Raw genomic sequence first — 47,591 nt, 5'->3', positions numbered from 1 at the left:
AATCGGGCGAGCGCATCTGCTTTTCTAGCCAGAAATCACATAATTTTTAGCCTTACCTCACGACAAAAAACTTTAAATGGGGCGCGCCTTTATTGAGAGACACCCATAAAGTACCGAACACCCTCCTCCTGAAAACCAGATAATGAAAAGCTAGCCGACCGAAATCGATATACCATTTATTTCCGGCTAAAAATCATTACCCCTGAAAATAACCGTCTTATTAAAATATAATATTCCTTATAAAATAATATTATTTATTAATACTAGTTCACCCTCACAAAAATAACTATCAAACTTAATACGAAGTTGTCGTGATTTGGTACTGTATGCAGAATGACATTCCTCAATACTGGGTGCTAATTATTAGCGCGCCGAGTCATACGATGACGAAATAACTGTCTATTTAAAATTACTACCAATTTATCTCTATCACGATAAGTAACTATCGCTCTGAAAATACGTTAACGCGCCGCTGTATCTTACCGGCACGGCTAACTCATCCTGATTTTTCACCTAGTATTCCATCAGCTCAGAACAAGAGGCCCCTGTGGCCGCGTAATTTATCTCTGATTTCAGCGCCGCCAATACTTGTTCCGGTATGCCGACAACATCTTTGGCAAATTCATGGTTTCGCAACATCAATTCGCTACCAGGCTATTACTATCCATTCGGATTATTCGAACTTTTCTATTCTCATAATCAATTTGTTTACAGCGCCACGCCTAGATCTCGTTGTAAAATGGCGCTATTGCCTAGCGATTGATAATCCCGCTTCATAGCGAGTACGTTACTACGATGCCGTGAGCAAACGAATCTGGGCAGCTAAGTATTCACGCTTCATTCGCGCGACAAGATCGCTAGTCGGTACCAACCCCTTGACCGCGCTGATACCCTGCCCACAGCCCCAGACATCCCGCCAAGCCTTCGCATCCGTTTTTTCTGCGACGCCGAAATCCATTTTTGATGGATCGCTTTCAGGTAGGTTATCGGGATCCAAACCACCTGCCTCAATGGAAGAGCGTAGATAGTTGCCATGCACGCCAGTGAACAAATTGCTATAAACAATATCCTCGGAAGCGCTACTAACAATAGCTTTCTTGTATTCCGGGGAGGCGTTGGCTTCCTCCGTTGCAATAAAGGGTGAACCAACGTAGGCCAAATCAGCTCCCATAGCTTGGGCCGCCAATACGGCGTCGCCTGTGGCGATACTGCCGGACAATAGTAGTGGCCCATCGAACCATTCCCGGATTTCCTGAACTAACGCGAAAGGAGATGTGATACCGGCGTGACCACCCGCCCCCGCTGCAACAGCGATCAGGCCGTCGACGCCTTTTTCTACGGCCTTTCTAGCAAATTTGTTATTGACCACATCATGAAAGACTAGCCCGCCATAAGCATGTATTGCGTCGATGACGAACTCCTTGCACCCGAGCGAGGTAATAACGATTGGCACCTTGAATTTCACGCACAGATCTAGGTCGTGCTGGAGCCGCACATTGGAGCTATGCACAATCTGGTTAACGGCAAAAGGAGGGGCTTGCCGACTCGGGTTGGCTACGTTGTAGCCTTCCAACTCGCTGGTAATCTGTTGTAGCCAATCCTCCAGCATCTCAGCAGGACGCGCGTTCAGCGCGGGAAATGAACCCACAATCCCAGCTTTGCATTGAGCAAGGACAAGGTTAGGGTTGGATACGATAAACATCGGCGCTGCCATCATAGGCAAGGACAGGCTACTCGCCAGAAAATTTGGTAATGCCATAGGGGTATCTCCGCTATCTAAAATTATTGACTGCTATCAGGCTTTTTATTCTAGAGTTAGGGACGGTAATGATGGCCGGACGGACCGTCGTCTTATTTTCTTCCATCCCATCAGTCCTCAGCTCGGTAGACCTTCAGGAGTATGTTATTCCAGCCCGCCCAAATTAAAAGCCAACCAAAGTTGGTTTTTTACCAAACGGGTTTTTACTTGTATATCAGTTAGGGAGTGACTAGCGCCACAGCCCCCAAGTCAAGGTCGTATACCCATGATATGGGTGTGATAACGCCCCACAGAGACTCGACCAAATAACCGACAGCATTGATGCCAAAGAACCAGACGCCGGTACCTGCCACGAGTGCAAGATAGTGATTGTCAAACACGATACCAATAGCATCCAATAGTATGTGGGCAAGACAAGCCTTGGCCCTGGCTATTTGATGATCGGCCGAAAAATGGCTGCAATTTTTCTAGGCATCAGGTTGCAACTCATTTACTACCTAGGAATGACAGAAGAAAGGTTGAACGATCTCACCTTGAGCTAAACTTAAGGTGCTTCATTCCCTTCCTATTAAGACATCAACAAATTTATACTTGTATAAAATTATTCTGACACACTTACTTCGCTATACCCGCCCAAGTCTCGACAGCGCTGTATGCGTTAAATATTTCCTATATACAGAGTTGTCATTGACAGAACTCTTATGACCACCCTTCAGCTCCTTAACGTGCTCTACACGCGTTAGACGCCCAGTTTGAAATTCGTAGGCATGAAAATATGCCCACGACCAATAAGGGTGACTACCGTCCATCACCTTATAACCATCTTTTTCGAACATGCAGTAACAACCATCAAAGGATCTAAACGGCTTACCTGCCCTGTCATAGGTGACCATGGCAATTGGCATCTGGTTTCGAACATCAAACCACACACGCTTCTTGCTAATCGGCGCTCTTTTAAAACCAGTCGGCTCAGCCTCGCAAACGATCACTTCTGGAATCATTTCAACTACGCTGTCAAAAAAACTTTCGCCTTTTGGCCCGCCATGAACGCCGTGTTCCCAATTTTGATGGTGTGGATTCCAGCCATCAGACACGCCCGCAAGCATGGTTTGCCGCCCGACCACTTTATAATTCCCCCACGTATGCAGGGGATCGCCAGCCGCCCAGGCATCAGAAAGATAAAGCGCTGAACCTGGCACTAAGGGCTCAAAGCGTTGATTCGTTGGAAACTGTCTTATTCTCCGAAAATACGGCACGTAACCATATAATTCAGGAAGTTTATTCTGGTCGTAGTTCCAGACACTAAGATACGACGAACCGCGCTCACTATCTGGCGAGGTATATACCACCGTATTGAAACGTAGCTTATCCATATGCCTCGTCCAATAGGGTTTCGGATCCAGCACCGTTCTCCCAACGGGTGACATTTCGGCCCAAACCAAATCATAATTATAATCAATTACCCCACCTGAATTTAGATCATACTCTTTCATTGCGTAGACATTTGCGTCGTGTCGCCCCCATGAAAGCGTTAAGCCTGCAAATAATTCCAGTGCAGTTTGACCATATGGGAACGGGTGGCCGCCGATCCATGGCTTGCCATCTTGATTGACAACATTTCCCCGTTTATCAAACCTTGCCTTCCCTTGATTTGAAAGCGTTGCCTCTTGATACTCCCAAGGGCCCATTTTCATCCAATCTGTTGTCGTTGGCACAACCTTAAGTTTCCTGCCAAGCTCGACTACTTGCTTATATTTTGCGGGATCCAATAAGTCCTTAACCAAGGACACATTGTCCACCGTAATATAATCGCCTTCCTTAATTTTCCCTCGGGTATAAGCCTCTATAGACAACAGCTCATCTGGATACGCCTTGGTCACCTCGCCCGTAGACCCAATGGTCGGCCACAGTGAAGAAAGCACTCCGGCACCTGCAAATTTCCCACCATAACGCAGGAAATCTCTGCGTTTCATCCTAGAAGACCACTGCTGCAGGTACATGAATCACCTTATACATTAGCGACCGTGAGTTAACACTAATACTCAACAGCCGCTGTAACGGAAATTACGCAAGATAAACGTTAGAACTGATACGTTAATCGGAGCGAAAGTTCATCTGCAAAGTCTAAAGATGAAAGCAAATTGCTATTGGGCGTATCGCCCCACATATCACCATCTATGTGACTGTAGAATGCTTCAACAGTCAGTCCGTGACCTGGGTTCCAACGGATGCCGGGCTGGACTAATAGACCGCCATCCATATCCAATAGCGATACCATTTCGATCTCAAATATTTTATTTGCTAACGGTTGCGTAAAGCCGAATACCATATAATTTGCATTACCGGTTTTATTGTATTTTATGCCGGTAGTTGCACCTGCTTCTAGCTCATCTCTACCGACCGCACCATAACCACTTAAATGCCGACCAACCAAATCACTTTTATTTTTAGTAAGCGCCTGAAACACAATATAAGTGCCGGGAATTTCGTCGAAAAACCGGTGCCATTTATCAACCACTAGCGCTACGGTATATTCGTCTTCTCTTATCTCTTTTTGTGAGAGCGATGGCGATGTGAATCCTCGATTATGCGCATATTGCACCTCCACATTGAAAATAAGTTGATTTAAAAAATTATTCTCACTTTCATTTACGTAACTCGCACCTAAGGCAAAGATGTTTTCACGATGATACCGGCGCTCAATATGCCCACTCATACTACCGCCAGCGGCCGTAAAGAAGGTATTTAACTGGGCTTCGGCCTCACCTACATTTGCCGCAGGCGAAGCATAAATATCTGTTGACCCATCAAATTCGGTTATAGCCGAGTTTAAGCCAGCTACTGCATCGAGTCTGGCAGACGCGGCATAATGAAACCATTCATCCGCGGAATATACACCACCTGGATTCACTGAGAATGGCGAATTTGCAAGCGCTTCCCCACTATCTCCAAACTTACGACAAAGAATTGGATCGTATACCGCACAGTTGGAGAGCTTCGCGTTATACGCGGTGTTAACAACGTCACCGAGCAGTCCCGTAAGCGGTTTACTAACGCCTGACTTTGTCCACGCAAATGTGCCCTCTGTACCGTATTTAGTGACAAATGAAGCCTGCCAGCCAAACTGACCGTAATCACCTTTAAGACGAAATCCGCCGGATAACTTTTCGTCATAATCACCTGACCCATACGTATCACGCACGGTAAACTGAGTAGGAATAATATTGTAAGGCGTGTTTGGGTTGCCATATACGGTTGGCTGAAATCTCCCAACATAGGCATCGGCAAGAATGTTATTGGTCACCTGGTACGTAGCTCTTAGCGACAACATTGGAACTCGCTTGTCAGAGAATTCTTCTAAGCCCCTGTCAAGCAACGAATGACGGCGCAAGTCTAAGCCGTTAGGAACATCAAATATCCGAAAAAAGACCGCTTGTCCCCACGCTATCTGCTGGTTTCCCGCACGAATACTTAAATCCCCCGAAGCGTACTCAAACAAAAATGTCGGAAAGTAAAGCTGATAATTATTGCTTGTCCACTCTAATGAATTAGGGTTTTTACCAGTATCATCAATGTAATCGAAATAACTCGGCTTACCTTCATATAACCCCGCATCAGTATGTGGACCAGCATCCCGCCCATTTTGAAAGCTAGACAAATCATTTGCATCAAATGCATCATACACTTCGGGATCGAACAAGCCGCGCAATCTTGCGATAAATCGCCACTCATAATTAAGCTGGAAATTTAGCTCTATTTCTGTCCGTACCAGTGCGTAGTTAAAATCATTGTCGGTAGATTTAACAAAATCTCCACGTCGAACAGTATTCCCAAATGGTAAGGGGGTTGTCCCCCACGCGCCAACGCCACCGCCGCCGCCAAGACCAAGTAAGCCAGTAACAGGATTCACTACGGTTAATGGGTTCAAGGCTGGTGGCAGGAAGGTGTCTCGCTGGACGGTTTTGTCATTAAAAACATTACCGCCCTGATTGTTCGGGTTCTCCTCGCCGCTGTTTGAGCCAGCAACCTCCGCGCGAATAAAACCACTGATTGACACACTTGAATTTTCAAACCAGCCATCTCCAGCATGAGTAGCCGTACTAGTAATAACACCACTCAGTAAAACTAAAGCGGCCTTATGCGTGGCCTTCAAATTACAAATTTTCATAAATAAATCCTTAAATTATCTAAATCACACTCGCCTCTCTATTGCAATCAGACGAGCATAATTTGAAAAACACTTTTTTTATTTAATAGTCAAAATATTAGCGTTATTACCAAAAACAAAGGTGGCAGAGTGTTTTTTAGAGATCACAGCAGCGCTATACCAGCCACTTTGTATATCCAAACCCCGCACAGCGTTCCAGCTTTCGCCATCATCACGGCTGAACAAAATCGTTCTCATCCCTGGGGCAATCACCAGTCCATCGGCGGTCGAGGTCACCCCGAGTAGATTTTGGTGCGAGCTAGCTTTAAGTTCTCGCCAGCGCGCATCGTCCGCGTCACGCTTTAGTACAAACCCTTCTTGACCGACTGCGTAAGCAACTCCGTCATCCCGAACGCTAATCGCAGACAATGTGGAAGAGATTTCAGCTTCTGAGCTGCCGCCCGCATTTTCTACCGACCATGTTTCACCCTGATCTGTCGATTTCAGCACGAGCGCAAGCTCACCCACTACCCATGCCTCACCGCTCTCGCTCACAAAAGCGCCATACAAATTGGGTTCAAATAGCCCCCCAAGGCGCATATCAGGATCAAAGAAAATACCATCCCAGTTTTGATTAACTTTTTTCCAGGTCTCCCCGCCGTTTACTGATCTAAGAAAAGTACCAAATGACCCGCTGGCAACAGCAAAGCCATGGCTATTTATATCCACTGAAAATAGTCGCTCTTTGGTACCTGACTCAACGGGCCTCCATTCACCCGATGAATCACGTATCAAAACGGTGCCCATTAGACCAACCGCAATAGCTCTTTCACCATTAAAACTGACGCTTAATAGCGCAAGCGAAAGTGGATTTACGTCCGGTGCCCACGTCGCCCCACCATCTTCAGTCCGGAGAATTTTCCCCTTTGCTCCGACGGCATAGCCAATATCACCAACAAGGTCCGCATCGAATAATGCGTCGTGCGACGTACCTTGTTCGATATATTCAGCGTCGCTTTCAGCATGTAATCCAATGGAGAACATGACCGACAGACATAAAACACTAAGCCATATCAAACTCGACGATCGTCCATTTCTAATTGCACTATTGCAGTTCATAGGATCCCCTAGACTTGGCCCAAACGCTGCAGCGCTTGTTGTGTAAAGTAACGACTGTAAGCCTTATCATTATCTAACTGGAAGCCAGACTTGTACCCACCACCATTTTCCTTCTGGTGTGCAATTCGGCTCATTCGGCCAGTCTGCACATCAAATGAGTGAACATTCATCCACGACCATGCTGGCGATTTCCCATCTGGCCCAAGAACAACCTCATCACCTCGTTTATACTGGCCAAAGTTTGTTTCGAAATTCACCCACGGCTTGTTCTGGCGGTCATAACGAATAGAACCGCAATACATATTATTACGCACATCAATGTAAGCTACGCGCTTACCTGCAGGCGCTCGCGGGTATCCAACAGGTTTAGATTCAAGAACAACAACTTCTGGCGCCAACTCATAATCCGTTTCGAAGAAGGTCTCACCGGATGGCCCGCCGTGAGTTCCTGGACGCCAATTTGCCTCATTACCATGCCAATCCACATTGAAGCCGCCAAGCATCGGCTTCCTAGCAACTATCTTATAGTCACCCCATGTATTCATTGGGTCACCGGCCGCCCACGGATCACTCAAGAACCAGGTTACACCAGGAATTAGTGGCTCAAAGCGCTGATTCGTTGGGAACTGACGTACACGTCGAAATTGCGGAAGGTAGCCGTACAACTCAGGGAATTTATTTTGATCGTAGTACCACGTAGACAAAAATGAACTACCCGCAACATCCTGAGTAGAGGTAAAGAAAACCGTTTGAAAGCGCAGTAGGTCTTTCATATTACGAAAAACTTTGCCATCCATGCGAGCCTGTACCTGCAGCTCAGCCCAGATAAACTCATAGTCGTAGGCTTTTGAGCCATCTGGATTAAATACGACATCATTAATAGCGTATTGGTTATAATCTGCTCGACCCCAGCTCATCGCCAAATTCGCCTGAACTTCACGCCCCGTTCTGGGATTAGGAAATGGCAGGCCACCACCCCAGTTTGATCCATCCTTCATCTTAACGTTATTATCCTTATCGAAGTGGGCCGTTACTCCGCCTCGGATATTTTCTAGCGTTTTATCATGAAACTCTTTGGGAAACATCACACTGAAATCAGTGGTGGTCGGACGAATTCGGATTCTTCTCCCCATGGTTTTTATCTGATGAAAAACAATCGGGTCCAGTAGATCCTCTACGATATCAACATTATCTGCTGTCAGGTAATCGCCAGGGCTGATCTTCCCCTTGGTATACATTTCAATAGACATCAGTTCATCTGGGTACGCTTTCCCAATATCACCTGAAGCGGCAAACAACTTTTCCAGCGGCATTAACACTCCAGCCGCAGCACCTACTGCCATGTTTTTCATTAGCTGGCGACGACCGTAATCATGGTCATACTTTTTAATAATCATAAGTTACTCTCCGTTATAAATTTTATTTACGAGTGAAAAATATTCACCTTACCCAGCGCTTAATACTGACTTAGGCTTAACAGGTATTACTTTAGACGAAGCAGACGACTCTGCGACCACAAACAAACTTAAGTCGACACTTTCCCCTACCATAAGGTCATCTCGTGTAACGAACTTAGGTTTTATAAGCCAGATAATTAACGGCAAAACGACGAGAGAAAGAATCATATTTATTAGCATGATAGCGACGAGCAGAAGTCCCATATCAGCCATAAATTTAAGATCTGATAGTAAATACCACGGAAGTATTCCGATCAGCATGATGGATGCAGTGAACATTATTGCCTTGCCGGTTGTAGTTAGCGATTTAGTAATAGCACTCGCCCAGCCCACATCATCATTGTATTCTTCACATATTCGAGACATAAGATATATCCCGTAATCTATTCCGACCCCAACCCCAAGCACCGCCACCATTACAGAGTTAATATCCAACCCAATACCCAAAATATGCATAGTTGCAGAAAGCATAAAGTTAGATATATTTACTGGAATTAGTACAAGAATCGACGCGACAAATGATTTATATGCGAAAGCTACCACAAAAAATACGGCGATATTAAGGAGGCCAAGTATTAGCCAATGATATCTGCTTACAACAGAGTTCATTGCTTCCTGGAGCGCTATCGTTCCTGACCCCATTCTGATGGTGAATTCAGGGTGATCTCGACCGACAATATCTACCGCTCGAGTCGCACTAGCCAAGGCGTGATCAATCGTTTCCTGCTTATTATCTGGGTACCAAAGTGAGATTGTAGAGTTCTGAAATTCGTAATCAGTAATATGCGAAAAGTTAACGGGATTAGTACCAAACGCCACCGCCGTACCTGCAGCACGTATCGCCTTTGGCGTAGGATCTAGCGGCAACCATCTTGGATCTCCCCCTGAAAACAAGCGGTTGGCTTCCATCATATAGTCAGCAAAAGACAACGTCGCTCGAGGAGCCAGTATCTCATCGTCCTCCATTATTGACTGAATCCGCAATGCAGACTCAACCACACCCGGGGTACGAGCGACGCGGTTGTTAACGTCTCGATTTTTTGCTTCTAGAATAATCTCTAGCGTATTGACGCCGGGAAAGTTGCTATTAATCGCCCTTGTAGCAACATTAAACTCCGAGTCCTTCCACAGGAGACCCGAACCCTCTACGGGGTTGCCGACTTTTATCTGCATCGCCACAAAGATCGCGGCAACTGAAAGTACCACGGTCACCGCGGTGGTCGCGTAGGCACGCTTCCCGTGAGTTAGGCTGGCGATAATACGTAGTGCGGACAGCTGCGCGCGCTGGAAAAAACCGCCTTCATTGTCTGAAGTAAGCTCTTCGATATTTCCTGGCGTTGGCAAGTAAGAAAGGACTATAGAAATAAGGAAAACACCCGTCGGTATAATACAAATCGCCCAAAACCCGCAAAAGAGCGCAAATCGTTCCATTGCGGGTATGGGTGCCAGAGCAATAAAGACAATACCCAGGGCGTCCGTAATAACCCCAAGAATAGACGGCGCCATCATGACACCCATTGCTACTTCAGCAGATTTCCTTTTGTCTTTGAGGTGCGCAAATATTTCATAATATCGTTCACTAAACTGTACGCAATGGGAAAAGGATCGGGCCACTAATAGCAAAGGCACAATCATCAACAAAGGCTCAATAGGCGCCGAAATCCAGCCAACCAACCCGAACCCCCAGACTGCGGCAACGCTACTGCAAATAATTGGCGTTAACGTTCCTGCAACATTCCGCATATAAAGCGCGAGTGCGATAATTAAAGCGGATAATGTTATTCCGAAAATCTGATAGGTTTGATCTTGAAGCTTGTAAACCCAACCCGTCAGTACCGGCTGTCCTACAATGTAGATTTCATGATTACTATCGCTGTATTTGTCCTTTAACTCTTGAACAGCTTTAAATACAACATCGTAATCTAGCAGGTTTTCCAAAAATGCTGCGGTTATTACGGTTGCGGACTCGTCGCCCGACACATAAAACTTTTTGACATTTGGACTTTGTTCTACCCTTCTTCGAAAATCATCTAACTCCTCAGCATTTTGCGGAACCTTGTCCTCCATCAATGGCCGAAGATCCACGCCGTAGGGCGTCGCTTCTGCATACCTTGCTTTTTCGGTGGCAATAGAGATTAGTGAGTCATGGTTTATCCCCGGAACAAGGTCAATCGCTCTAGTAAAATCCCAGACTTTTTGCAGCGTGTCGCTATTATAAATATCGCCGTCTAGGCGCTTAATCATGACCACCACTGTCAACGGATTCCCGAAATTCGGATGATCTTTATATATTTGAACGTAGGGATCATCTTTCGGAAGCAAATCTGAGAACACGGTCTTTATGGTTAGACCTTTTATTCCATAGGCGAAAAATACCGTCAACACGACAAACAGAATTGCCATATAAAATCGGTTTTTCATCACCCAGGCCGCAAGCCTAAATCGATAGTTGTCCATTGTTATTCCTATATCAGGGCACGTCACATCGTGCCTCGACTAATATTATTATTTGAGAATACTCGCCAAAAGTAATCTCACCACCAAACAACCACTTCAACATTTACCCCTTCGAATGGCAGGTAAATCCTAATATCAATTACACTCTACTTTGTCGTTAACTTAGACTAAGATCTATTTATTATCTTCGGTTTTCGTCTCCGCATAATTTATCGGCATAAACGCCAAACCTTTATGTATCGCTGGCTTTTTAGACGTTATCTCGTCGTACTTGAGGTGCCAAAGCTTCATGTAGTTGTAAAAAGGCGCCATCGGGTAGAGATGATGAATCAGATGGTAGTTCTGAAATACAAACAGGGGAGTCAGGAGCCACTCCAAACCTAGCCGGATCGTTGTGGCCTGATATTCATTTTCCTGCGCAGTTACCTCGGCAGGATGATGAGGGAGGAACACGAATACGAGGGCGACCAAGAACAACCCGACGCGTGACGCTAGAACCCACAGGAAAAGCACCTCCATGCCGTAGCCAAGCCAAGCCAAGATTGTAACTGCGGTACCGAAAACTACTGCCTGTATAGTCAAGGCGCGCATGTGTCGTTTCTTCTGATCACCACCATTGCGTAGAAAAGAATACAAGTAATACAGATCAAAATTTGACCATCGTAAAATAAAGTCCCACCACTTGGCGTTGTGGATAAATCTATCCGGGTCCGCGTCACCGCTGGTAAACCGGTGGTGCTGGAAATGGGCCCAACGCGCGATCTCAAGTGGCGCTGCCGGAATCAGCAGTAACAGCGAGATGCGACCGAACATGTCGTTGACGCGGTTATTAGTAGACACCGTGCGGTGCAGGGATTCATGCATAGTAGTGAATAGTAAATAGAGTCCGATCCCGTTTGCCAGCGTGGCACTCCAATAAGGCATAGCGCCGGAAATAGCCATTCCAGAGGCACCACCTATGACCGCTAGGCCAAGCAAGAACAAGCACAGCGCTGGCCAAGACATGGCCGGGGTCTTCTTCAACTCGCGAAAATACTGCTCTTTACTGGGTAAACTGAATACTTTTTCTACATCTGTCATGCTCGTTTCCTCCAGGCGTAGGCGGCTAATTATTGATATTCCGGTTCCAACGCTAGTACGCTTGCCGGCGAGGGCCTACCGCCAATCTATGATTCTTAAGAAATATACTGATCTAACTGCCGCAAGTTAGGTACCAACTAAAGTTGGTTTTAGGGTTGGTTATACGCCGAACCGACCATCATTTCGTTGATATCGAAAGAGACACATTTGACCTAGGTGAAAACAAAGGCCCACTCTCAGATATAGACAAATACTAGAATCGTCAGATAACTTTGTTCTGATTAAATTAACGAGGCACCTTAATAAGAGGCACTGCCTGCCAATTAGTGGCGCATCATTAATGGACAGAAACACAGCTACAAGAACTGCAGTGGAAAAACCGCGATTTCTGAAAATAAATATTTCAATATCAGCAGGGCTTATTAGAGGAGTTAACGAGGTATTTGGTTTTTCTCTGGCTTCATTTTCTAACGCGTCTACTGCAAGGAAACCGAGTATTAAATCTGCTATTTATAATTATAAAGTTACTCATTAAGTTCGCTTTTATGCCAGAAACCAAAAATTACTGTTCGTGCAAAGGTCTCGTTATGTATTACAATCTATTGCGATTTTACTCATCGAGTAATAATCTATTGCCGGTACAGCATGAGAAATTAGAAAGTTAGCGTATCCGGCTTTACTGACCAGAGCACTTGCCTTTAACTAAAATATCAAGAATTGAACACAGCGAGATTATCTCGCTGTGTTCGCGCGAAGGCAGCTACGCCATACGCACGACAGGCTTGATGCATTTTCCACTCTCTTGCGCTTTAACCGCTTCGTTTAGCTCTTCGAATGGGAAAAAATCGATGAGACGATCAAAAGGGAAACGCCCCTCAGCGTAATACTCGATAAGTTGTGGAATAAATATTTTTGGTTCGGCGCTTCCTTCCACTATGCCGACGATCTTTCTACCTGGAATAAGTAACTCCATAATATTTAGGCTAACTTCAGCACCAATGGGTGCTGCGCCGACCAATGCGCAGGTTCCCAGCGGGTTTAGAATGTCCACGCATTGCCTGACGACGTGAGGTATGCCCGTCATCTCAAGACTGAAATCCACACCACCTATCAGCTTTTGAATTTCCTCGACCACATTATCTACGCAGAACGGATCAATGACATGATCGGCGCCAAGCTCTACCGCTAAAGCTCTTCTGCTCATATTAGGCTCGACCACCACAACGGGCGCTGCACCGATTATCTTGGCTGCCATTAGCGCGCTAAGGCCAACGGCACCGCCGCCAAATATAGCGACCGAGCTACCTTCAGCTACGGGTAATGAGTTGAAGACTGTGCCTGCACCGGTCTGTATGCCACAACCTAAAGGAGCGAGGATTTCGAGAGGCAGGTCTTTCCTCACCTTCACTGTATTACGAACGTTCGCAATAGCCATTGTTGCGAAAGAGGATTGGCCGAAGAAATTGGCATTCACCGCTTCGCCATCTTGCTGCATGGTGCCCGAACCATCGCCGCGGCAGCCACTGAAGTTATTCTGCATGAAGTTGTAGCAATAGGCCGGCAATTCGCTTGCGCAGGATGGGCAGTCACCACAGGAATTAAACGACAGCACCACATGATCACCGGGGGACAGGTCTTGCACTGCGCTGCCAATTTCTACAACGATGCCTGCGCCTTCGTGCCCCAACACGATCGGAAGGGGTACCGGTAATTCTTGACGCAGGCAAACGAGATCCGTATGGCATATGCCAGAGGCGACAATCCTTATCAGAACTTCATCTTCTCTCGGTGATTGCAAACTGACCTTTTCAAAGGTAAAGGGATCAGCTGATCCTCGGGCGACTGCGGCTGTTACTTCGTGCTTTATGTCATTAATCATGGTTCATAGCGCCTGTAATTTTTGAGTCGATCTAATGAATTTTTATTGAGCTGTGAGGAAATTTCAGGACACCTGCTTTTCGCTGTTTCCCCAGTAAGGTTTACGCAATTCTGTTTTCAGAATTTTTCCAGCAGCAGAGATTGGTAGTGATTCCACAAACTCTAACGATGCAGGGCATTTGTATCCGGCAATATGCTGTTTGCAGAATGTGCGCAACTCGCTCAACGTGAGCGCCCCAGCCACCTCGCTATCGGGTGACGCCACTAATATAGCGTGTACCGACTCACCCCACTTCTCAGACGGAAGACCAATAACGGCGCACTGTGCAATCCCCGGATACTGAGTTACTGCCGTTTCAACCTCGGACGAGTACACGTTCTCGCCTCCTGAGATGATCATGTCCTTAACGCGATCAACAATATAAACAAACCCTTGATCATCGATATAGCCCCCATCCCCGGTATGCAACCAACCGTCAACGATAACCTCACGAGTCAGCTCCGGCTTCCCCCAGTAGCCAATCATGACATTTGGACCGCGGGCTACAATTTCCCCAACTTCACCGTTTGGCAATTCGTTACCGTGCTCATCGAAAACGCGAACTTCTTGGACTGGGCAAGCAACACCTGCGCTGCGAATTCGACCCGACTCTCGCGCCGCTAGTGAATGGTTATCTAACGGAGTCATGGTCGTCATACCACACTCAGTCATACCGTAACCCTGAACCAAAGTGATGTCGGGCAGGCACTCAGTGGCCTTATCAACCGTACCTAAAGGCATCGGCGACGCGCCATATAGTATTGTTTTGACACTTTCGAAATCACTCGGGTTGAAACCCGGTGCATCTAGTAACAACTGCATCATCGTTGGAACCAGCAACAAGTCCGTCACGCGATTACTCTGTACCGCGCGGGACACATCTGCAGGATTAAACCCGGGAACCAGCACCTGAGTGCCGCCCTGCAACATCGCCATCAGCAAGAAGCCCATGCCGGCAATATGAAAAAGTGGCGCGCAATGCAGCATGCGTGTCTGTACCGGAACCCCACTCATCAGGGCACCCGATACCGCGAACGTCATCAAATTTGTATGGCTGAGCATCACGCCTTTCGGCTTGCCGGTAGTGCCACCTGTATAAAAAATACCTGCAAGATCATCACCACTGCGGTAGACATCACTGACCGGCTCCTCGTTTGCTAGCAGCGTTTCATAACACAGTAAACCTTCGGGACATTGCCCATCGCCAGAAAAAATCACGTTCTCTAGCTGCGGTATAATTTTACGCAACTCAGGTATCATCGGTGCGAACGCATCATCCACAATAAGCACGCGAGCGCCAGAGTCCTGTAGTGAATAAGCAACTTCGGCGACGCTCCAGCGGATATTTACAAGATTGAACACTGCACCGGCCCAGGGAGCAGCAAATAACACCTCCAGATATCGACTGGAATTCATTGCCATCATGGCGACACGATCTTCTGATCCAACATCAAGATTTTTTAACGCTGACGCAAATCGTGCAACACGGTCGCCCAACTCCGCATAGCTCCAGGATTTATCCTGATAGCAAATAGCAGGCTGCGTTGGCCGCTGCCGTACATTGCGGTGTATAAGTTGAGTTAAATTCATGCCTTACCTCTTTTTATTTGATTGGGTACACCAAACACCAGCTAGGACTTAGTGGTAATTGAAACGGTTTGATGAATATACTGCGCCAACCAGCCCACCTTAGGTACCAACTAAAGTTGGTTTTAAGCCCAACCACTGCGGATTGATTAAGCCATCCAATGTCTAACACAGTAAAAAAGAAAACAACGATAACTTCGAGGTCGTATTGTTAGACGATCCACGCACCAAACACACAGCCAATGAAATAAGGTTGATGCTATTCGAGTACGGGATGTTTTCGATAATAAATAATTGATGATCGACGACGCCACACCGGCTTCGGGCACTGCAGCAAAACTGGCGACCGACATGTCACTAGCACTTGAGTTTACTGAGCATACAATTATGCGGCCAAGCCCCAAGTAGTCTGTTTAATGCTGGAGTTTTGCGGGGGTGTTACTCGCCAAAGTGTATGTGGCTTAAGTAAACAGTCAATGATTCCATCATCTCAGGGAGATTGAACGGTAGTGTAAATTAATCTAATGGCTAAATAGAAATCGAGATAACCACACTATTTCACGCCGAGGAATAAACTCAGTGTTTGGGCAGAGGAAGAATCCTGCTCGGCATGTCCTCAATCGAAACGGCTTGATCATCCTTATGATGTATCGACTAAAAACCAGCACTCATTTATAGAAGTCTCGATCTGACTCGACATATCTTCTTGATAAATAGACAGTTAACCGTTTTTATAAAGGTTGAGTATGACTAGCAGCTAAAAACACTTCGCGAAATAATCATGCGCTGAATTTCGCTGGTGCCTTCGTAAATACTGGTTATTCGCACATCTCTGGCCAAACGCTCTAGGGGATATTCGCGATTATAGCCATTGCCACCCAGAATTTGCAGTCCGGTATAACAAGCGCGATTAGCCGCTTCCGATGCAAACAATTTGGCCATCGAGGCCTGCTTGCCAAAATCGCCGCCACTCTCTTTGGTAAACGCCGCTTGCATCAATAGCAAACGCGCCGCCTCCATTTCGGTGTAGGCATCTGCCAACATCCACTGCAAACCTTGAAAATTCGAAATCGGCTGACCAAATTGCTGGCGCTCTTTGGCATAATCTGTCGCGTAATCCAAAGCCGCTTCACCCAAGCCCAAAGCCAACGAACCAACACCAATACGCCCGCCGGCCAACTCGCCTAAGGCAACCTGATAACCCCGATTTAACGTGCCCATTAAGGCGCCAGCGGGAATCCGACAATCATCGAAATACACTGGATTGGTAGCCGAGCCTTTTTGGCCCATTTTCTCTTCAGCAGGCCCTACGGTGACACCGGCGGTATCGCGCTCTACTAGGAAGCAAGAGATGCCTTTGCCGCGGGGAGCATCTTTATCCGTCACCGCCCACACCACAAACACCCCAGCGTATTCGGCACTGGTGATATAGGCTTTAGAGCCGTTTAAGACCCAGCTATCGCCATCCTGCACCGCCGTGGTTTTCATGCCCGAAGGGTCTGAGCCGGCACCAGATTCCGTCAAACAAAAGCCCGCTGCTAAATATTCACCTGAGCAAATTTTGGGCAGGTAATTTTGCTTCTGCTCGGCACTTGCTACCGACTGAATAACCTCGGCGACCATATTGGTCACCGATACCGTCACCGCCGTAGACGCGCAGCCACGCGCAATACTGCTAATGGCCAAGCTAAATGCGATTGTGCCGGCTTCGGTACCACCGTATTCGGCATTGACATTTAGGCCCATAAAGCCAAGATCAGCTAATTTCTTAAGATTCGCTAAAAATTCGCTTTTACCTTCGCCTGCATCAAGCTTTGCGGCATTAGCGAGCAACTCTTTCTCGGCAAAATCCCGTGCGGTTTGCTGAATAAAATTCTGCTCTTCTGAGATATTTAAATCCATGTTTATAACCGCCTGTATTACATACGCTCTATGATAATGGCCGGTGCCATACCGCCCGCCGTGCACATGGTGATAAGCCCGCGCTTAAGATTGCGACGTTCCAACTCGTCCAGTACCGTTCCGATCAAAATTGAGCCGGTCGCGCCAATGGGGTGACCCAGCGCCATAGAGCCACCGTTAACATTAATTTTTTCGCGGTCGATATTCAGTTTGCGAATAAAGCGCTCCAAGACCACGGCAAAAGCTTCGTTCACTTCGAATAAATCAATATCATCGACGGTGAGACCGGCTTTTTTCAATACTTTTTCAGCGGCGGCAACTGGGGCATTTAACATCAATGTTGGGCAGTCACCCATATTGGCCATGGCCAACACCTTGGCCCGTGGTTTCCAGCCCTGCTTGGTCGCGTAGGCTGGCGAGGCCAACAAAATAGCCGCCGCGCCATCGACCACACCCGAGGAGTTACCTGCGTGGTGAACGTGATTAATTTGAATATCAGGGTATTTCGCCTGCATTAATGTGCGGTAGGTCGTGCCCTCTTCGTCTAGCGGCTGATCAGCCAGCGCCGGGAAGGATGGCTTTAATTGCGACAGCGACTCTAACGTCGTGCTCGGCCTTGGAAACTCTTCACGGTCTAGCGCTAAGCGGCCATCTTCGTGGTAAACCGGCACCAAAGACTTATCGAAATAACCGTTTTTAATGGCATGAGCAGCGCGCTGCTGACTGACCACCGCGAGCTTGTCTAGGGTTTCACGATCAATACCTTCAAGAGTCGCAATCGTGTCGGCACAGACACCTTGATTGGTTTGAGGATGACGGGCGCGCAGACGCATATTGCCGCTGTCCATCACCACGGGCAGGCCATTGTCGTGACCATAACTGGACATCATCTCTGCGCCACCCGCAATCACCACGTCTTCCATGCCCGACATAATCGAGGCTGCCGCAATATTCACACTGGTAATACCCGAGCCGCAGAAGCGGTCTAAGGTCACACCACTTGAGCGAATATCAAAGCCCGCATCGAGGGCCGACATACGCCCCATATCGCCGCCATGACGTCCTTTCTGACAGCTGGTGCCCCACACCACATCATCAACATCGGCGGTATTGAGTTTATTGCGCTCAACTAGGGCCTTGAGTACGCAAGCGCCCAATTGTTGAGGGTGAATGTCGGCCAAGGCCCCTTTACCCAATTTACCAATGCCACGGGGGGTGCGGCAGGCGTCAATAATCCACGCTTCAGTCATAATCATTTCCACTTAATTCGATGTAAGAAGCCCGCAGGCTATTCTGTCTGGTGTAGGGCAAAACTTACTTAGGCTGCATCCGCAAACCGGCATCCATACGAATGCACTCGCCGTTGATATAGTCGTTTTCAATAACGCTAGTCACCATGTGGGCAATTTCAGTTGCTCGGCCAAGACGCTTCGGAAATAGTGGCGTGCTGCTCAGAGCTTCATAAACTGGCGCCGGTAGCGATTCAAACATGGGGGTATTGATCAAGCCAGGCGCGATGCAGTTAACGCGAATACCGATCGTTGAGAGGTCCCGGGCAATTGGCAAGGTCATGCCAACAATACCACCTTTACTCGCGCTGTACGCAGCTTGACCAACCTGGCCTTCAAACGCAGCCACTGACGCGGTATTCATGATCACGCCGCGAACGCCGTCTTCGTTATCGGCGGTATTTTTTGCCATTTGCTCGGCGCACAAACGCAGCACATTAAAGGTGCCGGTCAAATTTACGGCCAAGGTCTTGTTCCATAAATCCAGCGGGAATGGTCCATTTTTACCAAGGGTTTTACTGCCGGTAGCAATGCCTGCGCAGTTAACACAAATATGGATCGCGCCGAAGGCCGTCATGGTCTGCTCAATACCGGCTTTAATAGAATCTTCGCTGGTGACGTTAACTTCAGCAAAAACTACAGCCTCGCCCAGTTCCGCCACAGCCGCCGCACCCGTTGTGGCGTTTAAATCGAATATGACGGCCTTGGCGCCAAGGCTAACTAAGCGGCGCACTATCTCCAAACCCATACCTGAAGCACCACCACTAACAACCGCTACCTTACCTTCAATATTCATATCGACTCCCCACGCCAAGTACGCTTTTAAAAAAGCGGGCAAATATCGCCCAACTTCGTCTGAGTATTGTGAGACTACTGAGCCACAAATTAATCAGATCGGTATTTTGCACGCCAGAGGCTTAGCAAGACAATGACATTGAGGTGTCAAAAAATAGACATTTTGTTATAATCCACCGACTTCCTACCCGAGCATAGCAGTATGCGATCACCCACTATCGCCATCTATTTTGTGCAAAAATGCCTGCAGAATTTACCAGCGCAGCCAGAGCTACAGCACAAACTTCTTGAAAAAAACCACATTAGCCCAAGCCTGCTATACAAGCCGAATGCCCGTGTACCTGGCGAAAATTACGCCAATCTCAGCCGCGACACGATGCAATCGATGGGTGACGAGATAATGGGCTTTGGCAGCCAAGCGCAAAAGCTAGGCTGCTGGGCAACCATGACTGAACTCGCCGCTAGTGCGCCAAACCTTGGCGAAGCCTTAAAGCGACTCACTCGCTTTTACCGGCTTATTCCCTGGGGACTGAGCACCAAGTTAGAAATCCATGGTGACATGACCAATATCTCGCTAACCCCAAGCGTGGCCAATGCGCAACTCGACCCCTACCTTTACGAGTCCTTTCTCTTTTACATACACCGCACCGCTAACTGGCTTATAGGTAGACAAATCCCACTGCACCGAGTCGACTTCAACTTTAGTGAAATGCCTCAGGCGGCCGAGTACTGGAATCTCTTTCTCACTAAAAATATTCATTACCAACAGCCTCGGGCGCAAATTCAATTTTCGGCCTCACTGCTTGAGCAAAATATCCATATTTCACCCCAAGCACTGAATAAATTTTTAGCCCACGTTAATTTTGCAATGATCACCCAAAGCTATACGTCCAAGAGCTGGTATTACAAAGTCGGGGCGTCATTAGAGGCCAAACTAGAGGACAAGCCTAGCTTTGCAGACATCGCAAATGACTTAAATTTACACCCCCATACCCTGCGGAGTTATTTACGCGAAGAGGGATTCCAATACCAGGACATAAAAGATCGGGTGCGCTGCGACAGCGCAATTTTTCACCTGAGTCATACCGGCTGTAGCGTGGAAGAAACCGCCGCACTGATTGGATTTTCTGAGGCGAGCGCATTTATACGCTCGTTTAAAAAATGGACGGGGGCAAAGCCAATGGAGTATAAAAAGCAGCGGTGATGAATTTGCAAGAGTATAGGCAGCTCGATCTCTTTCGTATTTGGTTGAGAAGGCGGAGGAGCGTGCCAAGTATGTTGGTCACGATGTAATGCGAGGTCAGACCGGGGAAATTAAGCCCCTACTCCAAGAAATCCGTTCAATGAATTAGCCTGCGTCACTACCTTGCTATCCGAACCTGTCTCAATACTGGCGCGCTAAGTGCCTATTATCCCTGGGCAAGTCCACCTATGGACTTCCCAGGGTTCGCTAGACAGTTGCTGCCTCTATGTGGACTTTCCCGAGCAATGTAGACAGCTCAGCGCTATTCAGCGACTGACCGCTAATGTGACGCAACAGCCTTTCATACCGCATGTCCTGGCCTGGTGGTGGACGGTCGAAAAGCCGATGTGGATAGAGACTGGTAGGTTTTTCTACAGCCTCAACACCTTGTTATGAGCAGCTTTCGGATTCATTGCTATTCTTTATCGCGCGGCTTTCTTGGGCGCTTCAAATATAGTGCGTGATCTGCTCCCGAGGCTCCAGTGACTGCAATTAGCTCCCAGCCCTCACGCCCCAGATTATTAAGCACTCCCGTTTTCGCTGGATCTAGATATGCCCCCGATGACTCCAAAGTTACTTTAGTTCCGGTTGCATTACCGGCTAAAAAAACAACTTTGTACTCCCACTCTGTTGCGTAGCTATTTAGGGAGATAAATAACAGTGCGGCAGTGAATATAAGCCTTTTCATTGGACTACCTCATAAGCTCATAACGCCCGCAGCAACTGCGGGTTTGTAGTCATGCGCTTGTCGCATGCATGGCATTGTTATATTCATCGCTCTAGTGTGAGCCACTGCGCCTCCTCATCCGAGTCCTCAAAGACATAAAGGAGGTGCTCTGCGTGAGGGGGCTCTTTTTCTAGCATGTCAGGCCAGATTAACTGTTCCCCCCCAAAACTCACGGCGTACGGCGCCCCCATTCGCGCGAGATTTAATAGATGAACTTGGTACTCCGCAGAAAATTCAACTTTTCTTGGGGAAGGAGCATTACTAGGCCCAGGAAAAATAACCGCCCGGTCATACATCAAACAACATGGGTATACGTGCCCTGACTCAACGATTACCCCAATATCGGGCTCATAAATTTCTTCCGACATCAAATCGACGACTTTGGCACCATCTAAAGAGTAATCACACTCAAGAATTTGCTTCCTGACTGATGCCAAGGATGACTGCATGCCCCAGCTGTAACCGGTCTCTCTGAACCATGTTAGATAGGCTGCAGTAATGTATCCAACTTGGATTTCATTGATGTGTTTGGCGATTTCTGGAGAAAACTGTATCTCAATTTCTTGTCCGTGGGGGATTGATTCGACTTTTCCTGGTGGATTTCTGTTTATGGGCGCAAACACTTCTATTGCACCATCCTCCTCCGAAACAGAAACCCTTCCTGATACTGTAACTCCATTGATGGTTATGTATTTACTCTTGGTTTTTGCATGGAAGAATGTGCCTTCTGGTTTCTTAAGCACGCGTAAATACTCACCAAACCATTTATCCTGACTCTCTCCGAAACGACTATTACAACCTCGACATAGGATCGTCCACTCTTTGCCGCCAGCAGCTTCCGGAGTAATGTGCCCTGCAGTGTAGAGGTCGAAATCTTTCTCTACATGGAATTTCTTCATGCATGTAGGGCACAAAAGCCCATCGCGGAAGCTCTCTCCAAAACCGAGAAGCTCCAAGCTCAGAGACTCTGCCAACCTTTTTCGTGCGGATTTACTTGGCATAAATATAACGCCCGCTGCACGCGCGGCTTTGTAGTAGTGGAGCCTCAGGCGAAACGAAAAAGCCGTCGGCTTGCCTGCGATTGTTATAAGCTGGTGGCAAAATCACCGGATCACCTTTGGCGTTGGCACAGGCTTTCCTTTACCAAACAATTCATCGCAGACTTGGCATTTTTGCGCGCTATGGTAGCTATCCGTGGTTTTCACAACCCGGCATTTCTTTTCATCCTTCTGCCAGCACCTCGGGCAGTAAGGGCCCTCTTTATTTTCTGAATCCTTTTCGAAGAAAAAAGGCTCCTCGAAAATCATATTTTCTTGTTGTTTGTACTTTGATTTGAGCTCTAATAGATCCTGCTTAAGCTCTAGATTCTCTGCGTGCAAGCCTAGATATTGTTCTTGGAGTTTCTGGATTTGAGCTTGGGCTTCTATTTGGGAGCCTTTCTTAATCAGCTCCACCACTGTACTAAACATTCCTTTTGCTTCTGAAAACGATATATCCATATTGATGTTCTCACTTTCTGTTGAAGTTTATAACAGTTTTGTTATGACGATTCGCGCCTTAAATCACTTTGCCCCCTTATCAAGGAGCGGGCTTTTACGGTGGCAGAGAATTTCTAGGGAGCTCAATGATATAGCGACTTCACTATTAGCGAGCGCCGGTCAAACGAAGACTAATTCCCTTTATTTCTGCAAATGTTCCTTGCCCTGATCATATCCCGTTTTTTAGAAATTTCAATAAGTTAAGTGATTAGTCAATGTGTTAATGGGACGCACTCTCTTGTTCACTTATCTCGATAACGCGGAAGCAGCGACTGACCGCTAATGTGACGCTAGAGCCGGTCACATTAAGTTTTAAGGCAGAATTTCGGATCTAAATAAACGGACACACACGGCCCTCTTTCAAACTTGCCACTGCGGTACGGGATGGCACGGGTCATGCTGCCTAGCCGCTATACTGTAGTGATTCAATTTAACGGCCAAGAACTCGAACCCACTACAAACACAGAGAATTCAAGCTTACGCCTTATGTCAAAAGAGAAAAGACCACAAGATTGGAGCTTCGAGGAGAAGCTTAAACTGATTATTACCTGCGGCCCTTACCTTACGGTTGAGCGAGCCCGGCTAAAAGCTTAACGACCTACACAGCTCATTAGATAATTTTTCACGCGCGCAGATTCCTCTTCGCCCATTTGAATCTGCTGCCAGAATGATCGTTCTTCAAATTGCTTATGCGGTGTTTTGAAGTAATCCCCATATCTTTCTTGCCCTACTAACACACGAAGTAAAAGCTTATTGGCAAGCATACCCAGCACTTCATTGGATGGACCTAGCTCTTTGAAGAATGTATCTACCTCATCCTGAGGAATCTCCCATTTTGCCAGCAGCAGTTTTGATAGCTTCAGGGCATCCTCGCGCTTATACACCATGTAGTCATCATAGCTGGCGACCTCTTCAGCACTAGGATCCCGATAGTTCAATATTTTCAGTACCGCCATCGGCAATACATATACGAGGTCTTCTGACATTACCTACCCCAAATTTTGCTTGGCATTTACTACTTGATGCACGGCATCTTGTTATAACTACGTCCATTTTAATAAAACACACGGTTTTGTGCTGTTAATTAATACGCGGATTCAATAGCCCTCTTGAGCTTTTGCATCAAGCGTTGCGCAAGCGGAAGTGTTAGCTCACTGGGAAAATAGGTATAGACCATTCCCTTAGTGGAAATCCAAGCAGCAATTCGATCAATGACATTACCCTCACCGTCTAAAATCAAATAGATCAACGAATCTAGGTAGGACTTCGCGCCCTCCCCAATAACCAGAAAGTAAATTGCACGAGCGATGCATCGCAGCTCTTGATCGGTTATGAGCTTTGATTGCACAAAATCTAGTGGCAGGGGTAATTCAGAAATGTAACCACCAGCCACTTCCATTCGTAAATCATTGAGGTGCTGAATCAATACTTCAGATGCGTGCTCCATGATTGTATCCACATGGCTAATGTCAATTTCAGCAAACCGTGAGATCAACCATGACTCTACGGCTGCCTCATTACTGGACTCTCGCCCAACACCAAGAATGGCCACCAAGTCATCACTATGATATGTCGATAGTCGGCTACTGATTACTTTGGCCAATGAACGGGCTGTCTCTTTTGTTAATGTTTTCATTGCTGTTCACCTCCACCCAGACGCTGTAATAACAATCGCTCAAAGGCTGACCCATCTTGTCGGGTTAGGTTGGGAACGTAGCGAGAGTAGACTTTAAACAGCATCTCGGTACTGGTATGGCCCATCTGTTTGGCAATCCACTCTGGCGCCTCACCAGACGCTAACCAAAGCGTTGCCGCGGTATGTCGGGTTTGATAAAAACGTCGGTCTTTCATTCCGAGTAATTTCAGGGTAGGTTTCCAGACGCGCTTGTTCACATTCAGCGGGTCTATAGGCGTACCTATGCGCGTGCAGAACACGTATTCACTGAGATGACCGGACGCTTCATATTGCGTTTTTAAAGCCTGATAGACCGGTTCTGACATATGGACCTCGCGCTGTGAGCCGTCATTTTTGGTGTATTCACGGCCTAGGTGACTGTAGGTTTCTCGGACCAAAATTTCGCGCCGTTCAAAATCAATGTATTTCCACTGAAGGCCGTGAACCTCCCCTGTCCGCAGTCCAGTATAAAAGCGCACGATAAAGTACTGCTTATAATCCACACGGACGCTGGCGATGAATTTTTCCACCTCATCAAACGACATCGGCTCGATATGCACCTTAGGCGCCTTAAGTCGCTTCACGTTTTGCATCGGATTGGGGAATTCATAGCGGTCTGCGCCCTCAGCAAGGATAGCGCCCAGAATCTGCATGATCTCATTCACGGTTTTGGCCGACAGCGTTCGGTTTTTCATACTGCCACCAGGTTTTACAATATCTGCCCGGAATGCTAAGCAGTCTGCTTTTAGAATCTTATGCATTTGTATCTCGGCAAAACGCGGCAGAAGATAACCATTAATATGAACCATCGCAGCCCTGAGGGTATTCCTACGCCAAACAGCTGCGTTCTCCCTAATCCATATTGCGGTGAACTCACCAAATGTCGGCGTTGTGCGCTCGGCAATGACGGGCTGAGCAGGAATATCGACTGTCGCGCCACGACGGACCGGAGTCGGTACTAAAGATGGCTGGCTACCAAACTCAGCAGCACGATTACTACCAGGGAAGAACTTGGTGTAATCGAACGTGCCCGCAACGATTTCCAGCTCGATGCGCTCGAGGACTTTTTCCATCTTGCGACGATTCGCGTTAGTGTCGCGGAGAGTGGTTTGCTCGCGACAGCGAGCACCGTTAACTCTAAAATCGAAAAATAAACATCCATTTTATTCACGAGCTCTGACCTTACCCATAGGACTTACCTCCCGAGGCTAAAGGAATGGCAATGCAGTCATCCTCCGGCAAACCTATGTCTCTTTCGATATTTTCCCAGATATATAGAATTTTTCGCCCGCCAAATGGGCGAATATAGTGAGTACCCACCTATAAGACAGTGTCCTTTAAAACACTACGAATTGTTGTAGGCTCATAATGAATCCGCTCAGCCAGTCCATCAGTAGTCAGGTATGTGTAACTCATGTACATTTCCTTCATCGCAAGTCGTTTTTTAATACCTCACGTCGCTTTTATTCGACGCTTTCTTATTTTATACCAAGACAAAAATCGATAACAAACAACAAGTGTCGATTATAATTGACGGATGACTATTTTGATTAGAATACGATTGAAAGAAGTACTAGCCGAAAAAGAGTTTCATGACGGTCGAGTCATAACTCTGAGTGAGGTATCTAAGGCAACCGGCATTCACCGCGCAACACTATCTAAGATTGCTAACGAAAAGGGATGCAATACAGGAACTGATAATATTGATGCGCTCTGTAATTTCTTTGAATGTCGCGTAGAAGACCTATTGGTGCATCTTCCAGAGCCAGCGCCCAAGGTCGACTAACTGGTCAATTCAGCTGATTTATAATTCATTTTTATACGTGCTTGGGCACAAAATGCGCACGATTTGGTCACAAGGTGGTCACAGCGGAAAGTCCAGACGAAAAAAAAGCGCTGCATAAATGCAACGCCTTGAATTCTTTATAAAAATATGGTGGGCCGTGATGGATTCGAACCATCGACCAATTGGTTAAAAGCCAACTGCTCTACCGCTGAGCTAACGGCCCCGAAAGAGGCGCTCATAATACTGTTTTCTAAGGAAAAAACAACCGCCTAGGAGTAAAAAAGCAGTTTAATTACACCTTTCGGTATCGTGTTGGATCAGCGACCCCTGCTTGCTCAAAACCTTGCCGCCGTAAATAGCAGCTATCGCATCGGCCACAGGCCTCGCCGTCATCGTTAGCTTGATAACAAGAGACTGTTTGCGCGTAATCCAACCCGAGCTTTGTGCCGACATTAATGATATCGGCCTTACTGAGTTTCATTAGTGGCGTATGGATATGCATACCGCGCCCTTCCACCCCCGCTTTGGTCGCGACATTAGCTAAAGTCTCGAAGGCTTCGATAAACGCTGGGCGACAATCTGGGTAACCGGAATAGTCGACAGCATTTACACCAATAAATATATCATCGGCCTGCAGCACTTCAGCCCAGCCGAGGGCGATAGATAAAAATACCGTATTTCTTGCCGGCACGTAGGTGACGGGAATACCGCTTGCACCCGCGTCTGGCACCGCAATATTCATATCGGTTAATGCCGAACCGCCAATGCTACTTAAATTGAGATTGATTATTTTAAACTCGGCCGCACCAAGGAATTCGGCGACACGCTTGGCGGCGACCAGTTCGGCGCGATGACGCTGGCCGTAATCAAATGCTAAGGCATAGCACTCGTAATCTGCTGCCCGCGCCTGAGCTAGCACTGTCGCACTGTCTAGACCACCGGATAGTAGTACTACTGCTTTTTTCGACAAAACTTTTCCTCTACTTCTGTTTATACACCGCTCGGGCGCAAATACTTAATGGCCAGCAGCATCGTTCCAAAGCAATTTATGCAATTGCACTTGAAAACGTACGGGCAGATTATCTTCTACAATCCAATTCGCTAAGTCAGTCGCATCTAGCTGACCAAAGCTTGGCGAAAATAAAACCTCTCCCGCTTTTGCCGCTAAATTATGGGCGTCGAGTTGAAATCGTGCCCAGTCATAATCTTCGCGGTTGCACAGCACGAATTTGATTTGATCGTGGCGAGTCATAAAAGCGATATTATCCATAAGATTGCGATGCATTTCACCAGAGCCAGGCGTTTTAAGGTCCATCACTTTTGAAACTCGTGAATCGACCTGTTCTACATTTATGGCGCCACTGGTTTCCAAAGATACCTCATAGCCTGCATCACTGAGCGCAGACAGCAAGGCGTGACATTCTGGCTGAGCAAGGGGCTCGCCACCAGTAACACATACGTAGCGGGGCTTATAAGAGGCGACTTGCGTCAAAATATCTTCTATCTGGCGCCGCTCACCGCCATGAAAGGCGTATTCGGTATCGCAGTAAACGCAGCGCAAGGGGCAGCCGGTTAGGCGCACAAATACGGTGGGCAATCCCAAGGTACGAGACTCGCCCTGTAGGGAATAAAAAATTTCGGTGATACGTAGGCTATTTTTAATCATGGAAGCAGGCTGCCGGATACAGGATTATTACCGGAGACCAGCCGCGTAAGCTTTGCTCCGCGAAAAATTAAAAGTTCTTGCGGAGGAATTCACGCGATTTATTCACCGCTGAATTACCGGTATTACCGTAGCGGTCGATCACGTGGGTCAGCATTTCCTGGGCTTTCGTCTTGTCGCCATTCAGAAAATAAACGGTACCTAACTTATACATAGCTGCAGGGACTTTGCCGTGATCCGGGTAGTCCGTCAACAGGCGTTGAAATGCAGTCGTCGAAGCCAATAAATTCTGCGGTTTAATAGCAACATATAACTCACCAAGCCAGTACCAAGCATTGGGGGTATAACGGCCAGTAGGGTATTTTTCTACGTAGCTTGCGAACGCTGCGATTGCTTGATCGTATGACGCGCTTTTTACCAAGCCATACGCTTTTGCATAATCTGAGGATTCATCACCGTCGAGCAACACAGCGGCACTGGCTGCCACTGGCGTTTTTCCCGCGGGGCTTTCTGTTAATTCTGCGGCTTCCGCATCTGTCGTCGACGCTGCTACCATTGAGTCAGCGGCTGTCGCGTCCAGACTGCGATCAACAGGACTGCCGGAAGTTAAGCGGCGATCCATATCTATATACCGATCCAAGCTTTGCTGTTTAAGCTGGCGTAGCTGATACCCTTGTTCTTCCACTGTCCCCCGCAACGCCATCACTTCTTGGCGCAGCAGTTGCAGCTGCTGATACATTTCGCCCTCAATACCTCGAGCCGATTGAGAATCAGCCCGGGAGGATCCAACATCAACAATTGGGGCTTGCGCCCAAAGCTGTGCCGACAAACACGCTGCCGGCAGCAGCAAAGACAGTGGTTTCAAAAACTGCATCAGTACGCCTTTTTATTACTTCAGTTCTACACGACGGTTTTGCGAGTAAGTTGATTCAGACTGACCGAATGCAACTGGACGCTCTTCACCGTAACTAACCGTTTCTATACGGTAGCGTGGAATACCATTGATTGCCATGTAATCGGCGACCGAAATCGCACGACGCTCACCCAAGGCTATATTGTATTCACGGGTACCGCGCTCGTCAGCATGACCTTCCAGACGCACAGGACCGGTAGTCTTTTTCAGACGAACAATTTGCGCGTCTAATGCTTGGCGTGCATTCACTGTTAGCGTTGCTTGGTCGAATTCGAAATAAAATACAGTTTCGAGGTTCGCCATGTCGTCAGTGTTATACGAAGAATCGCTCATAGAGTCAGTAGACTCTGTGTACGTGCTCAAGGCATCAGCGCTTTCCTGACCGCTGCTATCGGTTTCTGTAGAAGCACAACCAGCTAACATCGCACTAAAGAAAGCCACACCCAAAAACATACTTTTTGCTTGGTATTTCATCGCATTTTCCCATCAAGTTTTGATTACACACTTCCGACCAAACAATCATTGTCTAATCGGCATTCCATTCCCGGCTACTACTTCATTGAAGAAAAGGCGACCAAGCCGGTTCGCGCACATCCCCGAATCGCGACGGCAATCTATACCTAACACCGCCGTCTATCGATACTGCTGCCAAAATACCTTTGCCATCATACTGCGTAGCGTACAATAGCATACTGGCGTTTGGCGCCACACTAGGTGACTCGTCCAAATTAGTGGTAGTGAGAATTTCGACACGGTTACGCTTTAAATCCATAACGGCGATGTGAAAATTACCATTCTTTCTATGTACCATCACTAATCCGAGACCATCTGCCAGCACTCTCGCTCTGGCATTATAATCACCTTCAAATGTAACTCGTTCTACTGACCCGCTGCTAAGCTCAACTTTATAAATTTGAGGTTTTCCGCCGCGATCAGAGGTAAAAATAATTGACTTTCCGTCCGGCATCCAAGCCGGCTCGGTGTCGATGGCAAAGTGATTTGTTATACGCTGCAAATTACCCGTCGCCAAGTCCATTACATAAATATCAGGGCTGCCGTCCTTTGACAACACCATGGCCATCTTGGCGCCATCTGGTGAAAAAGCTGGCGAACTGTTCAAACCCCGAAAAGATGTAAGCTGCGTACGCGCATTAGTGCGAAGGTCCTGGACAAAAATAGCAGGACGCATGGTTTCAAAGGATACGTAAGCAATTTTCTGACCATCGGGCGACCACGTCGGTGCCATAATCGGCTCTCGACTGTCAAATAACACCGATTCATTGGCCCCATCGATATCGCTTTTCAGCAAGCGGAAGCGGGTTCGGTTACCCCCTTCGCGAACTGCAGAAACATAAAGTAATTGCGTGCGAAAAGCACCACGAATATTTGTGAGTTTTTCATATATTTTATCGCTAACCGTGTGCGCGAGGTAGCGAGGCTTATCAATACTGACGGATTCTTTGCCCGCGAGTATAACCCGTTGGGTATTTACATCTAAAAGCTCATAACTTGCGGTTATCGTACCCCTGACTTCCTGAGAAAGCGTGCCCACTAAAACATAGTCAACCCCGAGACTTTTCCAGTCGCGGTAGTAGACTTCGGTAGAATTACGCGGCCGACCCAACATATCAGCGCGACTTAAAGGTGCAAACTGACCACTGCGATGCAAATCACTTTCAACAATGGAGGCAATATCTTCCGCAACGGTAAGACCTGACTGCCAGCCGAAAGGCACGATGGCGATTGGCACAGGGTCATCATTACCCTTATTTATTTCAATAGTGAGGTCAGCCATAGATACAGCGCTAACCATCAGAAATATTAGTGCTGTAACAACTCGTATTAACATTACCGCCTCAAATCTTGGGGAACAAAATCAAAATTAAACCGTCGAAAATTTTTTTCATACGCGCCGGGGTCGATTTTATACAGATCACCTAGCTCATCAATTCTACTTAATTTGGTAATCGCTCTAATTGCCGACAAATCGAAGGCTGGATTACCACTACCTTTAATCACTTGATGACCAACAATTTCACCCGTAGGAATTGTAATGATCTGCACCGTCGCCTTCATACCATTGCGGGCTGTTGGCGGCAGTGACCAATTTTGGCCTATTAAAGCTGCAATAAGCTCTATGTATGTAGAAGCCAGCTCGCCCTCTTCCACCAAATCATCTTCAGACGCCAAGGCATCTGCCAGCTCTTTCTGTTGCTGTTTACGTATTTCTTCTTGTAAAACCCGCTGTTTGGCCTCGTCGCGCGCTTTTTCCTCCACCTTTTTCTTGCGAAGTTCTTCCGGCGTAGGCCCCTTTGGAACGGGCTTTGGCACCGGCTTCACCTCTGGTTTGGGTTTGGGCTCAGACTTTTTAACAGGCTCAGGCTTGACCACCGGTTTTGGTACTGGCTTGGGCGGCGGCGTCGACTTAACGGGACGCGACACGGACTTTTCTATCACCAACTTTGCTTGAATTGCCAGGGGCTTTGCCTTGACCTCAATAACACGGTTATCACTGGGTATCCCAAACAACAAGAAAGCAATAGCCACGCCATGTAAGACTGCCGTCACCAACGCCGGCACCAATTTAATATCATTCATCGCGCTTACTTCGCTCCACTGCGCGACGGATCCTCAGTAATCAAGCCGATAGACGTCGCACCAGCACCCTGTAACACCGCCATTGCCGCCACAACACTGGCGTAATCTACCGCACCATCACCTCTTACCATAATTGGCGTTTTAGGTTTGTTACGCAAAATTTTGCTCAATTTATCGCCAATTTCTGCAAGCTCCAAAGGTTCGCCCTGCTTGTCCGGATCCCCCAAGGTCACATAATACTTACCGGCCTTATCAACCGAGACCACAATAGGGTCGTCATCCGTTTCTGGAACAGGTTCAGTAGATGCCTGCGGCAAGTCTACTTGCACTCCTTGCACCAACATCGGAGCCGTCACCATAAATACAATCAGCAACACCAACATCACATCAATATAGGGAACAACATTGATATCTGAGATTGGCTTGCGCTTATTTCGCCGAGACATAGCCAGTACTCCTAATCTCGCGAGTGAATCTGGCGATGCAGAATACTGGAAAATTCTTCTGAAAACGTATCGTACTTACCTGCGAGGGAGTCGACTTTTGAAGAGAAGCGGTTATAGCATACAACTGCGGGAATCGCCGCGATCAAACCCATTGCGGTAGCCACTAGCGCTTCAGAAATACCAGGAGCGACTGTAGCCAACGTCGCTTGCTGAACTTGCCCAAGGCCGTGGAAGGCACCCATGATGCCCCAGACTGTTCCCAGCAAACCAACATATGGACTGGTCGACCCCACCGTGGCTAAAAACGGCAAACCGTGTTCCATGGCTTCTTCTTCTCGAGAAAGTGCCACGCGCATCGACCGCTGACACGCTTCCATCATGGCATCGGAATCAAGCTTCTTCTTCGCCAGCCGGGTGAACTCTTTAAATCCGGCTCGAAATACACTTTCCATCCCAACCACGCCGCGCTTGTCCGCTCCGTCGTTATACAAAGTATTCAAATCGGTACCCGACCAAAACCGCGACTCAAAGCGCGCCATTTCAGTTTGCGCTTGACTGAAATACATCACTCGCTGCGCAATCTGATACCAAGACACCACTGAGGCCAGCACTAATATCAGCATTATAATCTGCACAAACAAACTGGCATGGCTAACTAATTGCCAAATAGAAAGCTCTTGTCCCACTGTTAACTCCTGTTGTTTTAGGTTTTTACACTATTGTTCTTTAAGCGCCAGCACTGATAGCAATGCCGCCGGCATACGTTTTGGTTTTAAGCTAATCCTATCGACACAGGCCAGCCTAACTTGGGCTTCGCACAGCACCTCGTCGCCGCGATAAACGCGCTGATCAAAACTCAGCGACGCTTTAGCTGCGGCTATGACCTTGGCTGTGACAATAAGTTGCTCATCCAGCCTTGCTGGTCGCAAATATTTTGTAGCTAGGTTAGTGACAACAAACATCAGCGAATCGTCGATGAAAGCCGCTTTATCAAAACCTTGGGCGCGCATATATTCGGTGCGGGCGCGCTCAAAAAACTTTAAATAGTTCACATAAAAAACGATGCCCCCGGCATCGGTGTCTTCCATATAGACCCGTAACGGCATCTTGAATTCCACTAGGCCACGCCGCCATTGTCGTTAGTGGCGGCATTTTTGGGTAACTCTAAACCAAAATGACGATAGGCGTGATTAGTTACCACACGCCCGCGCGGCGTACGCATAATAAACCCCTGCTGAATGAGATAGGGCTCCAGTACATCCTCTATCGTGCCACGCTCTTCGCTTATGGCCGCAGCCAAGCTGTCTACGCCCACTGGACCACCATCGAATCGCTCAATCATTGCCAACAGTAAACGACGATCTAAGTGATCAAAACCACTGCTGTCAACGTTCAGCATATTTAATGCCTGATCAGCGATTTCTTTCGTCACAATACCATCTGATTTTACGTCAGCGTAATCCCGCACACGGCGCAGCAGGCGATTGGCGATGCGCGGCGTTCCCCTAGACCGCAGGGCAATCTCATGAGCACCGCCAGCATCTAACTGCACACCTAAGATATTGGCCGAGCGCGCCACAATGATTGACAAATCTTTAACGCCGTAAAACTCCAGGCGCTGCACGATGCCAAAGCGGTCACGCAGCGGCGAGGTTAACAAACCGGCTCGGGTTGTTGCACCGACTAAAGTAAACGGCGGCAAATCTAATTTAATCGACCGCGCTGCGGGACCTTCGCCAATCATAATATCCAGCTGATAGTCTTCCATCGCCGGATACAGTATTTCTTCTATATTTGGACTAAGTCGATGTATTTCATCAATGAACAGCACATCACCAGCATCGAGATTGGTCATTAGCGCCGCGAGATCGCCTGCTTTTTCCAGCACGGGCCCGGAGGTCGTTTTTAGTGACACCCCCATTTCATTGGCCAATATATTTGCCAGCGTGGTTTTCCCCAATCCTGGGGGCCCAAATATCAGGGTGTGATCTAGGGGTTCCTTGCGCATTCGCGCCGCACTAACAAAAATATTCATTTGTTCGCACACGGCGGGCTGACCAATATAGTCAGCTAGGGTCTTAGGCCGTATTGCGCGATCAAAGCGTTCCTCTAGTGGCTCGCCGGCGTCGGGTGCTACTAGGCGGTCAATTTCTATCATGTCAGATTAAGGTCTTCACTTGATCATGTTTTTTAGGGCAGCGCGAATCAATTCCTCGCTACTTGCGTCATCTGTTTTTAAGGCGCTAATCGCCTTGCTTGCTTCCTGGGGTTTATAACCCAAGGCCACCAGTGCGGCTTCAGCTTCAGCAATATTCACTTTCGTGGCACTTACTGGAACTGCCATTTTACTATTCGACCCCGGTAAATCCCAGTCCTTGAGCCGGTCGCGCATTTCAATCACTAATCTCTCGGCGGTCTTTTTACCCACCCCCGGCAGTCGCACTAAGGCAGCGGTATTAGCCTCTTGTACGCAGCGCACAAAGTCATCGCTATCGATACCGGACATAATCGTCAGCGCCAATTTTGGGCCGACGCCGTTAACCTTAATCAAATCTCGAAACAGGCGCCTCGATGTTACATCACTAAATCCAAATAGCTGCTGAGCATCTTCGCGAACTATAAACTGAGTGTAAAGCGACACTACCTGCCCCAAAGCGGGCAAACCATAAAACGTCGTCATCGGCACTAACACTTCGTAACCTACGCCATTGACGTCGATAACTATTTCTGTGGCTTGTTTCTCTATGAGTACGCCACGCAATCGGCCAATCATTTAGATTCCTTTATGTAAGACGTCCACGGCGCAAACGCATCGCGGGCTCAGCAGCCATCCGCTGTAACCCTCGCCGCGCATTGGCATGACAAATTGCCGCCGCTAGCGCATCTGCGGCATCTTCCTGCGGCGCAGCCGGCAGCTTGAGTAATATTTTAACCATATGCTGCACCTGAGTTTTATCTGCCGCTCCGGTTCCAACAACCGCTTTTTTAATTTGTCTTGCGGTATATTCAGCCACTATCAAACCATTGCTCACACAGGCGACCACCGCCGCCCCGCGCGCCTGTCCCAACTTAAGTGCCGAGCCCGCGCTTTTAGCCATAAAGACTTCTTCCACCACCGCTTCAACTGGCGAATACTCAGTAATAATGGTGGTTAAACTTTTGAAAATAATATCGAGGCGAGCGGGTAATGGACCTTGCGGCAGTCGAATAACACCACTGGTGATATAACGGTGATGATTTCCAATCACCTCTATCACACCGAAACCCGTTTTTTGCGATCCGGGATCGACTCCCAAAATAATAGTCATAGATCCTAAAGCTTTCGCTTCTTATCCGAGTAAGCAGAGGTCAATATATTCATCGTTGGCCTGAGTAAAATGCTAGCAACAAACAATAATTACAGGTGTGTCAATCAAGAAATTGAAGGAGACAAATACGCGCATCCACCGCAGGCTCTCTCCGCGGCTATTATGCACAGATTTACTGGAATAATGACACGCTCACGAGGCACGGTTCTGGTGATAGCTCAGTGATGCTTTAGTAATTGACTAACAATGGCTTAGCGACGTTATTGCAATGGCGCAACCCTACTTGCTAGTCGCTGTTTAATGCGATGTAGACGTCGTCAGCGATGTCTGCATTGGTATACACATTCTGAACATCATCCAGATCTTCCAATGCCTCCACCAGACCAAGCAGCGACTCAGCGCTCTTTATATCGAGCTCAATGGTGGTCGCCGGCAGCATGTGAATATCTGCATGCTCATGCTCAAAGCCCGCAACCGTCATAGCTTCTTTTACTGCCATAAAACCTGCAAGCTCAGTTTGTACTTCCATTGAGCCGTCGCCGTAAGCAATCACATCCACTGCGCCCGCTTCTAAGGCCGCTTCCATAAGCGCGTCTTCATCGAACCCCGCAGCATAGTGGATTTGACCAATGCGCGTAAACAGATAGGCGACCGAACCATCAGTACCGAGATTGCCGCCGCGCTTACTAAAGGCGTGGCGAACTTCTGCGACCGTCCGGTTGCGATTATCGGTCATACATTCAAGGAATACCGCGACGCCATCGCTACCGTATCCTTCATAGGTCACTTCGTCGTAATTGTCAGTGTCGGCATTACCCGCGCCCCGAGCAATGGCCTTGTCGATAGTATCGCGCTTCATATTAGCGGTGAGCGCTTTATCAACAACCGCGCGCAATCGCGGATTATCTTCTGGCATAGGACCACCCGCCATTGAGGCAACCACTATTTCTCGAATGAGTTTGGTAAAAACTTTACCGCGCTTGGCATCTTGCCCAGCTTTACGGTGCTTTATATTGGCCCACTTACTGTGACCCGCCATATCAGCCTCCCGGTAAGTAAAGTGAAGTATTACTTATCATGGTATATTGATAACACCCGCTGCGGCGCACACGGGTGTTGGTAACGCAGTCAGCGCTATTATTTTTCTTCTAATTTACGCAGGCGAATATTTAACTCGCCCAGTTGCTTGCTATCAACCACACCCGGTGCATCGGTCATAATACAGGCCGCACTCTGAGTTTTAGGGAAGGCAATCACGTCACGGATGGATTTGGCGCCGGTCATCAACATCACCAAACGGTCTAGACCAAAGGCCAAACCACCGTGCGGCGGTGCGCCGTATTTTAAGGCATCCAGCAAGAAGCCAAACTTCTCATCGGCCTCTTCTGGACCAATACCCAGTACGCGGAATACCGCTTGCTGCATATCACTGCGGTGGATACGCACCGAACCACCACCTAATTCAGTGCCGTTCAGAACCATATCATAGGCGATAGACAAGGCCTCGCCTGGCGCTTTTTCCAATTCTTCCGGTGAGCATGACGGCGCCGTAAACGGATGGTGTAAAGACGTCCAATTGCCACTGCCGTCCTGCTCAAACATCGGGAAATCTACTACCCACAGTGGCGCCCACTCACAGGTATATAGTTTGAGATCTTCACCCAACTTACAGCGTAAGGCACCAAGCGCTTCATTAACGACTTTGGTAGTGTCGGCACCGAAGAAGATCAGGTCGCCGTTTTCGGCGTCAAGACGCGTCAAAATGGCTGCGCGAACTGGCTCGGGTAAAAATTTCACAATCGGCGACTGCAGACCATTTTCCAGATCAGACTTATCGTTAACCTTGATATAAGCCAGACCCTTGGCACCATATATACCAACAAACTTGGTATATTCATCGATTTTCTTACGGGTCAGTGCCTCATTACCACCAGGTACTTTTAAGGCCGCAACACGCCCGTCAGCACTGTTGGCTGGGCCTGAGAACACCTTAAACTCAACCTCTTGCATTAGGTCGCCAACATCAACCATTTCCAGTGGAATACGCATATCTGGCTTATCGCTGCCAAAGCGCGACATCGCCTCTGCGTATTTCATGGTCGGGAAACTGCCGAGGTCGATATTCATCACCTCTTTAAACAGATCGCCAATCATGCCTTCGGTGACAGCCATGATCTGCTTGTCATCCATAAAGGAGGTTTCAATATCGATCTGGGTGAATTCGGGCTGACGATCGGCGCGCAGATCTTCATCGCGAAAACATTTGGCGATTTGATAATATCGATCAAAGCCAGACACCATCAATAACTGTTTGAACAACTGCGGTGACTGCGGCAAGGCAAAGAACTTGCCGGCGTGGGTGCGACTAGGCACTAAGTAATCGCGGGCGCCCTCAGGGGTGGCGCGGGTCAAAATCGGGGTTTCTATATCAAGGAAATTCTGGCTATCTAAATAGCGACGCAACACTGACGTAATCTTTGCGCGCAAACGTAATTTATCGGAAATCTGCGGGCGACGTAAATCTAAGTAGCGATAGCGCAGGCGCACGTCTTCGCCAACATTAGTGTAGTCGTCAAGCTGAAAAGGTGGGGTTTCTGACTCATTCAGAATCTCCAGTTCTTTACCCAGCACTTCGATCTCGCCGGTCTTCATATTGGCGTTAACCGTTGCGCCAGCGCGAGCGCGAACCCGGCCCCGAATACGCAGCACGTACTCGCCACGAACACGGTCAGCAGTACGGAAATGCTCTTCGGTATCCGGGTCAAAAACAACCTGAACAATGCCTTCGCGGTCACGCATATCGAGGAAAATAACCCCGCCATGGTCACGACGACGGTCAACCCAGCCACACAGGGTGACTTCCTGATCTATATGCTCACTACTCAAGCTGCCGCAATAATGACTGCGCATGTGTTCTATTCTCGCTGTATCAAATGTGTATCTAGGTAATGCCATTGGCACTGCGTGTTCTGTGCCAATCGCTAAATTCTAGGCGCCACCAATGCTGTGGCTCGCCCGATCTCAGCGCTAGGTGGCTGGTGCGGAGGACGAACCACCGGTAGACCCTTCACCTGCTAAATTCTTCTTTTTGCCACTGCCTTTAAAATCAGTCTCGTACCAGCCGCCGCCTTTTAGACGAAACCCGGCCGCCGAAATCTTTTTCACCAATGCGGTTGCACCGCACTGTGGACAGTCTTTTAAAGCAGGATCACTCATTTTCTGCAGTGCTTCATGCTCGTGTTGGCAAGCCTGGCACTGGTATTCATAAATCGGCATAGGAAAACTCCCAAAACTCAAAGCACATAAAAGAAGTCATATCGAGCCAAGCGGCGCAAAAGGAGCGGGATTATAACGCAAAGCGGGGCTGGCAATAAATGCAGCAGCGAGTTTGAGGGGAAATAAACTGTTAAAGAGGGAAAATCAGCCTCGAGCACATCAAAAAATGTCGAGGCTGACGGCAATCAGACTTAAACAGCGAAGTCTTTCAGTTTTTTCAGTGGACGAACCTTAACAGCAACGCTCGCTGGCTTGGCTTTGAACATGGTTTCTTCACCAGTAAACGGGTTAATCCCTTTACGCGCTTTGGTAGCGGGCTTTTTAACCGTGGTGATTTTCATCAGACCGGGAATCGTGAACTCACCCAGAGCGCGCTTTTTAACACTGCGTTCAATCAGTACTTCTAGCTCTTCGAGAACCTCACCAACCTGCTTGCGCGTTAAATTGGTGTTCTCAGCGATCTCGGTGAGGATTTGAGTCTTGGTCATTTTCTCAGAGATGGCTGTTGTTTTGCGCTTGGGTGCGGCAGCAGCGGCAGCAACTTTAGCTTTAGCTGGAGCTTTTTTTGGGGCAGCTTTTTTGGGAGCAGCTTTTTTTATCGCCATTAGAATATTCCTGTATCACACGTTAAGTTTTATTGGCCTAATTACGGTTTTGAGCACTAAGCAGCGAGTACCGCATGCTGATCACACATCTATGCCTGCGACTATCTATAGTAGATTCTGCTAAGCAATACAAGATTAATACGCTTTTTTTGGCCTAAAACACTACAAAAGAAGCATTTTTTGTATAACACTCACTATAATTCGTTCAAATTTATGTCGCGACAAACTCGGCAGACCAACCCTACAGAGCTTAGAACTGCGTTTGAGGTCAGCCCTAAACCGAGTTTTATAACTCGCTCAACAGGGGGACATTGCTAGCAGCGTAGGCCGAGCGCAACTGCCTTAGGTGCTTATCCAGCGCATTCACGTCATAGGGTTTTGCTGGGAGCAGCCCCCACACAGGCTTCGGCCACCCCGCATCATTGGAAAACCGAGCAATATGGTGCACATGAAGCTGCGGCACCATATTCCCAAGCGCCGCCACGTTTAGTTTTTCGGCATTGAGCTCGCTGCGCAATAGCGCGCACGTGGCATTAGACTCTTTTAGATACAGCTGCTGATCCGCCGCGCTAAGATCGCAGATCTCTCGCAGCCCATCACGCCGCGGCACCAATATCAGCCACGGATACTGACTATCGTTCATCAATAAGACTCGACATAGGGGTAAATCTCCCACAACGGCGCAGTCTCTCGCTAATACTTCATGTAATTTGAACATCACTCCCCCTGCGGCCTGTACCACGCCAGCGATCAATCGTAAAATGCCCGAACTCTGACAAACAAGGCCCGAACTTCATCATGCGCGCTAGCCAATTCCTTATTGCCACCCAAAAAGAAACTCCAGCCGACGCTGAAGTCATCAGTCATCAACTTATGCTGCGAGCAGGCATGATACGCAAGCTTGCCACTGGGCTCTACACATGGCTACCGATGGGCCTGCGAGTATTGCGTAAAGTTGAGGGTATTGTCCGTGAAGAAATGAATCGCAGCGGTGCAATGGAAGTCATGATGCCTATTGTTCAGCCTGCCGAGCTGTGGGAAGAATCAGGCCGCTGGGAGCAATACGGCGCCGAACTATTGCGTATTGGTGATCGCCACAAACGCGCTTTCTGCCTTGGCCCCACCCATGAAGAAGTGATTACTGACCTAATTCGCAATGAAATTAAGAGCTACAAACAACTACCGGCAAATTTTTACCAAATTCAAACGAAATTCCGTGATGAGATCCGTCCTCGTTTTGGCGTAATGCGCTCGCGTGAGTTTATTATGAAGGATGCCTATTCCTTCCATAACGACCAAGAATCACTGCAAGCTACTTACGATGTGATGCATGCAAGCTACACTCGCATATTCACCCGCCTAGGTTTGGATTTCCGACCTGTTATTGCGGACACCGGCTCAATTGGTGGCAGCGGCTCTCATGAATTTCATGTTCTGGCGTCGTCCGGCGAAGACGATATCGCCTTCTCTGACACCTCAGACTACGCCGCCAATGTTGAAATGGCCGAGGCACTCGCTCCCGCCGGTGAACGCCCTGCCGCCAGCAGCAGCGTAGATAAAATCGCCACACCCGGCGCCCACACTATTGATGAAGTGAGCACCTTGCTGAAGGTCTCAGCCAGTCAAATTCTGAAAACGCTAATTATATACAGCGATAGCGATGAAAACGGTAACAAGGAACTGATCGCTCTTGTGGTGCGCGGCGACCATAACTTGAATGACATTAAGACAGAGAAAATGGCCGGCGTCGCCTCGCCACTAACCTTTGCCAGCGAAGAAGATATTCAAGCCCGCCTAAATTGTAAACCCGGCTCTATTGGCCCTGTTGGGTTGGACATACGCGTTATTGCCGATCGCAGCGCCGCCCATAGTGCTAATTTTATCTGTGGCGCCAATGAAGACGGCTTTCATCTGAGCGGCGTCAATTGGGATAGAGACGTCAGCTTTGCTGAAACTGCAGATTTGCGCGATGTGGTAGAAGGCGACCCTAGCCCCGACGGCCAGGGCAGATTGCTAATTAAGCGCGGCATAGAAGTGGGCCACATATTCCAGCTTGGCACTAAATATTCAGAGGCGATGAAGGCGACTGTACTCAATGAAAATGGCAAAGATCAAACCATAACAATGGGTTGCTACGGCATCGGTGTCACCCGCGTTGTGGCCTCGGCTATTGAACAAAACCATGATGATAAAGGTATTCTTTGGCCAAGCAGTATTGCGCCTTTTGAGATTGCGATTGTGCCTTTAAATATTCAAAAATCTGAGCGCGTTCGCGAACAAGCAGAACTGCTCTACAGCTCCTTGCAGGGTATGGGCTATGACGTACTGCTAGATGATCGCAATGAGCGCCCCGGCGTGAAATTTGCTGACATGGAACTAATCGGCATACCTCATCGCATCGTGATCGGCGACCGTGGCCTAGACAAAGGCATGTTCGAATATAAAAACCGTCGCGCCAGCGACAATGAAGATGTCGCGCTGGACGATATCGTCGATTTCATTCAGCAACAACTGCCTCGCTAAATGTTTGCAGTCAGTACCAAGCAAGCTAGCCTAGCGGTATTGATGTCGCGGCTAGGCTTGGTAGTCCTAATGCTAAGTTCAACGTTTAGCCTTGCAGATGCAGTGCCTGCTATGGATAGCGGCGGCGAGACCATGACGGCCGCGCAGCAAGAGCGCGACGAATTACGGGTTTTCCTGAAACAGGCCGTCAGCAATGCGGATAGCTTTAAGGACCGTTTCGATGCCGAGGTTTGGCTATTCGATATGTCCGGCCGCATGGCACGGTATATCAAAGACCCGCAAGCACGACTCACTTTTCTACGCAGCGTACACCGCGAAGCCAGTGCTGCAGACTTAAGCCCCGAAATAGTATTGGCACTCATTGAAGTCGAAAGCTATTTTGATCAGTTTGCGGTATCCCGTGTCGGTGCGCAGGGCTTGATGCAAGTTATGCCCTTCTGGAAGAAAGAAATCGGACGCCCCGATGACAACCTCACAAATGCAGATATCAATCTGCGCTATGGCTGCCAGATTTTGCAGTTTTATTTACAAAAAGAAAAAGGCAATCTGCATCGCGCGCTGGCCCGCTACAATGGCAGCCTTGGTAAAAGCTGGTATCCAGAGCGAGTATTTGATCGGTGGCGCCGGCATTGGTATAACGGCGAGGTAAAAATTTATTAAACTAGCGCGGTGGCCGGTCGCCGCCATGTTCTGGCAAACCGGGTCTGGGTGGTTTATCTTGAATGCGCCCCAATTCTCGCAGCGCAAACTTAAGCCTCTGCTCTGGTGGCAAGGTCGCCAAGACGGTTGCCAGCACGTGATGGCTGACTTGCTTTAAATTATTATCCGCCATTCTAATTACCTGAAAACCGCTATTAATTTGCGCCTCAGTGGCTTGCTCGCTTTTTAAAACACCCACCATGTCGCGCTTGGCAGCCCGGAGCCGCCGATACGCCTTTGCCATTTCTTTGCGATGCATCGCCAGAACTTGGCGCATAGGTTCCGCCAACTCCTTGGGCTCATCTTTCAATAATTGCTTAGCCATACTATGCATGGCATGACGCTCTTGCCCCATTAAACGATGGCCTACATATAAGCCCAACAGCAAGCCATTTAGCACTAAGGAAACTAACAGAGCGATCACTAGGCTTTTACGTGAATTCATAATTCTGTACCTGCAATCCAATGACTGACCTCATAAGTCGCCGTTGCATCAAAGACGTAGACATCAGGGTCGGTATAATCAGCAAAATATCCACTCGCACCAAGTAACACACCTAATAATGCTGAGGCCATCGCCGCTGCAAAACTCAAGCGCCAAGGCGGAGTAAATAACGGCTCGCGAGGCAGCCGCTTACCGGGCAGAGCAATGGTCGCTAGACGCGCCTGCAAAGCTGTACTTGGCTCCAAATCAGGGACAATATCTTGATACCACTTAGCGAGCTCGCTTTCTTCACGCCGCGCGTGTTGCCACCGCAACACGCAGGAATCTATGCGCAGAAAAATCGGCAATAACAGACGAGCTAACAATGGCCAATGCGAGACATCAGCACCATGGCGCGCTAACAGCGCAGAAAATATTTGTTCTGCCAATGTCATTCCCGACCTCCCAATCGCGTTCGCAACTGATGCTTCGCTCGGCTAATTAACGATTCAACCGCTTTAGCCGACAAACCCATAATAGTTGCGATATCTTTCACCGATACGTCCTGGTAAAAACGAAATGCCATGGTGGCACGCTGATTATCCGGTAGTGATTTTAAGGCATCAAAGACGACGGCATTATCACCCGCGCTCACAATGAGCTCTGGCGCCGCAATATCGGCAATCGAATCGGCCAAATTATCATCTAATACCAGACGCTGCTGAACTCGCTGACGAAAATTGAGGGCTAAATTATTAGCCACGCGATATAGCCAGGTGCTCAGCTTGGCGTCATCGCGCCATTCAGGCGCTTGCTTCCAAAGCCGTTCAAACACTTCCTGACAAAGGTCTTCTGCGTCATCGCGAGAAAGCACTATGCGGTAGACAAGATTCAACACCATTTTACTATGGCGGCCCAATAGAATCGCAAACGCCTGTTGGTCGCCATCTGCTACTCGCCGCATCAATTCGATGTCAGATAACTGCACGCTGAATCCTAAAAATCGGCGAAAAAGGGATATTAATTACACGCCGTCACCCTTGTGGTGTTCGCCGTCATGACCCTCATCGCCGTGACTGCGCATTGCCTTAAACATTTCACGGCGATCAATAGTGCCATCGCCATTGCGATCCATGCGCTTCGCCATTTTATCGGTACTGGCGGCAAACTCGTCTGCAGAAACTTGCCCATCCTCATTAGTATCAGCGCGATCGAAGCGGTCTTTCTTCTTTGCTTTGCGCTCAGCCTTCAGCTGCGCCTTGTACTCGGTCACTTCTTCACGGCTCAAATTACCGTCACCGTTCAAATCCATTTTTGCAAATTCCGCCTGACGATACTCAGACAGCTCGATGGTTGTGACGGTGCCATCGCCATTGAGATCAAAATGTGGGCGCAGTTTTCGCTCTTCCCCAGCGATCGCTGACACTGCCACTAGAGAAACGATAACGCTGAGAATTTTTTGTGCTGTATTCATATTTGGTACTCCCAAGAATCATTGCTTAGAATTTTGCTTCATTTCGACGGCCGTTAATTATTAAACACCGCAAGCGCAAAAATCCTTCGCAGGGAACGACAAATAATGACTAAGATACGAGATATACACTGTGCCTAAGTGATACTGAACTCATAGCGCCACACGCCCGCCTCTAAATAACAGCGATTTCTGGGACCAGAAAGAGTGGGATCTATCGCCGCATAGCCAACATCGCCATCGTACAACATGCATATAACATCATTATGCGAAGATATTAGGGGCTGAAAATAAGGGACAGTGCGATCAAGATAAAAGCGCTTGGCATCAAGCTGGGTCCCGCACGCGGCAAGCTCGGCCAGCGTAACAACGGTTGGCGGCAATAGGGCCAAGTCACCACGGCGATGAAGTTGTAAAAAGTGCTCTGGGGCTCCCCATAGGAAATCATCCATCTCCTCACCGTCAACAAGTACCTCGGCATTGTCACCCTCGGCAAGAAAGAACCAGGTCGCAAATCGACGACCCATGGCGGGCGGCGTTGTCCAATGCGACAGCAGCAACAAATCATGCGCTCTCAAAGAAATGCTGGCTTCTTCCATGGTCTCTCTGGCGGCTGCAGCGCGAGCGGCCTGCTCCTCGTTCGCGGCGCCATCATAATCTTCAGGGTCAAGAGTGCCACCTGGGAAAACCCAATGACCGCCGCCGACTTTAAGTTGCTTGTGTCTTCGCAACAGCAGGATTTCTAGTCCGGCATCGCTGTCGCGAGTAATAACGGCTGTTGCCGCCGCTCGAATATCACTTGTCATTGCTTAAAACCCATCGCGCTATATCAACACGTGATCTAGCGCCTCTATTATTGTTTCGGCACGCGGCCGGATTCGAAAGTTGTCGGTTAGATCCGCGTAAATTATGGTGCCGCTTTCATCTGTCATCAACACCGTTGGCAATACGGTATCGTAACCATAGCCCAACATTCCAAGCGGGACACCGTGGCGGTGAACAATACCAAGACTAGTTGCCGCCCGATTACCATCATCCACATAGAATGGCATGGACACACCGAGACGGGATTGCTGCGCTGCACTTTTCTTTGGGCTTTGCGGACTTATCAGCACTAGCTCCACACCACGGTCACCGAAGGCTTCGTAATATTTGGCTAAATCCGCCAGCTGTGCCTGACACATTGGGCACCAGTTACCACGGAAAAATACCCACAACACTTTTTTACCCAGAAAACTCGATGATGATAGCTGCTCGCCATTGAGGGTCGCCAGCTCGAAATCCGCTAACTGCCCGCCTTTTTGCAATAACACATTATCGCTACGATCTAGATAGGTATACCAAAACACGTATACCAGCACCCCACCCAGCCCAAAAAACAAGGTATAAAAGGTGGGCAGCGGCTCCATCTCTATCACAGTGAGCACCGAGCCTAAGAGGGCCATAACGACCGGTGTTGCTATAAAACGCACAACGCGGACATAGGGGAAGGTATAAACCATGCTCATAAATAGCACCAGCGGCCCAACGGCAAGCAGGGCACCCAACCAAGACAAGCTAAATGTAGCATCTCCCAGAAGGTGACAAATACTTTGGATGGAAACCGCAATACACAAGACCAAGTAGGGAATTGCATACCAGCGCTTAAGCTGCGATATCAGGCCCAATATCATCAATTGTTATCCCTGCTATTCACCAAACCTCTTAGCGTTTCACTATGAAACCTGCTTATTGTATTGTAGCTTAACCTTATACGTACTTTTTAAGCTATTGACCGAAAATAAGTGCGAGCAAAATAAGCGGCAATAGCTCATAAAAATATTAAGACTTAAACTAGCGCCGCATTGAAGGTCATAGCTTACGCCTCGGCGATGCAAAAAAACATAACAACACTAAATATATCAGATAGTTGCAAACACAGGGTGTGGAATCAAATGGCAAAACTTTCGATAATGGATTTAGGCTTTTTTCTGACAGAGACCGACGCAAGCCCCAAACATGTTGGTGGTCTGCTTATGTTTAGCAAGCCCGCAGCGGCAGCGGCCGACTATGTTGAAAAGCTTGTTGACGCGTACGCCTGCAATATTGATGAAATCCGCGCACCGTTCAATCAAATAATTCAGTTTTCCGTCTTTAAAGCACCGAGCTGGGAATGTGACAAAAACTTCGATATTAGCCAGCACGTTTTTTATCACACTATAGAAGGTGATGACTTTCGCGACAGTCTTTATGACTTAATCGGTGAGTTACACAGCGTGCGTATGGATCGCAGCCGGCCGATGTGGGAAATGCATGTTATTCAAGGTATTGATGACAAGCGTTTCGCACTGTACACCAAGCTACACCATGCTTATGCCGATGGCGTGACTATGTCATCGTGGCTGGTGAATAGCCTAAGTGAATCTGCACGAACAAAATCTGTAACGCCGATATGGTCAGTCTTGCCGCATAAACGCCGGCAGAGCGCCGCTGACAGCATCTCAGTGATGAAGGTATTGACGCAGCTCGGCGGCCGCTACACCGATTATATAAAAGCATTTACAGGCCTCAGTAAGCTCAGCGCGCAGCTCGCTTTAGAAACTTTAAACCTAACAAAAAATGCAGTTGCCGTGCCGTTCAGAGCCAATAGTTCCACACCGCTAACAGGGCAAGTCAGTGCCGGGCGTCAAATCGCCACTGCAGCTGTTGATATGGAGCGAGTGCATCGTCTGCGCAAACTCACTAGGTCTACTCTCAATCACATTGCCTTAACGTGTATCGACGGCGCACTGCATCGCTACCTGCAAGATTGCGGAACCGACATCAACGAACCCATCACTATTCAAATGCCGGTAAATTTGCGTCAAAGTGGCGATGATAGCTTAGGTAATAAAATTGGCATAGTGCTTGTTGAACTGGCTAGTAAAACCACCGACCCCTATGAAAGATTGCGTGAAATAGGCTTTACGCTGCGCAATGTACGCTATCAAATTGATGGTGTACCACCGGCATCAGTGATGGCGTATACCGTTCTACTCGGCGGTGTGTCACTGATTGCTGAAGCACTGAAACTGGGGGACGTACTGCCACCACTGGGTAACACTTTAGTGTCAAATGTACCTGGCCCGGCTAAGGCACTTTACTTAAAAGGAGCAAAACTTGAAGAAATGTACCCCATTAGCGCCTTAACACCGAGCAACCATTTAA

General features: G+C 48.1%; 47 protein-coding genes, 1 tRNA gene and 1 pseudogene (1 of these 49 cut by a window edge). 5 read left to right on the top strand and 44 right to left on the bottom strand.

What is annotated here, in order from left to right; all coding sequences use genetic code 11:
* Window positions 1-513: 513 nt before the first annotated feature.
* The 13 genes from ACI955_RS02050 to ACI955_RS01990 form a co-directional block, all read right to left on the bottom strand.
* Entirely contained in the window at window positions 514-639 is a 126-nt protein-coding gene (locus ACI955_RS02050; RefSeq protein ID WP_415242063.1) for a hypothetical protein, read from the bottom strand.
* A 151-nt stretch (window positions 640-790) separates the two neighbouring features.
* On the bottom strand, window positions 791-1,759 hold the full coding sequence (locus tag ACI955_RS02045) for an NAD(P)H-dependent flavin oxidoreductase (protein ID WP_415242062.1): 969 nt from the start codon (window positions 1,757-1,759) through the stop codon (window positions 791-793).
* A gap of 623 nt (window positions 1,760-2,382) precedes the next feature.
* Window positions 2,383-3,732 (bottom strand): DUF1329 domain-containing protein, encoded by a 1,350-nt coding sequence (locus ACI955_RS02040; protein WP_415242061.1) that lies wholly within the window; start codon window positions 3,730-3,732, stop codon window positions 2,383-2,385.
* A 107-nt stretch (window positions 3,733-3,839) separates the two neighbouring features.
* A complete protein-coding gene (locus ACI955_RS02035) occupies window positions 3,840-5,927 on the bottom strand; it encodes a DUF1302 family protein (protein ID WP_415242060.1) in 2,088 nt (695 codons plus the stop codon).
* A gap of 78 nt (window positions 5,928-6,005) precedes the next feature.
* Window positions 6,006-7,025 carry a hypothetical protein gene (locus tag ACI955_RS02030; RefSeq protein WP_415242059.1) on the bottom strand — a complete coding sequence of 340 codons (1,020 nt, stop codon included), beginning with the start codon at window positions 7,023-7,025 and terminating at the stop codon, window positions 6,006-6,008.
* Between the two features lie 8 nt (window positions 7,026-7,033).
* On the bottom strand, window positions 7,034-8,422 hold the full coding sequence (locus ACI955_RS02025) for a DUF1329 domain-containing protein (protein WP_415242058.1): 1,389 nt from the start codon (window positions 8,420-8,422) through the stop codon (window positions 7,034-7,036).
* A 48-nt stretch (window positions 8,423-8,470) separates the two neighbouring features.
* Window positions 8,471-10,939, bottom strand: coding sequence for an efflux RND transporter permease subunit (locus ACI955_RS02020; protein ID WP_415242057.1), 2,469 nt, complete (start codon window positions 10,937-10,939; stop codon window positions 8,471-8,473).
* A 174-nt stretch (window positions 10,940-11,113) separates the two neighbouring features.
* A complete protein-coding gene (locus ACI955_RS02015) occupies window positions 11,114-12,019 on the bottom strand; it encodes a fatty acid desaturase (RefSeq protein ID WP_415242056.1) in 906 nt (301 codons plus the stop codon).
* A 760-nt stretch (window positions 12,020-12,779) separates the two neighbouring features.
* Entirely contained in the window at window positions 12,780-13,898 is a 1,119-nt protein-coding gene (locus ACI955_RS02010; protein WP_415242055.1) for an NAD(P)-dependent alcohol dehydrogenase, read from the bottom strand.
* A 63-nt stretch (window positions 13,899-13,961) separates the two neighbouring features.
* Window positions 13,962-15,527, bottom strand: a complete 1,566-nt coding sequence (locus tag ACI955_RS02005) for a class I adenylate-forming enzyme family protein (protein ID WP_415242054.1) — start codon at window positions 15,525-15,527, stop codon at window positions 13,962-13,964.
* Between the two features lie 747 nt (window positions 15,528-16,274).
* Window positions 16,275-17,426 (bottom strand): acyl-CoA dehydrogenase family protein, encoded by a 1,152-nt coding sequence (locus tag ACI955_RS02000; protein ID WP_415242053.1) that lies wholly within the window; start codon window positions 17,424-17,426, stop codon window positions 16,275-16,277.
* Window positions 17,427-17,443: 17 nt separating this feature from the next.
* The gene (locus ACI955_RS01995; RefSeq protein ID WP_415242052.1) at window positions 17,444-18,676 is read right to left on the bottom strand and encodes an acetyl-CoA C-acetyltransferase; all 1,233 of its coding nucleotides are present in this window, start codon (window positions 18,674-18,676) and stop codon (window positions 17,444-17,446) included.
* Between the two features lie 64 nt (window positions 18,677-18,740).
* On the bottom strand, window positions 18,741-19,511 hold the full coding sequence (locus tag ACI955_RS01990; RefSeq protein ID WP_415242051.1) for an SDR family NAD(P)-dependent oxidoreductase: 771 nt from the start codon (window positions 19,509-19,511) through the stop codon (window positions 18,741-18,743).
* Window positions 19,512-19,712: 201 nt separating this feature from the next.
* Here ACI955_RS01990 and ACI955_RS01985 point away from each other — a divergent pair, with 201 nt between their 5' ends.
* Entirely contained in the window at window positions 19,713-20,714 is a 1,002-nt protein-coding gene (locus ACI955_RS01985) for an AraC family transcriptional regulator ligand-binding domain-containing protein (protein ID WP_415242050.1), read from the top strand.
* 454 nt (window positions 20,715-21,168) lie between these two features.
* On the opposite strand, the gene ACI955_RS01980 is transcribed toward ACI955_RS01985, so the two are convergent.
* From ACI955_RS01980 to ACI955_RS01950, 7 genes and pseudogenes are all read right to left on the bottom strand, one after another.
* Window positions 21,169-21,441, bottom strand: coding sequence for a hypothetical protein (locus ACI955_RS01980; RefSeq protein WP_415242049.1), 273 nt, complete (start codon window positions 21,439-21,441; stop codon window positions 21,169-21,171).
* Window positions 21,442-21,524: 83 nt separating this feature from the next.
* Window positions 21,525-22,481 carry an HNH endonuclease gene (locus tag ACI955_RS01975; RefSeq protein WP_415242048.1) on the bottom strand — a complete coding sequence of 319 codons (957 nt, stop codon included), beginning with the start codon at window positions 22,479-22,481 and terminating at the stop codon, window positions 21,525-21,527.
* A gap of 102 nt (window positions 22,482-22,583) precedes the next feature.
* Entirely contained in the window at window positions 22,584-22,979 is a 396-nt protein-coding gene (locus ACI955_RS01970; protein WP_415242047.1) for a hypothetical protein, read from the bottom strand.
* A 629-nt stretch (window positions 22,980-23,608) separates the two neighbouring features.
* Window positions 23,609-24,004, bottom strand: a complete 396-nt coding sequence (locus ACI955_RS01965; RefSeq protein WP_415242046.1) for a hypothetical protein — start codon at window positions 24,002-24,004, stop codon at window positions 23,609-23,611.
* Between the two features lie 98 nt (window positions 24,005-24,102).
* Window positions 24,103-24,654 carry a hypothetical protein gene (locus ACI955_RS01960; RefSeq protein WP_415242045.1) on the bottom strand — a complete coding sequence of 184 codons (552 nt, stop codon included), beginning with the start codon at window positions 24,652-24,654 and terminating at the stop codon, window positions 24,103-24,105.
* Window positions 24,651-25,502 carry a tyrosine-type recombinase/integrase gene (locus ACI955_RS01955; RefSeq protein ID WP_415242072.1) on the bottom strand — a complete coding sequence of 284 codons (852 nt, stop codon included), beginning with the start codon at window positions 25,500-25,502 and terminating at the stop codon, window positions 24,651-24,653. Before ACI955_RS01955 ends, ACI955_RS01960 begins: the two co-directional genes overlap by 4 nt.
* Before the next feature lie 195 nt (window positions 25,503-25,697).
* Window positions 25,698-25,841, bottom strand: a pseudogene (locus ACI955_RS01950) (Arm DNA-binding domain-containing protein); the annotation flags it as partial.
* A gap of 413 nt (window positions 25,842-26,254) precedes the next feature.
* Between ACI955_RS01950 and ACI955_RS01945 the strand changes: the two are divergent.
* The gene (locus ACI955_RS01945) at window positions 26,255-26,479 is read left to right on the top strand and encodes a helix-turn-helix domain-containing protein (protein WP_415242044.1); all 225 of its coding nucleotides are present in this window, start codon (window positions 26,255-26,257) and stop codon (window positions 26,477-26,479) included.
* A gap of 148 nt (window positions 26,480-26,627) precedes the next feature.
* Here the strand turns inward: ACI955_RS01945 and ACI955_RS01940 are convergent.
* The 18 genes from ACI955_RS01940 to ACI955_RS01855 form a co-directional block, all read right to left on the bottom strand.
* A tRNA-Lys gene (locus ACI955_RS01940) sits at window positions 26,628-26,702 on the bottom strand.
* A gap of 69 nt (window positions 26,703-26,771) precedes the next feature.
* Window positions 26,772-27,449, bottom strand: coding sequence for a 7-cyano-7-deazaguanine synthase QueC (gene queC / locus ACI955_RS01935; RefSeq protein WP_415242043.1), 678 nt, complete (start codon window positions 27,447-27,449; stop codon window positions 26,772-26,774).
* A gap of 45 nt (window positions 27,450-27,494) precedes the next feature.
* Window positions 27,495-28,142, bottom strand: a complete 648-nt coding sequence (gene queE, locus ACI955_RS01930) for a 7-carboxy-7-deazaguanine synthase QueE (RefSeq protein WP_415242071.1) — start codon at window positions 28,140-28,142, stop codon at window positions 27,495-27,497.
* Between the two features lie 70 nt (window positions 28,143-28,212).
* Window positions 28,213-29,016: a tol-pal system protein YbgF gene (gene ybgF / locus ACI955_RS01925; protein ID WP_415242042.1), complete on the bottom strand. Its 804-nt coding sequence runs from the start codon at window positions 29,014-29,016 to the stop codon at window positions 28,213-28,215.
* Between the two features lie 15 nt (window positions 29,017-29,031).
* Window positions 29,032-29,529, bottom strand: a complete 498-nt coding sequence (locus ACI955_RS01920; protein ID WP_415242041.1) for an OmpA family protein — start codon at window positions 29,527-29,529, stop codon at window positions 29,032-29,034.
* An 82-nt stretch (window positions 29,530-29,611) separates the two neighbouring features.
* The gene (tolB, locus tag ACI955_RS01915; protein ID WP_415242040.1) at window positions 29,612-30,904 is read right to left on the bottom strand and encodes a Tol-Pal system beta propeller repeat protein TolB; all 1,293 of its coding nucleotides are present in this window, start codon (window positions 30,902-30,904) and stop codon (window positions 29,612-29,614) included.
* The gene (locus ACI955_RS01910) at window positions 30,904-31,653 is read right to left on the bottom strand and encodes an energy transducer TonB (protein WP_415242039.1); all 750 of its coding nucleotides are present in this window, start codon (window positions 31,651-31,653) and stop codon (window positions 30,904-30,906) included. Before ACI955_RS01910 ends, tolB begins: the two co-directional genes overlap by 1 nt.
* Before the next feature lie 5 nt (window positions 31,654-31,658).
* Window positions 31,659-32,099: a protein TolR gene (gene tolR, locus ACI955_RS01905; RefSeq protein WP_415242038.1), complete on the bottom strand. Its 441-nt coding sequence runs from the start codon at window positions 32,097-32,099 to the stop codon at window positions 31,659-31,661.
* Window positions 32,100-32,110: 11 nt separating this feature from the next.
* On the bottom strand, window positions 32,111-32,785 hold the full coding sequence (tolQ, locus tag ACI955_RS01900; protein WP_415242037.1) for a protein TolQ: 675 nt from the start codon (window positions 32,783-32,785) through the stop codon (window positions 32,111-32,113).
* A gap of 30 nt (window positions 32,786-32,815) precedes the next feature.
* On the bottom strand, window positions 32,816-33,205 hold the full coding sequence (gene ybgC / locus ACI955_RS01895; protein WP_415242036.1) for a tol-pal system-associated acyl-CoA thioesterase: 390 nt from the start codon (window positions 33,203-33,205) through the stop codon (window positions 32,816-32,818).
* Window positions 33,206-33,216: 11 nt separating this feature from the next.
* Complete coding sequence (gene ruvB / locus ACI955_RS01890; protein ID WP_415242035.1) at window positions 33,217-34,257, bottom strand: Holliday junction branch migration DNA helicase RuvB; 1,041 nt, start codon at window positions 34,255-34,257, stop codon at window positions 33,217-33,219.
* A 15-nt stretch (window positions 34,258-34,272) separates the two neighbouring features.
* Window positions 34,273-34,872 carry a Holliday junction branch migration protein RuvA gene (ruvA, locus tag ACI955_RS01885; protein WP_415242034.1) on the bottom strand — a complete coding sequence of 200 codons (600 nt, stop codon included), beginning with the start codon at window positions 34,870-34,872 and terminating at the stop codon, window positions 34,273-34,275.
* Between the two features lie 10 nt (window positions 34,873-34,882).
* Window positions 34,883-35,407: a crossover junction endodeoxyribonuclease RuvC gene (ruvC, locus tag ACI955_RS01880; protein ID WP_415242033.1), complete on the bottom strand. Its 525-nt coding sequence runs from the start codon at window positions 35,405-35,407 to the stop codon at window positions 34,883-34,885.
* Window positions 35,408-35,693: 286 nt separating this feature from the next.
* Entirely contained in the window at window positions 35,694-36,446 is a 753-nt protein-coding gene (locus ACI955_RS01875) for a YebC/PmpR family DNA-binding transcriptional regulator (protein ID WP_415242032.1), read from the bottom strand.
* A gap of 98 nt (window positions 36,447-36,544) precedes the next feature.
* A complete protein-coding gene (gene aspS / locus ACI955_RS01870; RefSeq protein WP_415242031.1) occupies window positions 36,545-38,317 on the bottom strand; it encodes an aspartate--tRNA ligase in 1,773 nt (590 codons plus the stop codon).
* A gap of 117 nt (window positions 38,318-38,434) precedes the next feature.
* Window positions 38,435-38,683, bottom strand: a complete 249-nt coding sequence (locus ACI955_RS01865; protein WP_415242030.1) for an FmdB family zinc ribbon protein — start codon at window positions 38,681-38,683, stop codon at window positions 38,435-38,437.
* A 191-nt stretch (window positions 38,684-38,874) separates the two neighbouring features.
* Complete coding sequence (locus ACI955_RS01860; RefSeq protein WP_368376880.1) at window positions 38,875-39,288, bottom strand: HU family DNA-binding protein; 414 nt, start codon at window positions 39,286-39,288, stop codon at window positions 38,875-38,877.
* A gap of 286 nt (window positions 39,289-39,574) precedes the next feature.
* Window positions 39,575-40,006, bottom strand: a complete 432-nt coding sequence (locus tag ACI955_RS01855) for an HIT domain-containing protein (protein ID WP_415242029.1) — start codon at window positions 40,004-40,006, stop codon at window positions 39,575-39,577.
* 80 nt (window positions 40,007-40,086) lie between these two features.
* Between ACI955_RS01855 and ACI955_RS01850 the strand changes: the two genes are divergently transcribed.
* A complete protein-coding gene (locus ACI955_RS01850; RefSeq protein ID WP_415242028.1) occupies window positions 40,087-41,811 on the top strand; it encodes a proline--tRNA ligase in 1,725 nt (574 codons plus the stop codon).
* Between the two features lie 111 nt (window positions 41,812-41,922).
* Window positions 41,923-42,471: a lytic transglycosylase domain-containing protein gene (locus tag ACI955_RS01845; RefSeq protein ID WP_415242070.1), complete on the top strand. Its 549-nt coding sequence runs from the start codon at window positions 41,923-41,925 to the stop codon at window positions 42,469-42,471.
* A 1-nt stretch (window position 42,472) separates the two neighbouring features.
* Here ACI955_RS01845 and ACI955_RS01840 read toward each other — a convergent pair whose 3' ends face one another.
* The 6 genes from ACI955_RS01840 to ACI955_RS01815 all read right to left on the bottom strand — a co-directional run bounded on the left by ACI955_RS01840 (window position 42,473) and on the right by ACI955_RS01815 (window position 46,078).
* Complete coding sequence (locus ACI955_RS01840; RefSeq protein WP_415242027.1) at window positions 42,473-42,955, bottom strand: periplasmic heavy metal sensor; 483 nt, start codon at window positions 42,953-42,955, stop codon at window positions 42,473-42,475.
* Window positions 42,952-43,389, bottom strand: a complete 438-nt coding sequence (locus ACI955_RS01835; protein ID WP_415242026.1) for a hypothetical protein — start codon at window positions 43,387-43,389, stop codon at window positions 42,952-42,954. Before ACI955_RS01835 ends, ACI955_RS01840 begins: the two co-directional genes overlap by 4 nt.
* Window positions 43,386-43,922 carry an RNA polymerase sigma factor gene (locus ACI955_RS01830; protein WP_415242025.1) on the bottom strand — a complete coding sequence of 179 codons (537 nt, stop codon included), beginning with the start codon at window positions 43,920-43,922 and terminating at the stop codon, window positions 43,386-43,388. Before ACI955_RS01830 ends, ACI955_RS01835 begins: the two co-directional genes overlap by 4 nt.
* Before the next feature lie 36 nt (window positions 43,923-43,958).
* Window positions 43,959-44,408 carry an EF-hand domain-containing protein gene (locus ACI955_RS01825; protein WP_415242024.1) on the bottom strand — a complete coding sequence of 150 codons (450 nt, stop codon included), beginning with the start codon at window positions 44,406-44,408 and terminating at the stop codon, window positions 43,959-43,961.
* Between the two features lie 134 nt (window positions 44,409-44,542).
* Window positions 44,543-45,211, bottom strand: a complete 669-nt coding sequence (locus ACI955_RS01820) for an NUDIX hydrolase (protein ID WP_415242023.1) — start codon at window positions 45,209-45,211, stop codon at window positions 44,543-44,545.
* A gap of 18 nt (window positions 45,212-45,229) precedes the next feature.
* Window positions 45,230-46,078, bottom strand: a complete 849-nt coding sequence (locus ACI955_RS01815; RefSeq protein ID WP_415242022.1) for a peroxiredoxin family protein — start codon at window positions 46,076-46,078, stop codon at window positions 45,230-45,232.
* 261 nt (window positions 46,079-46,339) lie between these two features.
* Between ACI955_RS01815 and ACI955_RS01810 the strand changes: the two genes are divergently transcribed.
* Window positions 46,340-47,591, top strand: the 5' portion of a protein-coding gene (locus tag ACI955_RS01810; RefSeq protein WP_415242021.1) for a wax ester/triacylglycerol synthase family O-acyltransferase. The gene runs 158 nt beyond the window's last position; 1,252 of the gene's 1,410 nt are visible here — the first part of the coding sequence; the start codon lies at window positions 46,340-46,342; its stop codon lies beyond the right edge, outside the window.

The sequence above is a fragment of the Zhongshania sp. genome (assembly GCF_047636175.1).
Lineage (GTDB): Bacteria > Pseudomonadota > Gammaproteobacteria > Pseudomonadales > Spongiibacteraceae > Spongiibacter.
This window is presented reverse-complemented; position numbering and strand designations above follow the sequence as displayed.

What these genes read in the sequence shown, in the direction of transcription:
- ACI955_RS02050 (WP_415242063.1), bottom strand. Translation starts at nt 639, where the DNA reads ATGTTGCGAAACCATGAATTTGCCAAAGATGTTGTCGGCATACCGGAA.
- ACI955_RS02045 (WP_415242062.1), bottom strand. Translation starts at nt 1,759, where the DNA reads ATGGCATTACCAAATTTTCTGGCGAGTAGCCTGTCCTTGCCTATGATG.
- ACI955_RS02040 (WP_415242061.1), bottom strand. Translation starts at nt 3,732, where the DNA reads ATGAAACGCAGAGATTTCCTGCGTTATGGTGGGAAATTTGCAGGTGCC.
- ACI955_RS02035 (WP_415242060.1), bottom strand. Translation starts at nt 5,927, where the DNA reads ATGAAAATTTGTAATTTGAAGGCCACGCATAAGGCCGCTTTAGTTTTA.
- ACI955_RS02030 (WP_415242059.1), bottom strand. Translation starts at nt 7,025, where the DNA reads ATGAACTGCAATAGTGCAATTAGAAATGGACGATCGTCGAGTTTGATA.
- ACI955_RS02025 (WP_415242058.1), bottom strand. Translation starts at nt 8,422, where the DNA reads ATGATTATTAAAAAGTATGACCATGATTACGGTCGTCGCCAGCTAATG.
- ACI955_RS02020 (WP_415242057.1), bottom strand. Translation starts at nt 10,939, where the DNA reads ATGGACAACTATCGATTTAGGCTTGCGGCCTGGGTGATGAAAAACCGA.
- ACI955_RS02015 (WP_415242056.1), bottom strand. Translation starts at nt 12,019, where the DNA reads ATGACAGATGTAGAAAAAGTATTCAGTTTACCCAGTAAAGAGCAGTAT.
- ACI955_RS02010 (WP_415242055.1), bottom strand. Translation starts at nt 13,898, where the DNA reads ATGATTAATGACATAAAGCACGAAGTAACAGCCGCAGTCGCCCGAGGA.
- ACI955_RS02005 (WP_415242054.1), bottom strand. Translation starts at nt 15,527, where the DNA reads ATGAATTTAACTCAACTTATACACCGCAATGTACGGCAGCGGCCAACG.
- ACI955_RS02000 (WP_415242053.1), bottom strand. Translation starts at nt 17,426, where the DNA reads ATGGATTTAAATATCTCAGAAGAGCAGAATTTTATTCAGCAAACCGCA.
- ACI955_RS01995 (WP_415242052.1), bottom strand. Translation starts at nt 18,676, where the DNA reads ATGACTGAAGCGTGGATTATTGACGCCTGCCGCACCCCCCGTGGCATT.
- ACI955_RS01990 (WP_415242051.1), bottom strand. Translation starts at nt 19,511, where the DNA reads ATGAATATTGAAGGTAAGGTAGCGGTTGTTAGTGGTGGTGCTTCAGGT.
- ACI955_RS01985 (WP_415242050.1), top strand. Translation starts at nt 19,713, where the DNA reads ATGCGATCACCCACTATCGCCATCTATTTTGTGCAAAAATGCCTGCAG.
- ACI955_RS01980 (WP_415242049.1), bottom strand. Translation starts at nt 21,441, where the DNA reads ATGAAAAGGCTTATATTCACTGCCGCACTGTTATTTATCTCCCTAAAT.
- ACI955_RS01975 (WP_415242048.1), bottom strand. Translation starts at nt 22,481, where the DNA reads ATGCCAAGTAAATCCGCACGAAAAAGGTTGGCAGAGTCTCTGAGCTTG.
- ACI955_RS01970 (WP_415242047.1), bottom strand. Translation starts at nt 22,979, where the DNA reads ATGGATATATCGTTTTCAGAAGCAAAAGGAATGTTTAGTACAGTGGTG.
- ACI955_RS01965 (WP_415242046.1), bottom strand. Translation starts at nt 24,004, where the DNA reads ATGTCAGAAGACCTCGTATATGTATTGCCGATGGCGGTACTGAAAATA.
- ACI955_RS01960 (WP_415242045.1), bottom strand. Translation starts at nt 24,654, where the DNA reads ATGAAAACATTAACAAAAGAGACAGCCCGTTCATTGGCCAAAGTAATC.
- ACI955_RS01955 (WP_415242072.1), bottom strand. Translation starts at nt 25,502, where the DNA reads ATGGTTCATATTAATGGTTATCTTCTGCCGCGTTTTGCCGAGATACAA.
- ybgF (WP_415242042.1), bottom strand. Translation starts at nt 29,016, where the DNA reads ATGCAGTTTTTGAAACCACTGTCTTTGCTGCTGCCGGCAGCGTGTTTG.
- ACI955_RS01920 (WP_415242041.1), bottom strand. Translation starts at nt 29,529, where the DNA reads ATGAAATACCAAGCAAAAAGTATGTTTTTGGGTGTGGCTTTCTTTAGT.
- tolB (WP_415242040.1), bottom strand. Translation starts at nt 30,904, where the DNA reads ATGTTAATACGAGTTGTTACAGCACTAATATTTCTGATGGTTAGCGCT.
- ACI955_RS01910 (WP_415242039.1), bottom strand. Translation starts at nt 31,653, where the DNA reads ATGAATGATATTAAATTGGTGCCGGCGTTGGTGACGGCAGTCTTACAT.
- tolR (WP_415242038.1), bottom strand. Translation starts at nt 32,099, where the DNA reads ATGTCTCGGCGAAATAAGCGCAAGCCAATCTCAGATATCAATGTTGTT.
- ybgC (WP_415242036.1), bottom strand. Translation starts at nt 33,205, where the DNA reads ATGCCGTTACGGGTCTATATGGAAGACACCGATGCCGGGGGCATCGTT.
- ruvB (WP_415242035.1), bottom strand. Translation starts at nt 34,257, where the DNA reads ATGATAGAAATTGACCGCCTAGTAGCACCCGACGCCGGCGAGCCACTA.
- ruvA (WP_415242034.1), bottom strand. Translation starts at nt 34,872, where the DNA reads ATGATTGGCCGATTGCGTGGCGTACTCATAGAGAAACAAGCCACAGAA.
- ruvC (WP_415242033.1), bottom strand. Translation starts at nt 35,407, where the DNA reads ATGACTATTATTTTGGGAGTCGATCCCGGATCGCAAAAAACGGGTTTC.
- ACI955_RS01875 (WP_415242032.1), bottom strand. Translation starts at nt 36,446, where the DNA reads ATGGCGGGTCACAGTAAGTGGGCCAATATAAAGCACCGTAAAGCTGGG.
- aspS (WP_415242031.1), bottom strand. Translation starts at nt 38,317, where the DNA reads ATGCGCAGTCATTATTGCGGCAGCTTGAGTAGTGAGCATATAGATCAG.
- ACI955_RS01865 (WP_415242030.1), bottom strand. Translation starts at nt 38,683, where the DNA reads ATGCCGATTTATGAATACCAGTGCCAGGCTTGCCAACACGAGCATGAA.
- ACI955_RS01860 (WP_368376880.1), bottom strand. Translation starts at nt 39,288, where the DNA reads ATGGCGATAAAAAAAGCTGCTCCCAAAAAAGCTGCCCCAAAAAAAGCT.
- ACI955_RS01855 (WP_415242029.1), bottom strand. Translation starts at nt 40,006, where the DNA reads ATGTTCAAATTACATGAAGTATTAGCGAGAGACTGCGCCGTTGTGGGA.
- ACI955_RS01850 (WP_415242028.1), top strand. Translation starts at nt 40,087, where the DNA reads ATGCGCGCTAGCCAATTCCTTATTGCCACCCAAAAAGAAACTCCAGCC.
- ACI955_RS01845 (WP_415242070.1), top strand. Translation starts at nt 41,923, where the DNA reads ATGGATAGCGGCGGCGAGACCATGACGGCCGCGCAGCAAGAGCGCGAC.
- ACI955_RS01840 (WP_415242027.1), bottom strand. Translation starts at nt 42,955, where the DNA reads ATGAATTCACGTAAAAGCCTAGTGATCGCTCTGTTAGTTTCCTTAGTG.
- ACI955_RS01835 (WP_415242026.1), bottom strand. Translation starts at nt 43,389, where the DNA reads ATGACATTGGCAGAACAAATATTTTCTGCGCTGTTAGCGCGCCATGGT.
- ACI955_RS01825 (WP_415242024.1), bottom strand. Translation starts at nt 44,408, where the DNA reads ATGAATACAGCACAAAAAATTCTCAGCGTTATCGTTTCTCTAGTGGCA.
- ACI955_RS01820 (WP_415242023.1), bottom strand. Translation starts at nt 45,211, where the DNA reads ATGACAAGTGATATTCGAGCGGCGGCAACAGCCGTTATTACTCGCGAC.
- ACI955_RS01815 (WP_415242022.1), bottom strand. Translation starts at nt 46,078, where the DNA reads ATGATATTGGGCCTGATATCGCAGCTTAAGCGCTGGTATGCAATTCCC.